A 57,671-nucleotide genomic window follows, 5' to 3' on the forward strand; every position below is an offset into this window, starting at 1 on the left:
AACTGTCGCGCAAGGAAGGACGCTGCCCGTTCGCGCAGCGCAGCGACGCGATGATCTGCGGCTCGAGCTTCCTGCACGCTTCGACATTGCTGACGATGCCGTCCGCCGCGCCGTCGAGCCGGTCGCATTCGTGCATGACGGTCTCGAACACGCGCCGCTGCTGCGCGAGCCCGACGAAGCCGCCCGGCTTCGCATACGACGCCTGCCCGACTTTCACGCCCATCAGCCGCACGCCGGAGAAGTTGATCGCCGGCGCGTTGGCGATGACGCCGTCATAGTCGTTCGGAAAGCGTTCGATCACGGTGAAGCCTTCGCGGCCGCCCGTCGAGCCGCCCGCGAAGTAGGTCTTGTCGGGCGCGCGTCCGTAGCCCATCTGGATCAGCGCGAGCGCGACGTCGCGGGTTTTCTTCAGATGCCCGAAGCCGAAGTTGACGATGGCCTCGTCGTTGATCGCGAAGTCCGCGCGTCCCGCGTTGCCGACGTGGCCCGAATCGGAGCCGAAGGTCGCGTAGCCGCGGGCGAGCGGCGTCGAATCGGGTGCGAACGACATCGGCTCCGTGCCGGACACGATGGTGCCGTTATAGCCGCCGCCGCCCATCTGCAAGGCGCGGCCGTTCCAGCGGCTCGGCAGATTCACTTCGAAGCGGATATCGGGCGTCGTGTCCTGCAGCGCCTTGATGAAGCCCGTGATGCGGCAGTAGTCGCCGTTGCGGTTGCCGGGCGCGGCCGCCTTCACGACCCACGCGGAGACGATCGTCGCGCCGCGCGTCGGCAGGCCGATGACCGATGCGGGCACGGCCTTGCCCTCGAGATCGTCGCAATGCTTCGTCACATAGGCCGCCGCGCCGGCGTTCGATATCGGCGCGAGCGCGAGCAACGCGGCGATTGCCGTGAAGCGGAAGAAGTCGGACGAAAGCTGGCGGAAGAAGCGAAACACGTCTCGGATGCAGCTAATTCAAAAGCCGCTCAATATATAAGAACAGTTTGACGATAGCCATTCGGGTCTCCCGGCCGTTGCAGCGGCACAACCGGTCATTCGCCGTCCCACTCGCCGCGCAGGTCGCTGTTTTCGAGAAGCTGCAGCAAGGTTTCGGCCGGACGGCTCAGATGTTTCGCGCCGAACGCGATGAATTCGACCTCTGGGAGCTCCGGCAACTCCGCGCGATTCAAGGGCGGCGCGAGGCCCCGCGCCGCGAGGAAGTGCGAACGCACGGTCAGCCCGAGCCCGCCGCGCGCCGCCGCGATGCAGCCCGCGTGGCTGCTGCTCGTGCAGACCATCTGCCAGCTCGCGCCCGACATCGCGAGCGAATCGAGCACGACGCCGCGCGTGACGCTGGGCTCCGAGACGAGAATGAGCGGCAATGGTCCGGCCGTGTCGACGACGGTGCCCGGCTTCGCGAGCCATTCGAGCCGGCCGGAAAAGAGCCGCATGCCGCGCGCGTCGCCCAGACGGCGCTTGCCGACGGCGAGATCCAGCTCGCCCGCGTCGACCATCTGATAGAGACGTCCCGTCATGCCGATCGTGATTTCAAGCTCGACGTCCGGATGCGTGTCGCGAAACGCGGCGAGCACGCTCGGCAGCGGCCCGAGCGCGATATCGTCGGATGATCCGAGCCGCACGCGCCCGCGCAATCGCGGCGAGCTGAACTGCGATTGCGCATGCGCCATCGCTTCGAGAATCACGCGGGCGTGCACGAGCATCGCTTCGCCGTCGGCGGTGAGCGCGAGCGAATGCGTGTCGCGCACGAAAAGCCGCCGGCCGACGCTCTCCTCCAGCCGGCGGATATGCTCGGAGACGCTCGATTGCCGGAGGCCGAGCTGGCGTCCCGCATCGGTGAAGCTGTGCGACGCGGCCACCGTCGCGAAGGTGTTCAGCCAGACTGGATTGAGCATGCGCCATTGTGATCGGCAATGACGATGACAGTCAATGCGGTTAGCGGTCTTCCCGATGACCTCGCAAGTCACTAAGATTTCACAATGCGCGGCGGAAACCGGTTTCAAACCCCTTTCCGATGACTTTCGAACTCGCGCGCGCCCCAAGCCCACTGCCCTTTCACATGACCAGACAGTCTTCGCACACGGCGCTTCTTTGGATCGTCGCCGTGGGTTTTTTCATGCAGGCGCTCGATACGACGATCGTCAACACGGCGCTGCCTTCGATCGCGCGCAGCCTCAACGCCGCGCCGCTCGCCATGCAGTCGATCGTCGTCGCCTACACGCTCACGATGGCGCTGCTCACGCCCGCCTCCGGCTGGCTCGCCGACCGCTTCGGCACACGCCGCGTCTATCAGGTGTCGATTTCGCTCTTCGTGATCGGCTCGCTCGCCTGTGCGAGCGCGCATTCGCTGAACCAGCTGGTGCTCGCGCGCGTGCTGCAGGGCGTCGGCGGCTCGATGCTGCTGCCGATCGGGCGGCTCGCCGTACTGCGCGCCGTCTCGGGCGAAGCCTACGTCTCCGCGCTCGCGATGATCTCCGTCGCGGGCCAGGTCGGTCCCATTCTCGGCCCGACGCTCGGCGGCTGGTTCGTCGAGTCGTTCTCGTGGCACTGGATCTTTCTGATCAACGTGCCGATCGGCGCGGTCGGCCTCTACGCGGTGCAGCGTTTTCTGCCGAACGACACGGCGCACGATGCCCCGCCCTTCGACTTCGTCGGCTGCGGATTGTTGTCGATGTGCATGGTGTCGTTCTCGCTCGCGCTCGATTGTCCGGTCGAGACGCATCGCGGCGCCGTTTCGGCGGCGCTTTTCGCGCTCGCGGCCGTGTCGGCGTTCGCCTATGTGCCGTACGCGCGGCACAAGCGAAATCCGCTCTTTCATCTCGCGCTGTTCCACGAGCCGAACTTCAGCGTCGGGCTGATCGGCAATCTGCTGTGCCGGATCGGATCGAGCGCCGTGCCGTTTCTGCTGCCTCTTCTGATGCAGCTCGAGCTCGGCTACAGCCCGCTGCATTCGGGCTTGATGATGCTGCCGATCGCCATCGCCGGCACGATCAGCAAACGCTGGATCGCGCAGCTCGTGAAGCGCTACGGCTACGACATGTTCCTGCTCGTGAACACGGCGTTCGTCGGCGCGTCGATCGTCGCGTTCGCACTGTTCTCGCCGGGGCTGCCGCTCGCCGTCGAAATCGCGATCCTCGCCGTGTTCGGCGCGTGCAACTCGATGCAGTTCGCCGCGATGAACAGCGTCACGCTGAAAGGCCTGTCGATCAAGGACGCCGGCAGCGGCAACAGCCTCTTCTCGATGGTGCAGATGCTCGCGATCGGCCTGGGCGTATCGATCGGCGGATCGCTCGTGCAGGTGTTCCAGGGACCGTTCTCCACGTCGACCGGCTTCAAGCTGAGCTTCGTCTGCATGGGCGTCGTCACCTTGCTGTCGGGAGTCGTGTTCCGCTATCTCGATTCCGCGCCGCAGGGCGTCGCGCCCGCCCGCGCCGGCACGTCCTGACGGTTGCGGCTATTCTGTCGGACCCATCGAATCGTTTTCTTCTGGAGCGCAACCGTGCAATACCGCAAATTCGGCAACACCGGTCTCACCGTTTCGCGTCTCACACTCGGCACGATGACCTTCGGCCTGCAGACCGAGGAAGACGTGTCGCGCAGCATCATGGACCGCGCGGCGGACGCGGGCGTCAATTTCATCGACACGGCGAATGTCTATCCGCTCGGCAGCGGGCACGATCTCGCGGGCCGCACCGAAGAGATCGTCGGGCGCTGGCTCAAGGGCCGCCGCGACGACTACATTCTCGCGACCAAGGCCGTGCATGAAATGGGGCCGCTCGCGTGGCACAAGGGCGCATCGCGCAAGCATCTGCTCGACGCGATCGACGCGTCGCTCAAGCGGCTGGATACGGATTACGTCGACCTGTATCAACTCCACAACGACGATCACGACACGCCGCTCGATGAAACGCTCGAAGCGCTCGACACCATCGTGCGGCAAGGCAAGGCGCGCTATATCGGCGTGTCGAATTTTCTGGCGTACCGGCTCGCGCGCGCGCTCGGACGCTCGGACGTGCTGCGCGTCGCGCGCTTCGTCTCCGTGCAGCCGCGCTACAACCTGCTGTTTCGCCAGATCGAGCGCGAGTTGTTGCCGCTCTCGACCGAGGAAGGACTCGCCGTCATTCCGTACAACCCGCTCGCGGGCGGGCTGCTGACGGGCAAGCACAGCTACGATGCCGGCCCGAGCGAGGGGCGCTTCACCGGCGCGGTCGGCAAGGCGGGCGCGATGTACTCGCAGCGCTACTGGCACGAGCGCGAGTTTCACACGATCGAGCAGATCAACAAGATCGTCGCGCCGACCGGTCGCTCGCTTGCGAGCACGGCGCTTGCGTGGGTGCTGGCGAATCCGGCGGTGACCTCGGCGATCATCGGCGCGAGCCGGCCCGATCAGTTGAACGAGACGCTCGCGGCCGTCGATCAGCCGATCGATCCCGAGATCAAGACGAAGCTCGACGAAGCGACGGTCGAGTATCGCTTTGGCGACGCGTTGCGCTGATCGTTCAGGCGCGGGCCGCGCGCGCGCGATACACGCCTTCGAGCGAGTAGATCGCGAGCGCGGTCCAGATCGCGCCATAGCCGATCAGCTGATCGTGCCCGAAGAATTCCTGATAGATCACGACGCCGATCAGCAATTGCAGCGACGGCGTGATGTACTGGATGAGCCCGAGCATCGATAGCGGAATGCGCCGCGCGCCTGCCGCGAAAAGCAGCAGCGGCACCGCGGTCACCGGCCCCGCCGCCGCGAGCAGCAGCTTCACGCCGAGCGAAGCATGCTCGAAGCCGCTCCCGCCGTGGGAGTTCAGGAAGAAAAGATAGAGCAGCGCGACCGGACAAAGCAGCATCGTTTCCAGCGTGAGCCCCTCGAGCGCGCCGAGCGACGCGGTCTTGCGCAAGAGCCCGTAGCCGCCGAACGTCAACGCGAGCGCGAGGCTGATCCACGGCGGCGCGCCGTTCACCCATGTCAGCCACGCGACGCCGAGCGCGGCGATCGTCACTGCGATCCACTGCACCGGCCTCAGCCGCTCGTGCAGGAAAGCCATGCCGAACAGCACGTTGACGAGCGGATTGATGAAGTACCCCAGACTCGCCTCGACGATGCGCCCGGCGTTCACCGCCCAGATATAAATGCCCCAGTTCGCCGACAGCAGCACGGCGCTCGCCGCGAAGCGCGCGAGCAGGCGCCGGTCGCGCAGGACGGGGCCGAGCCACGCCCACTGGCGGCGCGCGGTCATGACGATCAGCAGAAAGACCATCGACCAGGCCATGCGGTGCGCGAGCATCTCGACCGCGCCGATCGAATGCAAGGCCTTGAAGTAGATCGGGAAAAGGCCCCAGATGGCAAAGGCCGCGAATGCGTAGACGACGCCTGGATTCATTGTTCGATGCGTAGAGCGGACATGGCCGCGCACGAACGATCGGCTCGTGCGTCCGCGCCTCTTTGCCGTTTTGCCGGAAAGCGATCCGCAAGGATTGGAAGCCGGATTTTAGTCGACGCGCGGGGTCCGGCTCCAGTGGCCACCGAGTAATTTGCCGATTCGCGGCGAACCCTTGAAGGAAATCCGGCTCGAACCCTGAGCGCGAAGGCCGTCCGAAGGGCCGTGCTGGCATGGCCGGCCTCGCGAATCGCCGTCCCCCCGTTCGCCTGTCTCATTGGTCACGCATGAATAACCAAACCGTCAATCAAAATTTTTTCCATATCTTGCTGTGCGCCGTGACACTTGCGCTCGCCTGGGTGTTGCTGCCGTTTTTCGGCGCGATCTTCTGGGGCGCGATTCTCGCCATTCTGTTCCAGCCGATGCAGCGCTACCTCGCCGCGCGCTTCGGCAAGCGCCGCAATCTCGCCGCGCTGACGACGCTGGCCGCCGCGATTCTCATCGTCATCATTCCGGTGGCGATTGTCGCGGTGACGCTGGTTCAGGAAATCGCCCTCGTCTACGCGCGGATCAAAAGCGGCGATCTCAATTTCGGGCTTTACTTCCAGCACGTATTGCATGCGCTGCCGGTATCGGCGCAGCAACTGCTCGGGCGTTACGGGCTCGACGACATCGGTGGCGTGCAGCGCAAGCTGATGGAAGGCGCGACGCAGATCAGCCAGTTCGCCGCGACGCAGGCGCTCTCGATCGGGCAGAACACGTTCCAGTTCGTCGTGAGCTTCGGCGTGATGCTTTATCTCGTGTTCTTCCTGTTGCGCGACGGCGGCGAGATCGGCCGGCGCATCCGGCGCGCGATTCCGCTCGATCCCGAACCGAAGCAACATCTGATCGCGAAGTTCACCACGGTGGTGCGCGCGACGGTCAAGGGCAATATCGCGGTCGCGGCGGTGCAGGGCCTGCTCGGCGGCCTGATCTTCTGGATTCTGGGCATCAACGGCTCGCTGCTGTGGGGCGTGCTGATGGCGTTCCTGTCGCTCTTGCCGGCGGTCGGCGCGGCGATCGTATGGGCGCCCGCGGCGCTCTACTTTTTCATGACGGGGCAGATCGTCAAGGGACTGATACTCGTCGTGTTCTGCGTCGTGGTGATCGGACTCGTCGATAACGTGCTGCGGCCGATTCTCGTCGGCAAGGACACGAAAATGCCCGACTGGGTCGTGCTCATTTCGACGCTGGGCGGGATGGCGCTGTTCGGCATCAACGGGTTCGTGATCGGGCCGCTGGTCGCGGCGTTGTTCATGGCGAGCTGGGATTTGTTTTCGCAGGACGAGGCGAGCAAACAGTAGGCGCAAAAAGAAAAAACCGGCTCACAGGAGCCGGTTCTTGATTTCGAGCGTGGTTCAGCGCGTGTTCGGCGCCGTATAGCGGCACTCGAACCGCTTCCTCACCGTCCCGTTCTCATCGACGCTCTCCAGATACACATCGAACTGCCACAAGCGCGCCATGTGCTTGAGCACTTCATCGCTGTCGTTCGCCAGATGGCGGTTATCGGTCATGAAGTGACGCAGCGTAAGACTGCGATCGCCCCGCGTATTCACCGAATACACCTGAATGTTCGGCTCGCGATGATGAATGTCGTATTGCCGCGACAACGCCTGCCGCACATAACGATACCCACTGTCGTCATGAATCGCCGACACTTCCAGCGCGTCGCGCATGTCGTCGTCGAGAATCGAGAACAGGCGCATTTCGCGAATCAGATGCGGCGACAGATACTGCGCGATGAAGCTTTCGTCCTTGAAGTTGCGCATCGCGTAATGCAGGGACTCGAGCCAGTCGCTGCCCGCGAGCTCCGGGAACCACTCGCGGTCCTCGTCCGTGGGGTTTTCGCAGATGCGGCGAATGTCGCTCATCATGGAAAAGCCGAGCGCGTAGGGGTTGATGCCGCTGTAATACGGCTTCGTCACCGGCGGCTGATACACGACGTTCGAATGCGAGTGCAGGAACTCCATCATGAAGCTGTCTTCGAGACGGCCTTCGTTATAGAGCGTGTTCAGCAGCGTGTAATGCCAGAACGTGGCCCAGCCTTCGTTCATGACCTGCGTTTGCCGCTGCGGATAGAAATATTGCCCGATCTTGCGGACGATACGAATGACTTCCCGCTCCCACGGTTCAAGCAGCGGCGCGTTCTTTTCCGCGAAGTACAGCAGATTTTCCTGCGGCTCCGGCGGATAGCGGCTTTCGATTTCCTCCGGCGAAGGCTCCTTGCCCTTCGGCAGCGTGCGCCACAGTTCATTGACCTGCGACTGCAGATACGCCTCGCGCTCGCGCCGCATCGCCGCTTCCTTGGCGAGCGATAGTTTCTGCGGCCGCTTGTAGCGATCGACGCCGTAATTCATCAGCGCGTGGCACGAATCGAGCAGTTCCTCGACGCGATCGAGGCCATACCGCTCCTCGCACTCGGCGATGTAATTCTTCGCGTAGACGAGGTAATCGATGATCGCGTGCGCGTCCGTCCAGAGACGGAAGAGATAGTTGCCCTTGAAAAACGAGTTATGCCCGTAAGCCGCGTGGGCGATCACGAGCGCCTGCATCGTCATGGTGTTCTCTTCCATGAGATACGCGATGCAGGGATTCGAATTGATGACGATTTCGTACGCGAGGCCCATTTGCCCGCGCCGATAACCTTTCTCGGTGGCGAGAAAGTGCTTGCCGAACGACCAGTGCCGATAGTTCACCGGCATGCCGACAGACGCGTAGGCGTCCATCATCTGCTCGGAGCTGATGATTTCAAGCTGGATCGGATAGGTGTCGAGACCGTAACGGTTCGCGACGCGCGAAATCTCGGCGTCGTACTCCTCGATCAGTTCGACGCTCCAGTCCGACGGGCACGGCAGCGGCCGCCGCTTCTCCGAAACATTCATTCTGCCTTCCTCGTGCGCCTCGTCTGCCTTCGCGGACGCCTTGCGTTGCCTTGCCTCTGGTCCAAGCCGGGAGTCGGCACGATCGTCCGTGCCATCCAGCTGATACCCACGCGTTTCGTTATGCAAGTGCCGCGTCGTCATGCGGCCGCCTGCTGTTTCTCGAACAGCTCACGGAATACCGGATAGATGTCCGCGGCCGAATCGACCTTTTTCATGGCCAGCTCGGGCGCGCCCATGGCAAGCTGAGCATACTCCAACCAGAGATTTTGCTCCTCCGGCGCAACTTGAATATAGGCAAAATACCGGACCTTAGGCAGGATGTCGTCCGACAGCAGCTTGCGGCATTTCGGGGAATCGTCCGTCCAGTTGTCGCCGTCCGAAGCCTGCGCGCCGTAAATATTCCATTCAGTCGGCGAGTAACGCTCGTCCATGATCTTCTTCATGAGTTCGAGCGCGCTCGACACCACCGTGCCGCCGCTCTCCGTCGAATGGAAGAAGGTGTCTTCGTCGACTTCCTCGGCGCGCGTATGGTGCCGGATGAACACGACTTCGATCTTCTCGTAGTTCCGCTGCAGGAACAGATACAAGAGGATGAAAAAGCGCTTGGACAAATCCTTGCGCTGCTCGTCCATCGAGCCGGAGACGTCCATCAGGCAGAACATCACGGCCTTGCTCGACGGCGTCGGCTGCTTCACGCGATTGATGTAGCGCAGGTCGAACGGATCGATGAACGGAATGCGCGTGATCCGGCCCTGCATGACGACGATATCCGCCTCGAGCCGCGCGATCTCTTCCTGATCGGCGTTCTCTTCCTTCAACTGCTCGAGCTGGCGCTCCATCTCGCGCAACTGCGACGCGAGCGGCCAGCCGAGCGCGATGCGTCGCCCGAGCGCGGAGCGCAGAGATCTCACCACGTCGATGTTGTTCGGCGTGCCTTCCGCCGCCCAGCCCGCGCGCACGTTCTTCCAAGTGGGCACGGCGAGCAGTTGAGTTTTGACGAGGCGCGGCAGTTCGAGGTCGTCGAAGAAGTACTGCATGAATTCTTCGCGCGAGAGTTCGAAGACGAAATCGTCCTGCCCTTCGCCCTCGTTGCTGGCGCTCTTGCCGCCGCCGCCCGCGCCGCCCGGCGGACGCGGAATCTTGTCGCCGCGTATGTAATCGGCATTGCCCGGATGGACATACTCGCGCTTGCCGCCCGGTCCGTGACGGAACGAGGGCTCGGAGATGTCCTTCTTGGGAATGGTGATGCTCTGCGTGCTTTGAATGTCTTTGATGCTGCGATCGCGCACCGCGTCGGACACGGCGCGGCGAATGTAACTCTTGACGCGTCGCAGGAAGCGCTCGCGGTTCGCGATGCTCTTGTTCTTGCCGGCTAACCTGCGGTCGATGATTTGGTGCAGCACATCCAGTCTCCCGCGTTATTGGCGAGGGTGTAAGACGCTGCGCGAGCGCTCGGCAGTGCGCGTCGTCTTCCGTCTCGCAAAGTGTCCATTGTGCGCTCCGGACGCAATTCATGCGCCCGGCGCGCAGGGACATCCTGACTATCGCTTTGCGCGGGACTGGAGTCGAACGCCCGGGCGCCGACTCCCGTCTTGCCTTGCTCGTTACATCACGACGACTTGCGCACGCGCAGATACCAGTCGCACAAGAGGCGCACCTGCTTCGGCGTGTAGCCCTTCGCGACCATGCGATTGACGAAGTCTTCGTGCTTGCGTTGCTCTTCGGCCGATCCTTTTGCGTTGAACGAAATCACCGGCAAAAGTTCTTCGGTGTTGGAGAACATCTTCTTCTCGATCACCACGCGCAGCTTTTCATAGCTGATCCACGCGGGATTCTTGCCGCCATTGGCCGCACGAGCGCGCAACACGAAGTTCACGATCTCGTTGCGGAAGTCCTTCGGGTTGCTGATGCCCGCGGGCTTCTCGATCTTCTCCAGCTCGGCGTTCAATGCCGCGCGGTCGAAGCTTTCGCCAGTGTCGTGATCGCGGAATTCCTGATCCTGAATCCAGAAGTCCGCATACGTCACATAACGGTCGAAGATGTTTTGTCCATACTCCGAATACGACTCCAGATAAGCAGTCTGAATCTCCTTCCCGATGAACTCGGCATAGCGCGAAGCCAGTACGTCCTTGATGAACGACAGATACTTCTGCTCCGTCTCCGGCGGGAACTGCTCGCGTTCGATCTGCTGTTCGAGCACGTACATCAGATGCACCGGATTCGCCGCGACTTCGCTCGAATCGAAATTGAAGACGCGCGACAGAATCTTGAACGCGAAGCGCGTGGAGACACCCGTCATGCCTTCGTCGACGCCCGCGTAATCCCGATACTCCTGATACGACTTCGCTTTCGGATCCGTGTCCTTCAGGTTCTCACCGTCGTAGACCTGCATCTTCGAGAAGAGGCTGGAGTTTTCCGGCTCGTGCAGGCGCGTGAGCACGGCCATCTGCGCCATCATCTTGAGCGTGCCCGGTGCGCAGACCGCCTCGGCGAGGGACGAATTGCGCAGGAGCTTCTCGTAGATCTTGATCTCTTCGCCGTAGCGCAGGCAGTACGGCACCTTCACGACGAAGATACGATCGAGCAGCGCCTCGTTGTTCTTGTTGTTGCGGAACGCCTTCCACTCCGACTCGTTCGAGTGCGCGAGGATCACGCCGTCGAACGGAATTGCACCGAAGCCTTCCGTGCCCTTGAAGTTGCCTTCCTGGGTCGCGGTGAGCAGCGGGTGCAGCACCTTGATCGGCGCCTTGAACATTTCGACGAACTCGAGCAGGCCCTGATTGGCGAGGCACAGGCCGCCGGAGTAGCTGTATGCGTCCGCGTCGTCCTGGGAGTAGGTTTCGAGCTTGCGGATATCCACCTTGCCGACGAGCGACGAGATGTCCTGGTTGTTCTCGTCACCCGGCTCGGTCTTCGCGATGCCGATCTGGCGAAGAATGGACGGATAGCGGCGCACCACGCGGAACTTGCGGATGTCGCCGTTGTACTCGTGCAGGCGCTTCACGGCCCACGGCGAGAGGATGCTCTTGAGATAACGGCGCGGGATGCCGTATTGCTCTTCGAGCACCGGACCGTCCTCGTCGTAATCGAAGAGGCCGAGCGGCGATTCGTTGACGGGCGATCCCTTGAGCGAATAGAACGGCACGCGCTCCATGAGCTGCTTCAGCCGTTCGGCGATCGACGACTTGCCGCCGCCCACCGGACCCAGCAGATACAGGATCTGCTTCTTCTCTTCCAGACCCTGCGCCGCGTGCCGGAAGTACGACACCACGTTCTCGATCACGTCCTCCATGCCGTAGAACTCGCGGAACGCCGGGTACACCTTGATGTTCTTGTTTGCAAACACACGCGATAAACGCGGGTCGAGGCGAGTGTCGACCATCTCCGGTTCCCCGATGGCCGTCAACATGCGTTCTCCCGCTGTTGCGTATGTGGCCGGATCTTCTTTGCAGAGCGCGAGATACTCTTCGAGCGAGAACTCCTCCTCGCGGGTTTTTTCGAAGCGGGTCGCGAAACTGCTGTAGATATCCATGCTACCTCCTCGCCGAAGTCAGAAAGCTATGCCGTGCGCAACGCGCGTAATCGAAACGACATCGCTTGAAATCATCCTAAACCCTTTCGAATTTTTTTTCACGCACTTGCGTTGTTCATTTGCTTCGAAGAATTACTAGCTTGGTGAGTTATTTTCGTTCACCTACAATCCTCATCCCAATGTCGCTATCGTCTTGCTCGACATCGTTCCTGCCTGTTCGCTTCCCCGCGCTCTTCGCGACTTATTCACCGCTTCCGTCCGCCAATGCGACGTGCGCCTCACACGAGCGCGTTCATGCATCGCTTCATGCAACGCTGTGACATCGATACGTACGCTCGCGCGCATGAGATGCGATACGTCGACACCATCGATGCACATGCGACAGCATCAATAACCGCTTTCGATGTAGGGTGTTCGTACCTCATGCGAGCACCAGTTCCAGTTCGCCGATGCGGTCGATCGCGCCGTGCAGCATCCCCGGTCCGTCGATGCGATACGCGCCCGTATAGGAGCCCGTGGTGATGGTCCAGAACGGCTCGACGGTCAGGCCCATGCGGGAACAATGATTCACGAGCCAGGGCAGCAGTTCGCGCGGATCGCCCGCCGGATTGCCGAGTGCGGCCGGCGCGATCGATACGCCGTCGAGCGTGAATTCCAGGCGCGGCGTCAGAAAGTCGAACCCGGGTGCGATCACGTCGTAAGGCTCCATGCCCGATACGACGAGCGCACCGTTGTTCTGCGAATCCGCGAGCTGGGCGAGCGGGTCGAGATTGGGCCATTGAGCGAAACGGCTGTCGACCACTTCGAGCGCGACCGCCATGCCGCCGATCGCGTCGAATACTTCCTCGCGGGTGTAAGGGTCGGGGCGCGCGGGCAGCGCCCAGGCGAAGCGGAACGCGATTTCGAGTTCCACCAGCACCCGGAAAAACGATTGAAATGGCAGGCGCGCCGGCGAAACGTGGACGAGCGCGGCGTCGATGGGCGCGCCCGTGGCGAGCGCGTCGGGCGCGCGCGCGCCGATCTTCCAGGCGCCGATGCGCGCATCCGACACTTTCAGCATCTCGTGCTGGATCGCATAGGCGGTGGGCGCATCGGCCGGAATGTCGGCGCTTGCCAGCGTTTCGATCAGCTGATGCCGGCGGCGGGCGTCCGCGAGCTTCGCGGCGAGTGTCGATCCGGTCATGTCGGTATCCTCGTGTGAGCGATGACGCACACCCCTCAGTGTACGGGTTACCGGATCGGCGTTGGTTGCGCGCGTGTGCATTCGCGCGCATTCCCGAAACGTGCGCGGCTACGCGCCGCGCGCGATGCTCAGAAGGTCTCCCAGTCGCCGCCCGCGTCGGCGGTCGCCGGGACCGGTGCGGGCGCAGCGCGCTTCGCCGGGGCCGTCACGACGGGCTTCGGCGCGACGCGCGGGCTCACCGTTGCACGCGATGCAATTTTCAGCGCCGACGTGGACGTGACCGGTGCGGCAGCGAGCGCCGTGCCGTCGCTCACCTGGAACACCGCCACGGCCTGCCGCAGCCGCGCGGCCTGATCTTCGAGGGACTGCGCGGCGGCCGCCGCTTCCTCGACGAGCGCGGCGTTCTGCTGCGTCACTTCGTCCATCTGCGTGACGGCGCGCGATACCTGGTCGATGCCGCTCGACTGCTCTTCCGACGCCGCCGCGATCTCGCCCATGATGTCGGTCACGCGCTGCACCGCGCCGATGATCTCGTTCATCGTGCGGCCGGCTTCGTCGACGAGCGTCGTGCCCGTCTGCACGCGCGCCACCGAGGTGTCGATCAGTTCCTTGATCTCCTTGGCCGCCGCCGACGAGCGCTGCGCGAGGCTGCGCACCTCGCCCGCGACGACCGCGAAGCCCCGCCCTTCCTCGCCCGCGCGCGCCGCTTCGACGGCCGCGTTGAGGGCGAGAATGTTGGTCTGGAAAGCGATCCCTTCGATGATCGTGATGATGTCCGCGATCTTCGACGAACTGCCGTTGATCTCGCGCATCGTGTCGACGACCTGGGTCACGACAGCGCTTCCCTTGCCGGCGATCTCCGACGCGTTCGCCGCGAGCGCGCTCGCCTGCCGCGCGTTGTCGGCATTCTGGCGCACGGTGCCGGTCAGCTCTTCCATGCTCGACGCGGTTTCCTGCAGCGCCGATGCCTGTTCCTCGGTGCGCGACGAAAGATCCGTGTTGCCCGCGGCGATCTGCTGCGTGGCGGACGCGATCGATTCGCTGCCCGAGCGCACCGTGCGCACGGTCGCGAGCAGGCTCGCGCGCATTTTGGCGAGACCGTCGAGCAACTGGCCCATTTCGTCGCGCGACGTGACCGCGACCTCGCGGCGCAGATCGCCCGCGGCGATTGCCTCGAAATGACCGAGCGCGGCTTCGAGCGGCCGTGCGATCGCGCGCCTGAGCGAGAACCACGCGAATGCGGCCGCCGCGATGCCGAGCGCGATCGCGCCGAGGCTCAGCGCGCGGAACCACTCGAAGCGGCTCTGGGTTTCCTCGTAGCTCTTTCTGGACGTTTCGGTGAGGTACTTGCGCAGCGCTTCGTTCGCGTTGGCGAGTTCGTTGTAGGTGGCCTGCATCGCCTTGGCGTTCGCGATGATGCCGTCGTGATCGTTCTCCATGACTGCGGCGACGCCCTTGTCGACGATGCCCTGCAGCGCGAGGCGCTTGTCCTGCGCGGCGTCGGCGAGACGCTTTTCTCCGGGCGACTGCGGCAGCGACGTGTATTCCTTCCAGTAGCCGTCCGCGCGCTCGCGCATCATGCGCGCGCGCTCGACGGTGGACGCCACTTCCGGCGTGCCTGCGAGCAGCGCCGCGCGGTCGAACACGAGCCGCTCGCGCGCCGCATACATTTCCGCGTTGCCGACGGCGATCGCCGCGGGCATCCGCACCGAATACGTGTCCTGAAACGCGTGATTCGAATGGCTCATGCCGGTGAGTCCCAGCGCGCCGATCGCGATGAGCAGCGCACCCAGAAACGCCATCGAGATGCCGAGGCGCGCCTTGATCGTCAAAGCTTTTTTCATTGAGTTTTCCCTGATGTTGCTCGCGAGCGAAGTCGTCGTTTCGTGACGTGCGTGCGCGCGTGACATCGCGCGACCGCTATCGACGTAAACGGCGCGAAAGGCGCGGCACTTTAGGGAAATATTTCGTCTGACAAGAAAACGGCGCGTCGAGCGCGCCGTTTTTCAATGAGCATTGAATAGTTATGCGGAAATTTCGCTGCGGTGCGGAATAGATGGCTGCGCGCCTTCGCGCGTCACCGCGATAGCCGCCGCGCGCTGGCCGAACGCGATCGCATCCAGCGCCGCCGCGCCGCGCGCGAGTTCCGCCGCGAAGCCGCCGATGAAGGTATCGCCGGCGGCGGTCGTATCGATTGCCTCGACCCTCGGCGACGGCAGATGAACGCCCTCACCCTCGGCACCTTCCGTGCCGTCGAGCAGCGCGAGCACGCCTTGCGCTCCGAGCGTCACGATCACGTTGCGCGCGCCCTTCGCCTTGAGCGCCCGCGCGGCGCGGCGCGCATCGTCCGGCGTATCGATCGCCACGCCGGAAAGCGTCGCGGCTTCGAGTTCGTTCGGGATCAGATAGTCGATGAGCGGAAACCAGTCCGGCGGCAGTTTGCGCGCGGCGGGCGCGGGATTGAGGATTGTCGTGCGCGCCAGACGGCGGCCGGCGGCGAGCGCGGCGCGCACGGTATCCGGCGGCGTTTCGAGCTGGCACACGATCACGTCGGCCTGACCGATCAGGGCGTCCTGCGCCTCGATATTCGCCGGCGTGACTTCGGCGTTGCTGCCGGCGACGATGACGATCGCGTTCTGACTCGCATCGTCGACGACGATGAGTGCGACGCCCGTCGGCGCGCCCGCACTGGTCGCGAGCGCCGCGCAGTCGATGCCTTCGGCCTCCAGGCTGCCTCTGAGCGTCGCCCCGTTGGAATCGTTGCCGACGCAGCCGATCATCGCGACCTGCGCGCCCAGACGCGCCGCGGCGACCGCCTGATTGCCGCCCTTGCCGCCCGGCACCTGCGCGAATGCGTGGCCGGCGAGCGTTTCGCCCGGTCGCGGCAGACGCGGCGCGCGCGCGACGAGATCCATGTTGAGGCTGCCGATCACGGTCACGCGGCCTTGTTTGGCGGTGTCGCCCATCTTCTTCCCTGAGTGAAATGTCTTCGTTACACCTTCGCGCCGCGCGTTTCAGGCACCACCGCCGTCGATTCGCGGCGCACTAGGCGCGGCGGCACGACGCGCCGGCGCGTCGTGCCGGTCAGCTTGCCGGTGATGCGGTCGATCAGCGTCTGCGCGGCCATTTCGCCGAGCGCGCGCACCGATTGTCCTACCGTCGAGAGCGCCGGATAGGTGTAGCGCGACAGCTCGACATCGTCGAAACCGATGATCGAGCAGTCGGTCGGCACGTTGATGTGGCGCTCCGCCGCCGCCCGCAGCGCGCCGATGCCCATCATGTCGTTGCACGCGAAAATCGCGGTCGGCTTCATGTTGTCGAGCAATTGCGAGGCCGCAGCGTAACCGCCCGTCGCGGAGAAATCGCTCTGCTGAATCGCGTTCGGCTCGATCTCGATGCCGCGCTCGGCCATCGCGCGGATGAAGCCGTGCAGACGCATCGCGGACACGGCCGTCGCGACCGGCCCCGTGATGCAGCCGATCTTCGAATGGCCGAGCTGCAGCAGATGCCGCGTCGCGAGATACGCGCCCTTTTCGTGGTCGATCTGCACGAGGTCCGATTGCAGCCCCTCGATATTGCGATCGACGATCACGAGCGGCTCACGCGCGCCCGCGAGGCATTGCGCGAGCACCGAGTCCTCGCCCGCCGACGCGATCACGAGCCCGTCGATGCGCTTTTCCTGCAGCACGCGCAGATAGTTGCGCTGCTTCGCGGGATCGTCGTCCGAGTTGCAGAAGAACACGCAATAGCCGTTCTTCGCGCAGCCGTCCTCGACGCCGCGCGCGAGCTCGGCGAAATACGGATTCGTCGCGTTCGGCACGAGCAGGCCGATGGTCGCCGTCGAACGCGCCTTCAGCGAGCGCGCGACCGCCGACGGCACGTAGTCGAGCTCACGGATCGCCCGCTCGACTTTCGCCCGCACGTCGGCCGACACCGGCCGCGAATTGTTCACTACATGGGATACCGTCGTAAACGACACCCCGGCAATGGCTGCCACGTCTTTGATCGTCGCCATACATCGTCCTTCGCTATGCTTTGGTCCAACTGCTCTTATTGGTCGTAAGGCGTCCGGCGCGCACGTCCTTTATGCGCCGCTTTGCTTTCCCCGCGCCCTGCTTGCTTCATTGTCCGCGGCGGCTGCGAGATTCCGCCCGCCGCTGCCGCCTGCCACCGCCGCCGGCCGCCTCTCCACCCCGTGCGGAGCGCCTGCCTGCGCCTTCCTCGTTCCGGCTATCGATTACACACGCTTTCTTCTGCTGCGGTATGTATCCAGCACCACCGCCACCACGATCACCGCGCCGGTAATGATGCGCTTGGTCGGCTCGTTCGCGCCGATCTGCGCCAGTCCCGCGGCCAGCACGGAGATGATCAACACGCCGAAAAACGTGCTGATGACCGAGCCGCGCCCGCCCATCAGGCTCGTCCCGCCGATCACGACCGCCGCGATCACCTGCAGCTCCAGCCCCGCGCCGGCGTTCGGGTCGGCGGCTTCGAGCCGGGAAATCTGAAACAGCGCGGCGAGCCCCGACAGCGCGCCCATCAGCGCGAAAACGATCACCTTGTAGGGCCGCGGATTCACGCCCGCGAGCCGCACGGCTTCCTCGTTCGTGCCGATTCCTACCAGATATCGGCCAAAAACCGTCCGGGTCAAGACCAAATGCGCAATTATCATCACCGCGACCGCGATCAGGAACGCGGGCGAGATACCGAAGGCGATCGGATTCGACAGGAAATCGAATGCATCGCCGATATACGCGGTCCGCGAATTCGTCATCTGATACGCGAGCCCGCGCGCGCCTTCGAGCACGCCGAGCGACACGATGAACGACGGAATCCGCCACGCCACCGTCACGAGGCCGGTCACCGTGCCGGTGAGCGCGGCCGCCGCGAGCCCGATCAGCGCGGCCGGAAACGCCGGCCAGTGCCACTTCAGCGCGGCCACGCTCACCACCGACGCGCCCAGCGCCAGCACCGAGCCGACCGACAGATCGATGCTCGCGATGATCAGCACGAACGTCATGCCGACCGACATCACGACGAGATCCGGAATCTGGTTCGCGATCGTGCTGAACGTGTCATAGGTCAGAAAGTGCGAGCTCAGCACGGAAAACAGCGCGATCATCGCGGCGAGCGCGCCCGCCAGCCCCAGATAGTTCGAAATGCCCAGACGCGTGCCGACGCCTTTGCCGCTCTTCGGTGCGTCGGCGGGCAGATTCGCTTCGCTCATTCAATGCTCCACGTTGTCTTCGGGCGCTTTCGCGTCCGGGACGATGGGTTCGTGCAGGATCGCCTCACGCTTCGCGTAACCCGAGAACGCCGCCGCGAGCAGCGCGTCCTGCGTCCAGCTCGCGCGCTCGAACACGCCGCTCATGCGTCCCGCCGACATCACGCCGATGCGGTCGCAGATCAGCATCAGTTCGCGCAGATCGCTCGACACGACGACGAGCGCGCGTCCTTCGCGGGCGAGCGCGCCCATCAGCCCGTAGATGTCGAACTTGGCGCCGACATCGATGCCGCGCGTGGGCTCGTCGAACAGGAGCACCGAACAGTCGCGTGCGAGCCAGCGGCCGATCACGACCTTCTGCTGATTGCCGCCCGACAGCTCCGACACCGCCTGCGCCGGCCCCGACGTGCGGATGCGCATTGCGTCGATCTGGCGCTGCGCGAGCGCCGCTTCCCGGCGCGTGTCGACCACGCCGTGACGCGCGACCGCGCCCAGGTTGCCCAGTGAAACGTTCGCGGCGATCGGCAAGCTGAGCAACAGGCCCTCGCCCTTGCGATCCTCCGTGATGAGCGCGATGCCTTCGTCGACCGCATCCGACGGCGATTGCACCGACACGCGCCGTAGCGCCTGTCCGTTGCGCGCCAGCGAAATCGTGCCCGCGTCCGCGCGATCCGCGCCGTAGATGAGCCGCATGAGCTCGGTGCGGCCCGCGCCGATCAGCCCGCTCACGCCGAAAATCTCGCCCGCGCGCACCTCGAACGACACATCGCGAACCGCGGGCAGCCGCGTCATGCCTTCCACCTTCAGTGCGACATCGCCGATCCGGCGCTGGCCCAGATCGATGCGCTCGCCGATCTCGCGTCCGACCATCAGCGTGACCAGCCGGTCGCTCGTGAGCGCGTCCATCGGGCCGATATGCACGAGGCGTCCGTCGCGCAGCACCGCCGCGCGCTCGGCGATGCGCCGCAATTCCTCCAGCCGGTGCGAGATATAGACGAGCGCGACGCCGCGCGCCTTCAACCGCTCGACCTGCTCGAACAGCAGATCGACTTCGCGGGCGGTCAGCATCGCGGTCGGTTCGTCGAGGATCAGCACGCGGCAATCGCCGATCAGATTGCGCGCGATTTCCACCATCTGCTGATGCCCGATGCCGAGACCGCCGACGAGCGTGTCCGGATCGATCGCGTCGAGCCCGACTTGCGCCATCGCGTGGCGCGCGTCGTCGGCGAGCCGTTTCCGGTCGATCCAGCCGAAGCCCTTGCGCGGCAGGCGGTTCAGAAACAGATTTTCCGCCACTGACAAGGTCGGCAGCAGGTTCAGCTCCTGCATGACCATGCGCACGCCGAGCGACTCCGCCTCCGAGCGGCTCTTCGGCGCGTAGGGCTGGCCCGCGAGCATCATCGAGCCCGTGGTCGGATCCGTCAGCCCGCCGATGATCTTCGACAGCGTGCTCTTGCCCGCGCCGTTCTCGCCGGTGAGCGCGAGCGCTTCGCCGGGCACGAGGTCCAGCGACACGTCCGCCAGCACCGGCTCGACATATGTCTTGCCGATGCCCGTCACCGTCAGCACGTTCGCATCGTTCGGTCCGGTCATGGGGCGTCTGAAGGCTTCGCTGTGCATCCTCTGGTGGGTTCCGCAAGGCTTCGGAAAACGCCCGCGCCGTTGCAGGCGCGGCTCGGAGCGTGTTCCGGAACCTTGCGCGCGAAAAAGCCGCCGAAGTGCGCGGAGCCTGCCCGCGCCGTCTGCCTTGCGCGCTCGTCAGTATGTTATCGGCAGGCTGGCCGCGAACTTGAGGCCTCGCGGCGGACTTACTTCGTCACGAGATCGACGGGCGTTTCCACGACCTGCGACAGATCGGACTGCTTCTTGTGGCCGGCGATCGCCTTCAGCGCGACGTCGATGCCGAACACCGCCTGCTTCGCCGCGTACTGATCGGCGGTCGCGAGCACGCGGCCGTCCTTCAGCATCGGCTTGATCGCGCCGATGTTGTCGAAGCCGACCACCTGCACCTTGCCCGCCTTGCCCGCCGCGCGAATCGCCGACACGGCGCCGATCGCCATGTTGTCGTTGTCGCACAGGAGCGCCTTCACGTTCGGATTGGCGTTCAGGATCTGCGACGCGACCGCGTTGCCCTTGTCGATTTCCCATTCGCCCGACTGCAGCGCGACGACCTTCATGCCGGCCGCGTCCATCGCTTCCTTGAAGCCCGCGCTGCGCGCCTGCGAGTTCGTGGTGGTCGTCACGCCCTCGATGATCGCGACTTCATCGCCCTTCTTGAGTTTCGGCGCGAGATAGTCGCCGACCTTTCGCGCCCCCTTCTTGTTGTCCGGTCCGACGAACGGCACGTTCAGATCCTTCGACTTGAGCACGTCCGGGTCGAGCCGGTTGTCGATGTTCACGACGATGATGCCCGCGTCCGCCGCCTTCTTGATCACCGGCACGAGCGCCTTCGAATCGGCCGGCGCGATGACGAGCGCGTCGACCTTCGAGACGATCATCTGCTCGACGATGCGGATCTGCGCGGCGGTGTCGGTCTCGTCCTTGATGCCGTTCGTGATCAGGTCGAACTGGCTGGAGTTATGCGCCTGATAGTCCTTCGCGCCGTTTTCCATCGTCAGGAAGAATTCGTTGGCGAGCGACTTCATGACGAGCGCGACCTTGGGCTTGCCCGCCGCTTGCGCGAATGCGGATGACGAGGCGAACGGCAAGGCGGTGCAGGCGGCAAGCGCGACGGCAGCCGTCAGGACGCGCCGGCGGATGGTTCGGTTCATGCGGATCTCCAGTGTTTTTTCTGGTTTGTCTGGTTTTGCGAGATGCAGCGAACACGAGCAACGCGTTTTCATCCGCGTCGTGCGATCACGCGCCAAAGCCTTCGATCGCCGTTTCGGGCGCGGTTTCAACGTTTGCCCGCCGTCGATTCTCGTTGGACAGACGCCCGAGGTCAATCGGGCTAACGTGTAGTCCGCATGCGACAACGCCGTCGACCGGGAGATCGACGGCGTTGCCGGGGGTTCGTGGTGAACGGATGCCTGCGCGCGTCAGAGATCGTCGACCGATTGCCCTTCCACCTTGTTGTCGATGATGTCGCGCGCGTAGTCGATGCCCGCGCGCGTCGCGTCGATCGGGCTATCGAACGGCGCCTGTTCGGGCACGCCGAACATCACCGAGCGGCCGCTCTCGCCATGCGCGCTCTTCGCGATCGTCACGACGATATCGAAATGGCGCGGGCCGTCATCCGGCTCGTCGCGCTCCTTCGCGCGCCGCAATGCCTGCACCTTGATTTCGAATCCCTTGTAATGGTCGGACAGCGGCGTGGACATGAACCGTCTCCTTTCTCGTTGGACATGCATCGCACGATCATACGTCGGCTGCGCTCCGTGTGCGGATCGCCGCAATGAAAGGCGCTTGCAAGCGCCATTCCTGTGCGTCGAACGCCGTGCCTCCCGATTTCACCTTATCCCACACACCGTTCATATTGGGTTTGCCATAATGCGCGGGCGGCACGCCGCTACGGGTACGCGCCGTCGAAGAATAACCGTCACTCAAATCAGGGAGCGTCACATGACCATTCGAGCCACCGCCCTCATCGCCGTGCTGAGCCTGACGCTCGGCGCAAACGTGGCCTTCGCCGCCAACAGCCAGCAAAGCAAGATGACCGACTGCAACAAGCAGGCGGGCGACAAGAAAGGCGACGACCGCAAGGCATTCATGAAGAGTTGTCTGTCGGCCGCGCCCGCCGCCGCTTCCGCGCCGATGACGCAGCAGCAGAAGATGACCGCGTGCAACAGCCAGGCAGGCGACAAGAAAGGCGACGACCGCAAGTCGTTCATGAAGAGCTGCCTCAGCAACAAGGGCTGATCCCGCCGACTTTCACGCTCGCGCCGCGCCGTTCGCGCGCGGCGACCCTATCGTATTTACTCTTCCTGCCGGCCGATATTGCACTGCACCCAAGCTGGTGATTCGCACCGTCGTCTTTTTCTCATAAGATGGCGCGAAGGCGGCCCCCTCACGAATACAAGACATACGCCATCGGCCGCCGCCGTTTCGAGCGAGGCGAAATGCCACGCATGGAGGCATTGGATGGCATGGAGACATAAAAACCGCTGGTTCAGGCGGTGGCTCGTGACGATCACGTTCTGGTTCGTGCCGGTGCTGATCGTCGCGGTGAACGAAGTGCGCGAGGAGATGGCGTACAACAACGCCGATCTTCAAAAGGCGCTCTCGACCTGGGCGCTGACCGACGCACAACGCGCGGCGGGCCTCGCTGCCCGCTGCCACGGCGCGCCCGACGAAGCGCGCGCCGCCGGCTGCCCGGCCGATGTCATCGCAGCCAACGCGCAAAAGCATCAGGAAGCGCTCGACGAGTATGCGCATCGCAAGGCGACGCTCGCGGATTACCTGTGGCATGCATTTGTCGGCTACTGGGTCGTGCCGGCTGCATTCCTGCTGGTGCTCGGCATGTTGATCGGCGGCATCAGGCGTGCGCTGCGTCGCCCGCAACGCGCACCGTCGCCGCGGTCCGCCGAAGTAAAAACGACGACCCATTCATGAGCGCCCCCCGGGTACGGTCGTTGCTACTTCATGTTGCGGTTTTCTCGTACGACCTTAAGGCGGCTTCACGAAAATTATGCTTGCCTGGAGGCCGCACGTCGGGCAAAAACGCCGTTTCCATTTCGGTTTGGTCGAAGATTCGTCTACGCTAGTATGAAGCGGAGGACGAATTTGAAAGATTTATGTAATTTAGCGTCTCGACGCTCGGTTATGGGGACGGATTCGGAGTAAGCTAGGTCCGATTGTTTGCGCCCGAATGTTGCGGAGCCTGAAAACCCAAGCCTGACAAGGCTTTCGACGCATGAGCGGGCTCGCATTTCATGTTGCTGTGCTATAACTTGGCGTGCCTCACCCTCCCGCTCTATGGGGTTTCCTAAATTCCACGATGGAGAACAATGATGCAAAGACGAAACTTCATGCTCAAGTCGACCGCCGTTCTGGCGCTGGGAGGCCTCGCGCTTGCCGGCTGCACGGCAAACCGGAACGCCGGCAGCGAAGCGGCTGCGGGCGCCGCCGATGACCGCCGCGCCATCGACGCCGATGTCGACAGCACGATTCAGCGTCTCTATGCCACCGTCGGCGGCTCGCGTGAACTGGTCGCGAAAGCGCGCGGCGTGCTGGTGTTCCCGTCGGTGCTTCAGGCTGGCTTCATCGTCGGCGCGCAATACGGCAAGGGCGCGTTGCGTGTAGGCGGCAGCAGCGTCGGCTACTACAGCACGACGTCCGGCTCGTTCGGCCTGCAGGCAGGCGCGCAGTCGAAGGCGCTGATCTTCCTGTTCATGACGCAGGATGCGCTCGACAAATTCCGTAACTCCGACGGCTGGTCGGCAGGTGCGGACGCATCGGTGGCACTGGTCAAGATGGGCGCGAACGGCGTGATCGACACGACCACGGCCACCAAGCCTGTCGAAGCGATCGTGCTGACCAACGCCGGCTTGATGGCCGACGTTTCGCTCCAGGGCACGAAGGTTTCGCGCATCAAGTACTGAGCGCGTCGCCCTTTCCTCGCGGCGAATGCAAAACCGCCGTGTGGTGCGACTTTCGGGTCGCGCCGCACGGCGGTTTTTTTCTGGATTTTCGAGCGCTCAGGTCGTCGTCGCGCGGTCGATCAGCTTGAAGCGCGCACGCTTCTGCGCCCGCACGACGGACTGATACGCGTCCAGATACTGGCGTGCCATGCGGTGCGACGTAAAGCGTTCCTCGAAGCGCTTGCGCACGCGTTCGCGCGACAGCGTATGCAGACGATTCACCGCGGCCACCGCGCCGATTTCATCTTCGACGATAAAGCCAGAAATCCCCTCATCCAATACTTCCGGCACGGAGCCACGGTTGAACGCGATCACCGGCGTGCCGCACGCCATCGCCTCGATCATCACGAGCCCGAAAGGCTCCGGCCAGTCGATCGGAAACAGGAGCGCATGCGCGCCCGACAAAAATTCGGCCTTCTGACTGTCGTTGATCTCGCCGACATATTCGACGTACGGCAACTCCAGCAACGGCGCGATTTCGCGCTCGAAATACTCGTGATCGGCGAAATCGACCTTGGCGGCGATCTTGATCGGCAAGCCGCACCGGCCCGCGATGCGAATGGCCGTATCGACCCGCTTCTCAGGCGAAATGCGCCCGAGAAAAGCCAGATACTTTTGCTCCACCGGTTGAGGCGTATAAAGCGTCTCCGGCAAGCCGTGATAGACCGTGCCGACCCACTTTGCCTGCGGCAGCGGATGACGCTGCGCATCGGAAATGGAGATCACGGGCGCCGTGCTGAACGTATCGAATACCGGCTGCTGCTCGGGAAGATCGAGGCGGCCGTGCATCGTGGTGACGAACGGCGTGTCCTGCCGCTTGAAGAGCGAGAACGAGTAATAGTCCATGTGGAAGTGCAGGACGTCGAACTCCTCCGCGCGGCGGCGCACCAGTTCCATCAGCAGCATGTGAGGCGCGATGCGGTCGCGGATCGCGGGATCGAGCCGCAACGCGCGCGGCCATACCGCTTCCAGGTTGGCGCTGGTTTGCGAATCGCCGGTTGCGAAGAGCGTCACGTCGTGACCGAGCTCGACGAGCGCCTCGGTAAGGTACGACACGACGCGCTCGGTCCCGCCATAGAGCTTCGGCGGCACCGATTCGGTCAGCGGAGCAATCTGGGCAATTCTCATCGTTCTCGTCTCCATGCGGATATCGACGTGCGACGGATTTCGCATACCGGTCGCGGCGCGCATCGAGTATGACAGCGGGCCGTAAGGTCGGCCAACGAGGTTTGCCCTTACGCGTTATTCCGTCTCGCGCCGTTCGCCGATGCCTGATCGAGCGCCGGCCGTCGCCAGCGCGATATCACGCATTATCGAGTGCAAAGGCTCAAGCTACGGACGTCTCTTGCACTTTCATCGCTCTGTTACAGCGCCGAAACATCCGTTTCGCGAGCCGGTTACGTTTTGCGCTCGCCGCGCAAATCCGCGAGGAAATCGTCGCGCCACACACCCAGATCGTGCTTGCGCAGCGCGGCCATGTTGGTGTCGTAACGCTGCTTGCGCTCGGCGAGCGGCATCGCCAGCGCGCGCCCGATCGCCTCGCTCGTGCCGACGATATCGTGCGGATTGACCATCACCGCGCCGGTCATTTCATCGGCCGCGCCGGCGAATTGCGAGAGCACGAGCACGCCCGGATCCGCCGGATTCTGCGCGGCGACGTATTCCTTCGCGACGAGATTCATGCCGTCGCGCAGCGGCGTGACGAGCCCGATCTGCGATTCGCGAAAGAGCGACATCAGCTTCCAGCGGTCGTAACGCTGGTTGAGATAGCGAATCGGCGTGTAATCGAGCCCGGAATAGCGTCCGTTGATGCGCCCCGCTTCGTACTCCAGGTTCTGGCGGATTTGCTGGTACGTTTCGACGTCCGAGCGCGTCGGCGGCGCGATCTGCACGAGCGTGACGTTGCCGCGCCATTCCGGCGACTTCTCCAGGAAATGCTCGAACGCGCGGAAGCGCTCGACGAGTCCTTTCGAGTAATCGAGCCGGTCCACGCTCATGATGAGCTTGCGGCCTTCGAGGCTTTGCTTCAGATCCATCACGTCCTGACGCGCCTCGCCGCGTTCGGCTTGCTCGGCAATTTCATCGGGAAACACGCCGATGCGATAAACGTTCGTCCTGACCTGTCGACCGAACGCTTCGACGCGCCCGTCGGACGTCGCGGTGCCGCGCCCGTGCCGGACGATGTAGTCGTGAAACGCGATGCGGTCACGTTCGGTCTGGAAGCCGACGACGTCGTAACAGCACAGCGATTTCACCAGTTCCTCGTGCGGCGGGATGTTCAGGAGAATCTGCGGCGACGGAAACGGAATATGCAGGAAAAAGCCGATTCGATTCGTGATGCCCGCCGAGCGTAGCGCCTCGGCGAACGGGATCAGGTGATAGTCGTGAACCCAGATGACGTCATCGGGTTCGAGCAGCTTGATGAGCTTGTGCGCGAGCCACGCATTCACGCGCCGGTAGCCCGCGTATTCGTCGCGGTCATAGACGGCGAGGTCGTTGCGGTAGTGGAAAACCGGCCACAGCATCGCGTTCGAGAAGCCGCGATAGTACTGGTCATAGTCCTTCTTCGGCAGGCCGACGGTCGCAAAGGTCACCGCGCCGTCCTGTTCGAGCTTGGGCCCCTGATTCGCGACGGTTTCGCTCACCACGTCGCCGCTCCAGCCGAACCAGACGCCGCCGCTGTCCTTCAGCGCGCCGAAGACGCCGACGGCGAGCCCGCCCGCGGAGCCCTTGGTTTCGGTCGGCGTGGCGACCCGGTTGGATACGACGACGAGACGACTCATATGCTTTCCCTTTCCTCTTCGAACGTTGCCGTTTCAGGATAGACCCGAAATTTTCGACCCGGAACCGCCGTGCGGGTTTCCGTCATGTCTTTTCGGCCGGCGTGGGCGCGGTGGACGCCGCCGCATGCGCGCGAGGGTCCGGCCCGGTCTGCTCGCCGCGGCTCGCGACCGGGTCGGCGGGCGTATTGGCCGTGCTCGCGGCATGCGCCGTGCCGGCTCGCTCTAGCGGCGGCGCGAAATCGACGTGACGCTCCTTGTCGGTCGACAGATCCGCGCGGGCGCGCGGCAGATACTGCGGGTACGCGGCCTGCACGAAATTCACGAGCCCTTCGCGCACTCGGCAACGCAGGTCCCAGTTGAGCGCCGAATCGAACGAGCTCACGAGCACGCGGAGCTGCATCGCGCGATCGGTGGCGTCGGTGACCTGCAGCACCTGCACGCGGCCATCCCACTCCGGCGCATGCGCGAGAATGCGCTCCAGTTCCTCGCGCAGCGGCGCGATCGGCATGCGGTAATCGACATACAGAAACACCGTGCCGATGATCTGCGAACTGTTGCGCGTCCAGTTCGTGAACGGATTCTCGATGAACCATTGCAACGGCACGATGAGCCGCCGCTGGTCCCAGATGCGGATCGACACATAGGTGCCCGTGATTTCCTCGACGCGGCCCCACTCGCCCTGAATCACGACGACGTCGTCGAGGCGAATCGGCTGCGACAGCGCGATTTGCAGACCCGCGATCAGATTGCCGAGCACAGGGCGCGCGGCGATACCGGCGACGAGACCCGCGACGCCCGCCGACGCCAGAAGGCTCGCGCCGATCTGCCGCACGCTCGGAAACGCCATCAGCGCTCCGCCGAAGCCGATGATCACGATCACCACCATCACCGAACGCGCGAGCACGCGCGCCTGGGTGTGGATGCGGCGGGCGTTGAGATTGTCGTCGGTGTCGAGCGGATGCGCCTGGACGATCGCCTCGCCCACCGCGCCCGCCGAGCGCGCCGCGAGGAACGTGAGCGCGCCGATCAGTGCGACGGTCTCGACATCGCGCAGCACGCCGATGAAGGGCAGCGTATCGGGCGCCTCGAAGATCACGAAACCGATCGCGAGAATGATGAGCAGGACGAGCGCGGGCGTTTCGATGTAGCGCAGCACGACGCTCATCAGCGGATAAGGCCGCGCGATGCGCACGAGGATGCGCGCGCCGATGCGATGCACGCCCACCGCGAACGCCACCGCGATGGCCGCGACGACGAACGCGCCGGGCCAAGTGCCGAGCGGCCGTTCTGCTAGATCCAGGAAGTGATCGAATGAAAGCATGAGCGTCGCGGGATCAGCCTCGATAAAGTGTAAGCGGCGAGGTGGATACGGCGGTCGCATCGCAGGGATGCGAGATGCTGCGGCTTCTTTGCGACGGTCGTCCGGGCGCGACCGACGCGTTCAGGGTGTGTCAGATGCGTGACGCCAGGACGCGACCGCGTCCCGCCATCGAAATGCGCCTAGCGTTCCGGCTTGCAGGGAAACGCCTTGCCGAGGCCGAGCGAAACCATCGTGGTCGCATTGAAGTCGGCCTTATCGGGATTATTGGCGATGTACTTGCGCACCGCGTCCGTGAGTTGCTGCGGCTTCACGTCCGCCGGCAGGCAAAAGTACTGGCCGATCTGCGGCCCGGAGGTTCCGCCGATCGCCTCGATCGTGTTGTAGATGCCGTCCGCTGCGCCTTCGATATAGGCCGCGCAGGCGGTCCGCGAGTTGGGATCCGTTTTGGTGCAGAGCTTGTTCAGATCGTTGCCGGTAAACGCGAACGCGCACACGGGCGTCGCGAGAGCACAGGCGAGGACGAATTCCCGCAGCATGATCTTCCTTTTATGTTGAGCGGCGGCTTGATTGGGGCGACCGGATCGGGGCAACGTGCGGCCGCGCCTGACCGCGCCTGCCCCGGGACTCGAATGTCGCGCAGCGTTATTTTGCACCGTTTGAGCCGCTTTGCGCAGCGCCGCCGCCACTGCCACCGCTTTGAGGCATCGAATCGAGACGCGCCTGCAGGCCTTCGGCGACGTCCTTTTCGTTGTACTTGCGCGCGAAGTCCACCGCCGTCATGCCGAGCTGATTCTTCACACGCAGGTCCGCGCCTTCGTCGAGCAGCAGCTTGCAGGTCGAAAGATGACCGCCGCGCGCCGCCATCATGAGCGGGGTCGTGCCGTTGGGCGAGCCGGCGTCGATATAGGCCGAATGGTCGACCAGGATCTTCACGATATCGTCATGGCCGTTGGTCGCCGCGTAGTGCAAGGGCGTCCAGCCCTTCTTGTTCACTTCGGCGTCCTTGGCGATCAAGAGGTTCACGAAGGTCGCGTCGCCATTGAGCGCGGCGAGCATCATCGCGTTTTCGCCGGCGGGATCGAGCTTCTCCAGATCGGTCTTCGGGTTGTCGGCGAGCAACTGGCCGACCTTGTCGGATTTCTCGCGCGCGGCGATCACGATGATCGGCGTGCCGGTGTTGTCGATCGTGTTCGGGTCCGCGCCCTGCGAGAGCTGTTTCTTGACAGCCGATACGTCGTCGAACTTGACCGCCTTGATGAGCGAGTCCACGGAGGCGGCCCAGACCGGCTGCGCGATCGCGCACGCCGCCAGCAGCGCACCGGCGACGAGACCGCGCACGGCCACACCTTTACGTGCGTCGCGTGCACGGGAAACGTTTGGCGCGCTCGCCGCGGACAAAGTGGAAAGCATCGGGGAATTGTTCATAAGTGACCTTCGGAGTGCCTTGAAACTGGTTTTTCGCGCGCGGGCCGGCCGCCCTCAGACTGGCCGCGCGATCTTGAAGAGCCGGAAAAAGTTGTCGGTGGTCGCTTGCGCGATGGCGTCTTCCGGCTGCTCGCGCAATTGCGCGATGAAACGTCCGACATAACTCACGTACGCAGGTTCATTCGGCTTCCCGCGATACGGCACCGGCGCGAGATACGGCGAATCGGTTTCGATGAGCAAACGCTCGATCGGCACGCGCCGCGCGACGTCCTGCACCTCCGTCGCTTTCTTGAACGTGACGATGCCCGACAAGGAAATATGAAAGTTCTGCGCGAGCGCCTTTTCCGCGGTCTCCCACGGCTCGGTGAAGCAATGCATGACGCCGCCCGGCACGCCCGCGCGCTCCTCCTCCATGATGCGCAGCGTGTCTTCCGACGACGAGCGCGTGTGGACGATGAGCGGCTTGCCGGTCTGATGCGCGGCGCGGATGTGCGTGCGAAAGCGCTCGCGCTGCCATTCCATGTCGGCGATGCTGCGTCCTTCCAGGCGATAGTAGTCGAGCCCGGTCTCGCCGATCGCGCACACCTTCGGATGCGCGGCCAGTTCGACGAGTTCGGCGACGCTCGGCTCCTTCGCGTCCTCGTGATCCGGATGCACGCCGACCGATGCGTACACGTTCTCGTGCTGCTCGGCGATTGCCAGCACCGAGGGCAGCGTCTCCAGATCGACCGACACGCACAGCGCATGCGTGACCGCGTGCGCGCGCATCTTGTCGAGCACGTCGGGCAGACGGTCCGCGAGCCCTTCGAAGTTGATATGACAGTGTGAATCGACGAACATCCGGTGCTCCTTAATGCGTATCCTGCGTCGCGCGCTCGATGCCTTCAGGCCGTATAGATTCCGCGATAGCCGACGAACAGTTCCTCGAACACGAGGCGTGCGTTGAGCGGATGGTTTTCCACCGCGCGCTGCCGCGTGACGGTCTTCATGTAGCGCGCGAGCGCGGCGGGATCGGCACCTTGCGCGCAACGTGCGAGCGCCTTCGCCGCGCCGGGAAAATAACGCGGCCGTCCGGCCGTGCGCTCGGCGAGCAGATCGTAAAGCCAGCGCTGCAGCCAGCCAAGCACGAGCGGCACCGGCAGCTTCTGCAGGTTCTCGCCGCACGCGAAGGCGTCGCAGTTCGGGCCCGCGGCGAGTTGCGCGAGCGTGAAGTCGCGCAGCGCGCGGTTCTCGTCGTTGGCGAGCGCAAGCGCGGCGAGCGGCGCGCCGCCCGACTGCGCGAGCAGCCCCGCCGGATCGTCGACGCCTTGCGATGCGAGCCACGCGCTCGCTTCGTCCGACGGCGGCACACTCATCGGCCATTGACGGCAGCGGCTGATGATCGTCGGCAGCAGCCGGTCGATGCGCGCCGACACCAGCAGGAACACGACGCCCGAAGGCGGCTCTTCGAGCGTCTTCAACAGCGCATTCGCCGCCGCGACGTTGAGCGCCTCGGCCGGATAGAGCACGACGACGCGCAAGCCGCCCCGATGCGAGCCGACGCCGCAAAAATCCAGCAGCCCGCGCACCTGCTCGATCTTGATTTCCTTGCTGGGCGTGCGCGTCTTCTTGCCTTCGTCGCCGTCGGATTTTTCGGCGGGCGCATCGGCTGCGTCGCCGGCTCCGGCAGCCAGTCCCGCCAGCGCTTCAGGAAGCACCGCGCGGTAATCGGGATGATTGCCCTGCGAAAACCACCGACACGCCGGACAGGTCCCGCACGGCTCGCCGTTTGCAGCGGGCGTCTCGCACAGTAGTCCCTGCGCCAGATGTTGCGCGAACTGAAGTTTGCCGATGCCCGCCTCGCCATGCAGCAACAGCGCATGCGGCCAGTGCGCGCGCAGTTGCTGGAGTCGCTGCCAGTCGCCGGTTTGCCAAGGGTAGATCATCGATATGTTTCTTCGTTAAATCAGAGGCTTGCAACGACTTCTTCGAGTTTTTTGCGAATCTCGTCGATGGACCGGGTCGAATCGACGATGAAAAACCGTTGCGGCGATTCATCCGCGCGGCGCAAATACTCGTTACGCGTACGCTCGAAAAACGCCTCCGACTCGCTCTCGAACTTGTCCGGCGCGCGCGCGGCCGAGCGGCGCTCGCTCGCGGTGTCGGTCGGCACGTCGAAGAGCACGGTCAGATCCGGCTGGAAACCGCCTTGCACCCAGCGTTCGAGCGCTTCGAGCTTGTCGCGCGGCAGCCCGCGCCCGCCGCCCTGATAGGCGAATGTCGCGTCGGTGAAACGGTCCGACAGCACCCAGTCGCCACGCGAAAGCGCCGGCTCGATCACTTGCGCCAGATGCTCGCGGCGCGCGGCGAACATGAGCAGCGCTTCGGTTTCGAGGTCCATCGGCTGGTTCAGCAGAATGCCGCGCAGCGTTTCACCGAGCGGCGTGCCACCCGGTTCGCGCGTCATGACGACCTGATGGCCGCCCGGCTCGACTTTCGATTCGAGCCGCTCGCGAAACCAGTTCAGATGGGTGGTCTTGCCCGCGCCGTCGATGCCTTCGAACGTGATGAACTTGCCGCGCGCCATTCATTGACCCCGGATGTATTTGTCGACGGCCTTGTTGTGGTCGCCCAGATTGTCGGAAAAGATGCTGCTGCCGTCGCCGCGCGACACGAAATAGAGCGCGTTGCTCGCGGCGGGGTTGAGCGTGGCGTTCAAGGCGGCCACGCCGGGCAGCGCGATCGGCGTCGGCGGCAAACCCATGCGCGTGTAGGTATTGTACGGAGTGTCCGTCTGCAGGTCCTTTTTCTTGAGTTTTCCGCCGTAGGCCGGACCCAGGCCGTAGATCACGCTCGGGTCGGTCTGCAGCGGCATGCCGATGCGCAGCCGGTTCGCGAACACCGCCGCGACGAGCGGCCGGTCCGACGCGCGCCCCGTCTCCTTCTCGACGATCGACGCCATGATCAGCGCATCATAGGGCGTCTTGTAAGGCAGATTCTGCGCCCGCGTGTTCCAGGCCTCGGTAAGGCGCGCCTGCATCAGCCGATACGCGCGCTTGTACACGGCTAGATCGCTCGTGCCTTTGTCGAAGAGATAGGTGTCGGGGAAGAACAGGCCTTCGGCGGATGCCTTGTCGACTTCGGTCGCGCCGATCGCGCGCAGCAAGTCGGTGTCGGTCATGCCTGCCGTGTCGTGCGTGAGCGCGGGATTGCTGTCGAGCTCGCCGCGCATTTTCTGGAGCGTCCAGCCTTCGATGACGGTCGCGACATATTCGTTCACGTCGCCGCGCGCGATTTTCTGCAGCACCTCGTAAGGCGTGATGCCGGTCTTGAACGCGTAGTTGCCGGATTTCAACTGCGCGGACAGGCCGAGCACACGGGTCATCAGCACGAAAAGCTCCGGCTCGACGGGCACGCCGCCGCGATTCAACTGGGTGCTCACGCTGCGCAGGCTGCTATGAGACTTGATGGTGACGTCGAGTTCGGGCGTCGACAATTCCATGGGCCGGTTGGCCCACCAGTACACGCCGCCCGCGCCGGCAGCCGCGAGCATTGCGGCGAGGACCGCCGCCACGACGCATTTCTTCAGAAAGGACATGCGAAACACGCTTGAGATAAGACCAATATAATAACTTGCCGCCTGCGCCGGAGCCGCATTCCGCGGCCTGCGCCCAAACGATAGGATTGACAACCCGCCGACTCATGAATTCCCAGACCATCGCTCTCGCCGCCTCAGACTTCGATTCCGTCAAGACCTCCGGCACATATATGCCGCTCACCCAGTTCGGCGTGATCGACGTCAAGGGCGAGGACGCCGCCTCTTTTTTGCACAACCAGATCACCAACGACGTCCAGCATCTCGATGCATCGACCGCGCGTCTCGCGGGCTACTGCTCGCCGAAGGGCCGGCTGCTCGGCTCGTTCCTGATGTGGCGCACCGCCGACGCGGTGCGGCTCCTGATCGCGCGGGACACGCAGGCCGCCGTGCAGAAGCGCCTGTCGATGTTCGTGCTGCGCTCGAAGGCGAAGCTCACCGACGCGAGCGCCGAGGTGACGGCGGTCGGTTTCGCGGGCGACGTGCGCGCGGCGCTCTCGGGCATTTTCGATGCGCTGCCCGACGGCGTGCATGTGAAAGTCGAAGGCCCGCACGGCTCGCTGATCCGCGTGCCGGATGCGGCGCATCGGCCGCGCTTTCTGTGGGTCGGCCCGAAGGCCGAGGTCGAGGCCCGGCTCGCGAAACTCGATGAGAAGCTCAAGCGCGCGCCCGAGCAGATGTGGGACTGGCTCGACATCCACGCGGGCGAGCCGCGCATCACTCACGCGACGGTCGAGCAGTTCGTTCCGCAGATGGTGAACTTCGACATTCTGGGCGCGGTGAACTTCAAGAAGGGCTGTTATCCGGGACAGGAAATCGTCGCGCGCAGCCAGTATCGCGGCACCATCAAGCGGCGCACGGCGCTCGCGCACGTCGACGACGACGCGGCGCCCGGCGCTGAACTCTTTCATTCCGACGATCCCGGCCAGCCATGCGGGCTCGTCGTCAACGTGGCGCCCGCGGAGAACGGCGGCGCGGATTGTCTCGTGGAGATCAAGCTCGCCGCGCTCGAAAACGGCTCGGTGCATATCGGTTCAGCCGCCGGCCCCGCGCTCGCTTTTGTGCCGCTGCCCTACGCTTTTCCCGTCGACGCCTGAGGTCGCGCGAGCATGTGCCTGATTGTCTTCGACTGGCAGCCCGGGGCTTCGCCTGAAAACGGCCGCGCGCTGCTGACGCTTTCGGCCAATCGCGACGAGTTCTTTCGCCGCGACGCCGAACCGATGCACTGGTGGCACGATGCGCCGGGCGTGCTCGCCGGCCGCGATCTGACGGGCGGCGGGACGTGGCTCGGCGTATCGCGCGACGGCCGGTTCGCGGCGCTGACCAACTATCGCGCTCCGAGCGAGATGCGGCCGAACGCGCCGACACGCGGCACGCTCGTGAGCGCATTTCTCGCCGGCGAGCGCATGGCGCCGCTCGATTATCTGCGCGGCGTCGCGCGGGAAGGTCATCGGTACAACGGATTCAATCTTCTTTGCGCCGACTTCACGCGACGCGAACTCGGCTGGTACGGCAATCGCGCGGACGCCTCTCCCGCTCTGCTCGATGCGGGCGTGCACGGCTTGTCGAACAGCCTCTTGAACACGCCGTGGCCGAAGCTCGTCGCGCAACGCGAGGCACTGTGCGATCTGATTCACGCCGATGAACGCCCGGCGCTCGATGTGCTCATCGAGACCTTGCGCGACCCGCGCATCGCGAACGACGATCATTTGCCGTCGACGGGAATTTCGATCGAGCGTGAGCGCGTGTTGTCGGCGGCGTTCATCGAAACGGCGGACTACGGCACGCGCAGCACGACGGCCTTGCGTGTGAATCTGACGTCGACTGGGTTAGCGCTGGAAATCAAGGAACGCAGCGACGATGACGGCTCGCACCGCATCGTCAGGCCGGGGGCGTTCGAGCGGGCGTTTGCGTTCGAGTTGCCGTGATCACCCTCGTCGTCGCGCAAGGTACACGGTCGCGACGATGCCGGAAAATTCGGACCCCGGTCATGCGCTGCCCGTCGGCTACGTGATGTCGAACGCCTCTCGCAGCGCCCTCACCGCATCCGCATGCGCCTGCGCCACTTCCGGCACGAAGCCGCCCATCTTGAAGAACTCGTGAATCATGCCTTCGTAGCGCATGAGCGTGACCGGCACGCCCGCATCTTCGAGCCTGGCGGCAAACGCGATGTCCTCGTCGTAAAGCGGATCGTGATCCGCCGCCGCGATCCACGCCGGCGCGACGCCCTCGAAGTCCGGCACGCCGTCCGCTGCGTCGAGCGGGGCGAAACGCCAGTCGTCGCGGTCGCGATCGTCGCGCAGATACTGCGCGAAAAACCACTGGATCGTCTCGCCGGAAAGCAGATATCCATCGGCGAGGCGCGCATGCGATTCGCTCTTCTGCCACGCGCTCGTGCCCGGATAGATGAGCAGTTGCAGCCGCAAGCCGATGCCCGCGTCGCGCGCGAGCACCGCGCACACGATCGCCAGCGTGCCGCCCGCGCTGTCGCCGCCGACCGCGAGCCGGGCCGGATCGATGCCGAGCGTGGGCGCCTCGCGGGCCAGCCATTGCAGCGCGTCGAACGCATCGTTCGCCGCGACGGGGAACCTGTGCTCCGGCGCGAGCCGGTAGTCCACCGATACGACCGCGCACCCCGCATCGTGCGCGAGCTTGCGGCACAGTGCGTCGTGCGTCGACACACTGCCGACGGTGAAGCCGCCGCCATGCAGATACACGAGCGCGGGTGCGGGTGCGGCCCAGCTCGGCTCGACCGTGTGATACACGCGCAGGCCGATGCGCTCGCCATCGCGCGCGGGGATGCGCAGGTCCTCGACGCTTTGCATCGGCAACGGCGCGATATCGAGAATCGGCGCGCTCATCGCGTAGGCCGCGCGAGCCTGCTGCGGCGTGAGCGTGTGATACGGCGGTCGATTGGCGCGCGCGACCATCTCCAGAATTTGCGCGATCTTCGGATTGAGCGGCATCGGCGAAAAGGGCGTCAAAGGGACACGATGATGCCACGAACGGCGCGCCGCTAATGCGGACGCTTCAGCGACATCGGATCGGTCGGGTTGCGCAGTTGCGCGATATCGTCGAGCCGCAGTTGCACCGACGGCATGATGCCCGGATGCGTGATCACGTAGAAGCGCCCTTCGCGCACCGCATCGAACGTCAGCTCGGCGATGTCGCGCGCGGAGAGCTTGCCGCCCTCCACCGCCCTCGTGAGTTGCCGCGCCGCGAGCTTCTGCGACGCGGTGTACGGCGTCTCGTTGGCGAGCGCCTCGGGCCGCGAGCGTTCGGCGTTGGCGATGCCCGTCGGCACGAACGCGGGACACAGCAGCGACACGCCGATCATCGACGCGCCCGCGAGCCGCAAGTCGTGATGAAGCGTCTCGGTCAGCGCGACGACCGCATGCTTCGACGCGTTGTAGACGCCCATCGCGGGCGCGGCGAGCAGGCCCGCCACCGACGCCGTGTTGACGATATGCGCGGGCTCGTTCTGCTCGATCATGATCGGCACGAACGCGCGCAGTCCGTTCGCGACGCCCATCACGTTCACGCCGAAGACCCATTGCCAGTCGTTCGCGCTGTTTTCCCACACGAAGCCGCCCGCGCCGACGCCCGCGTTGTTGAAGAGCAGATGCACGCCGCCATAGGCATCGAGCGACGTTCGGGCGAGCGCGAGCACCTGAGCCGGGTCCGCCACGTCCGTCGTGACGCCGGTCGCGTCGCCGCCCGCCGCGCGCACCGCCTCGACGGTTGCGGCGAGCGCTGCGGTGTCGAGATCGGCGAGCACGAGCTTCATGCCGAGCGCCGCGCCCCGGGTGGCGAACTCGCGTCCGAATCCGCTGCCCGCGCCCGTGATGACGGCGACTTTGCCTTCGAAGCGATCCACGTGTCTTCCTTCGCGCTTAAACGAGCTTCACCAGTTGCTTGCCGAAGTTCTTCCCGCGCAGAAGGCCGAGAAACGCCTCGGGCGCATTCTCGAGCCCTTGCGCGATGCTCTCGCGAAACTGCAGTTTCTTGGTCGCGATGCGCTCGCCGAGCTCCTTCAGCGCCTGCGGCCAGATATCCAGATGCTCATAGACGATGAAGCCCTGCAGCTTGAGCCGCTGAGTCAGGATCAGCCTGGGCGCATCCATCGGCAACGGCTTGCCGTCGTAGCCGGAGATCATCCCGCACACCGCGATGCGCCCGAACGCGTTCATGCGCGCGAGCACGGCGTTGAGCACGTCGCCGCCGACGTTCTCGAAATAGCCGTCGATGCCATCCGGCGTCGCGGCTTTCAGATCTTCGTAGAGCTTGCCCGCCTTGTAATCGACGCACGCGTCGAAGCCGAGTGTCTCGACGACATGGCGGCACTTCTCCGCCCCGCCCGCGATGCCCACCGCGCGGCATCCCGCCGCCTTCGCCAGTTGCCCGACGACGCTGCCCACCGCGCCGCTCGCAGCCGACACGACGACCGTCTCGCCCGCCTTCGGCTCGATGATGCGGTTCAGTCCATACCACGCCGTGACGCCCGGCATGCCGAGCGCGCCGAGATACGCGGACAGCGGCACACGCGATGCATCGACCTTGTTCAGCGCCTTGCCGTCGGACGTGCCGTATTCCTGCCAGCCGAGCATGCCGACGACGCTATCGCCCGCCTCGAACGCCGGATTGCGCGATTCGGTCACGACGCCCACCGTGCCGCCGATCATCACTTCATCGAGCGGTTGCGGCGCGGCGTACGACTTCGCGTCGTCCATGCGGCCGCGCATGTACGGATCGAGCGACAGATAGTGATTGCGCACGCGCACTTCGCCGTCCTGCAGCGGCGCGAGCGGCGTTTCGACGAGCCTGAAGTTCGTCACCGACGCCTCGCCCTGCGGGCGCGACACGAGCAAAACCTGACGGTTGATCTGGGCGTCTGCCATGTGGTTTCTCCTTCGCGAACTGGATTCAGGCGTCGCTCGGTCCCGGCGTCGCCTTCGGATCGGAGCGCATCTTCTGCCGGACGATATCGCGCCCGACCGCGAGCCGCTTCATGTACTTGAACGTGCCGAGCGCCTTCGCGACGAAGTGGCCTTCGCTGTCGCGAATCTCGCCTTCGCAATAGGCCATCGTCGTCGAGCGATGCAGCACGCGCCCGTAACCGCGCAGTTCGCCGCGTCCGGGCTGCATGAAATTGACTTTCATCTCGACGGTGACGACGCCGATCCCGTCGCCCGCGACGCTGCGCGCGGCGAGCGCGAGCGCTGCGTCGAGCAGCGTCATCGTGACGCCGCCGTGCGCGATGCCCCACGTATTCATGTGCGCGTCCTGGAGCGGCATGCGCACTTCGCTTTCGCCGTCCGCGGCCTTGACGAACTGCACGCCGAGCGCGTCGATGAACGGGCTTTCGATCGAGACGTTGCCCGACGGTTGATCGGAAGAGGACATCGCGTTCACACTTCGTAGTCGACGCACTGACGATCTTCGCGGATCGCCGCGACGAAGTCCTTCAGCGCCTGATGTTTCGGATGGACCTGATAGGCTTCGAGCGCGGCCTTGTCGTCGAAATCGGAGACGAGCACGACGTCATAGGTGCAGTCGAAACCCGGTTGCGCGGTGCCGACTTCGAAATGCCCCTGTCCCTTTACGATGCTGCGGCAGGTTTCGAGCTTCGCCTTCAGCTTTTGCGCGTTCTCGGCGCGGCTCGCGCCCTCGGCGTTTTCCTTCAGCTTCCACATGACGATGTGACGTAGCACGGCGACTCCTGGTATCTAACGAGAACTGAAGCGTAGCAAAAATCGCCGTGCGGCGAAGCGCACCCGAACGCCGCGCAACCCTCACACGATTTCGAACAGACCCGCCGCGCCCTGCCCGCCGCCGATGCACATCGTGACCACGACGAACTTCGCGCCGCGCCGCTTGCCCTCGATGAGCGCGTGGCCCGTCAGACGCGCACCCGACACGCCATACGGATGACCGACCGCGATCGCGCCGCCGTTCACGTTCAGGCGCTCGTCGGGAATGCCCAGCCGGTCGCGGCAATAGAGCACCTGCACGGCGAACGCTTCGTTCAGTTCCCACAAGCCGATATCGTCGACGGACAAGCCCGCGCGCTTCAGAAGCTTCGGCACGGCGAAGACCGGACCGATGCCCATCTCGTCCGGCTCGCAGCCCGCGACCGCAAAGCCGCGGAAGATGCCGAGCGGCGTCAGGCCTTCCTTTTCCGCGAGCGTCGCGTTCATCACGACGCATGCGGACGCCCCGTCCGAGAACTGGCTCGCGTTGCCCGCCGTGATGACGCCGCCGGGCAGCGCGGTGCGAATGTTCGACACGCCTTCGAGCGTCGTGTCGGCGCGGATGCCCTCGTCGGCGGCGAGCGTCACCTCCTTCGTGAACATGCGACCCGTTGCCTTGTCGGCGATGCCGGCGAGGACGGTGATCGGCACGATTTCATCGTCGAACCTGCCGGCGGCCTGCGCTGCCGCCGCGCGCTGCTGCGAGCGCACGCCGTATTCGTCCTGCCGCGCTTTCGATATCTCGTAGCGCTTCGCGACATTCTCGGCGGTCTGCAGCATCGACCAGTAGATTTCGGGCTTGTGCCGGTTAAGCCAGCCCTCGGTCAGCATGTGACGGTTCATCTCGTTCTGCACGCACGAGATCGATTCGACACCGCCCGCGACGAACACATCGCCCTCGCCCGTCATCACGCGCTGCGCGGCGAGCGCGATCGTCTGCAAGCCCGACGAGCAGAAGCGATTGACCGTCATGCCCGGCACCGAGACAGGCAACTGCGCGCGCAACGCGATCTGCCGCGCGATGTTCATGCCCGTCGCGCCCTCCGGATTCGCGCACCCCATGATGACGTCCTCGACGCGCGCCGGATCGATGCCCGCGCGCTCGACGACCGCCTTCGTCACATGGCCGCCGAGCGTCGCGCCGTGGGTCATGTTGAGCGCGCCGCGCCACGATTTGGCAAGCGCGGTGCGCGCCGTCGATACGATCACTGCATCGGTCATGTCGTCTCCCTTGCTTTCAAGATCTCTTCTGCCGTCACGCGCTGCACGCCCGCGTCGCGCATGTCCTGCCAGGCCTTGGCGAGCGAACCGTTCAGATCGATCGCGCGGCATGCGTCCTCGATCACGGTCACTTCGAAGCCGGCCGCGCGCGCATCGAGCGCGGACCACGCGACGCAATAGTCGGTCGCGAGTCCGGCGAGCCAGACATGCTTCGCACCGACGTTGCGCAGATAGCCTTCTAGACCGGTCGGCGTCGCGCGATCCGCTTCGAGAAACGCGGAGTAGCTGTCGACATGCTCGTGATGGCCCTTGCGAATCACGAGCCGCGCATGCGGCACATGCAGATCGCGATGCAGCGCAGCGCCCTGCGTATCCTGCACGCAATGCACCGGCCACAACACCTGCTCGCCATAGGGCAGCGTCATCGTCTCGAACGGCTGGCGGCCCGCGTGATTCGCCGCGAACGAGACATGCGAGCGCGGATGCCAGTCCTGCGTCAGCACGACATGCGAGAACCTGCGCGCGAGCGTGTTGATGACCGGCACGACTTCATCGCCGCGCGCGACGGCGAGCGCCCCGCCCGGCATGAAATCGTATTGCACGTCCACCGCGAGCAATACGTCTTCGATGGGTTTCATCTCAGTCATTGAAGCGTCCGTTCGATTGCGCGAGTTCTGTCACGCGCGCGGCGGCTCGCCACGCTTCGCCGTTGGCCTGTTTCGCGTATTTGCGCATCGCGCGTTCGACGTTGTAGAGGCCGATGGTGTCCGCATGGAGCATCGGGCCGCCGCGCCAGAGCGGAAAGCCGTAGCCCGTCAGATAGACCATGTCGATGTCCGATGCCTTGCCCGCGATGCCTTCCTCGAGAATCTTCGCGCCTTCGTTCACGAGCGCGAGCACGAGACGCTCGACGATCTCTTCATCGCCGATCCTGCGCCGCTCGATGCCGCGTTCCTTCGAATACGCGACGATCATGTCGTCGACCACCTTCGATGGCAGCGCGTCGCGCTTGCCCGGCTGATAGTCGTACCAGCCCGCGCCGGCTTTCTGACCGAAGCGGCCCGCCTCGCACAGACGATCGGCGACGCGCGAATAGTGCAGGTCCGGCTGTTCCCGATAGCGGCGCTTTCTGATCGCCCAGCCGATGTCGTTGCCGGCGAGATCGCTCATGCGAAACGGGCCCATCGCGAAGCCGAACTTCTCGATCGCGCGATCGATCTGCGCCGGCAGCGCGCCTTCCTCCAGCATGAAGAGCGCTTGCCGGATGTACTGCTCGATCATCCGATTGCCGATGAAGCCGTCGCACACGCCCGACACCACTGCCGTCTTCCTGATCTTCTTCGCGAGCTGCATGACCGTGGCGAGAACGTCCTTTTCGGTCTTCTCGCCGCGCACGACTTCGAGCAGCTTCATCACGTTCGCCGGGCTGAAGAAGTGCATGCCGATCACGTCGCCCGGACGCTTCGTGAACGACGCGATCCTGTCGAGGTTCAGTGTCGACGTATTCGATGCGAGGATCGCACCGGGCTTCGCGCATTCGTCGAGCTGGCGGAACACCTGTTCCTTCACGCCCAGCTCTTCGAAGACGGCTTCGATGATCAGATCGGCCTGCGCCAGATCGCCGTAAGAAAGCGTCGGTGCGATGAGCGCCATGCGCTCGTCGACTTTTTCCTGCGTGAGCTTGCCCTTTTTAACCTGCGCTTCGTAGTTGCGCCGGATCGTCGCGAGGCCGCGATCGAGCGCATCCTGCTTCGTTTCGAGCAGCACGACGGGCAAGCCCGCGTTGAGGAAGTTCATCGCGATGCCGCCGCCCATCGTGCCCGCGCCGATGACGCCGATCCGCTCGATCTTCCTTGCGGGCGTATTCGACGGCACATCGGCGATCTTGGCGGCCGCGCGTTCGCCGAAAAACGCGTGCCGCAACGCGCGGCTCTCGGGCGTCTGCACGAGCGCGAGAAAGCATTCGCGCTCGAACGCGAGGCCGCGCTCGAAGCCTTCTTTCACACCCTTTTCGATCGCGTCGATGCACTTGTGCGGCGCCGGAAAATGCTTCGCGACCGTGGCGACACCGTTGCGCGCGAACTGAATGAAGCCCTCGGCGTTCGGATGCTCGATCTTGCGATCGCGCACCTTCGGATACGGACCGCCGCGATCGGCGGCCCGGCTCGCGAACGACAACGCGCGTTCGAGCAAATCGCCTTCGGCGATCTCGTCGAAGAGCGCGGTTTGCGTGAGCTTTTCCGACAGCACCGGCGTGCCCGACACGATCATGTTCAACGCCGTTTCCAGCCCGAGCACGCGCGGCAGACGCTGCGTGCCGCCCGCGCCGGGCAAGAGGCCCAGTTTCACTTCCGGCAGCGCGATCTGGGCCCCGGGCGCGGCGATGCGGTAGTGCGCGCCGAGCGCCAGTTCGAGGCCGCCGCCCATCGCGACCGCGTGAATCGCCGCGACCACGGGCTTCGCGCTCGCTTCGAGCGCCTTGATCACGGTCATCAGCGTCGGTTCCTGCGTGGCTTTCGGCGTATTGAATTCGGTGATGTCCGCGCCGCCGGAGAACGCCTTGCCCGCGCCGATGATGACGATGGCGCGCACATCGCGGTCATCGTTCGCGCGCTCGATGCCTTCGACGATGCCGACGCGCGTGGAATGACCGAGCCCGTTGACGGGCGGATTGTCGAGCGTGATGACGGCAACGCCGCCGCGGATCGTGTAGTCCACTGCCATGAAGGTGCCTCCTGTCGACCAGATATCGGAATGATTGTGGTTGATCGACGCAGAATACACAAAAAAGCACGATCGTTCAAACTCGCTGATCATGCGGATTCTGCTGTGGAAATGCGCGAAGCCCCGGTGTCGCGCGGGCGAACCGGGGCTTCGGGGACGCGGAGAAAGCGCTAAACGGAATTTTCGGTCGCGCCCGGCAGCACGTAATCGCGATACTGTTCGCGCAGGCGCACCTTTTGCAGTTTTCCGGTCGCCGTGTGCGGCAATTCCTCGGCGAACACGACATCGTCCGGAATCCACCACTTCGCGACCTTGCCCTCGAAATGCGCGAGCAACGCTTCGCGCGTGAGCGTAGCGCCGGGCTTCAGGACAGCGACGATCAGCGGCCGCTCCGTCCATTTCGGATGCGAGCAGGCGATGCACGCCGCTTCCGCCACGTGCGGATGCGACACCGCGATGTTCTCCAGATCGATCGAGCTGATCCATTCGCCGCCGGACTTGATCACGTCCTTGCTGCGATCGGTGATCTGCATGAAACCGTCCGGATCGATGGTCGCGACATCGCCCGTCGGAAACCAGCCGTCGACGAGCGGCGAGTCGTCCCGGCGAAAATACCGGTCGATGACCCACGGCCCGCGCACGTACAGATCGCCGAAGGACTTGCCGTCCCACGGCAGTTCGCGGCCGTCGTCGCCGACCACTTTCATGTCGACGCCGAAGAGCGTATGACCCTGCTTCTCCAGCGAGCGACGCTGCTCTTCGCGCGGACGTTGCTTCTGCTTGAAGCTCAAGCGCGACAGCGTGCCGAGCGGCGACATCTCCGTCATGCCCCACGCGTGAATCACCTGCACGCCGTACTCTTCCTCGAAGATGCGCAGCATCGCGGGCGGGCACGCGGAACCGCCGATCACCGTGCGCCGCAACGTCGAAAAGCGCACGTTCTGCTGCTTCATGTACGTGAGCAGGCTCATCCAGACGGTCGGCACGCCGGCCGAGTACGTGACGCCTTCCGACTCCATCAGCTCATAGAGCGACTTGCCGTCGAGATCCTTGCCCGGCAACACGAGCTTCGCGCCGACGAGCGGACCCGCGTGCGGAATGCCCCACGCGTTGACATGGAACATGGGCACGACGGGAAGAATCGAATCGCTCGACGATGCACCCATCGCGTCGGGCAATGCCGCGCCGTAAGCGTGCAGCACCGTCGAGCGATGCGAGTACAGCGCGCCCTTCGGATTGCCCGTCGTGCCCGACGTGTAGCAGAGAAACGATGCCTGACGCTCGTCGAGCACCGGCCATTCGTAGTTGCCGTCGTGCTCGCCGATGAGCGTCTCGTAGCTCATGACCGGCACGCTCATGTTCGACAGATGCTCGGTAATGCACGCGGTATCGCCGAGCGCGATCCAGCCTTTCACGTTGGGGCACTGCGGCGCGATGAGCTCGACGAGCGGACCGAAGGTCATGTCGAAGCAGACGTATGAATCGTCCGCGTGATCGATGATGAACGCGATCTGATCGGGAAAGAGTCGCGGGTTGATCGTGTGGCATACGGCGCCCATGCCGCTCACGCCGTAATAGCATTCGAGATGTCTGTAACCGTTCCATGCGAGCGTGCCGATGCGCTCGCCCTGTTCGACGCCGAGCGCGGTCAGCGCCTGCGCAAGCTGCTTAGCGCGCTTCTCGCAATCGCGGTAGGTGTAGCGGTGGATATCGCCTTCGATGCGGCGCGACACGATCTCGTTGTCGCCGAAGTGGCGTGAGGCATGGGACAGCAGAGACGACGCGAGCAACGGTATCTCCATCATCTGGCCAAGGAGATGACTGTGAAGCGGCGGCGACGTCATAGGCGATGTCCTCGGATGAGTCGATTGCTGGTCGGATGGCCGGGCCACACTCCTGCAGGCCCGCAGGCGCGGAATTACAATATCGTTTAACTCAGAGGCGCTCAATATGTCGTTTTCCCCAAGCAATGCCGTGCGCGCCGCGCTCGACGAGACCCCCGCCCTTGCGCGTTCCGTGAGCGAAATCGCGAGCGCGATCCGGGTCGGCGAGCCCGGCTCGTTCGCGGCGCTCGGCAACGCTTTTCTCACCCGTCTTCCTGCCGCGCCGGCGCCCGATCCGTACCTCGTCGGCCTGTCGCGCGAGATGGCCGAAGCGCTCGGCTTCGATCCACAGGTCGCCACCGGCGCTGAAAAAGAGGCCTTCGCCGCCTGGTTCGCCGGCAATCCGACGCGCGACTGGCCGGGCGATGCATTGCCGTATGCCGCCGTGTACTCGGGCCACCAGTTCGGCGTGTGGGCGGGTCAACTGGGCGATGGCCGCGCGCTCACGCTCGGTGAAGCCGAACGCGACGGCGCGCGGCTCGAAGTGCAACTGAAGGGCGCGGGCCGCACGCCCTATTCGCGCATGGGCGATGGCCGCGCCGTGCTGCGCTCGTCGATCCGCGAGTTTCTGTGCTCGGAAGCGATGCATCATCTCGGCATCCCGACGACGCGCGCGCTTGCCGTCATCGGCTCGGATCTGCCGGTGCGGCGCGAGACCATCGAACGGGCGGCGATCGTCACGCGCGTCGCGCCGAGCTTCGTGCGCTTCGGCCACTTCGAGCATTTCTATTCGAACGATCGCATCGACGATCTGAAGATGCTCGCCGATCACGTGATCGAGCGCTTCTATCCGCATTGCCGCGAAGCGGACGATCCTTACCTCGCGCTGCTCGACGAAGCCGTGCGCACGACCGCCGATCTGATGGCGCAGTGGCAAGGGGTCGGCTTCTGTCACGGCGTGATGAACACCGACAACATGTCGATCCTCGGCCTCACGATCGACTATGGCCCGTTCGGTTTCATCGATGGCTTCAACGCGCATCACATCTGCAATCACTCGGATACGCAAGGCCGCTATTCGTACGGCCGTCAGCCGCAGGTCGCCTACTGGAACCTCTTCTGTCTCGCGCAGGCGCTCGTGCCGCTCTTTGGCGCGAACCTGCCCGAAGAAGGCCGTGCCGAGCGCGTGGTCGAAGCGGCGCAAAAGGTGATGGAACGCTACAAGGATCGTTTCGGGCCCGCTCTCGTCGCGAAGATGCGTGCGAAGCTCGGCCTCGACATCGAGCGCGAAGGCGACGACAAGCTCGCCAACGGTCTGTTCGAAATCATGCATGCGAATCGCGCGGACTTCACGCTCACGTTCCGGAACCTGTCGAAGCTCTCGAAAACCGACGCGGGCCGGGACGCCCCCGTGCGCGATCTGTTCCTCGACCGCGCCGCGTTCGATGCGTGGGCGGCGCAGTATCGCGAGCGTCTGGCTCACGAGCCGCGCGACGACGCCGCGCGCGCCGAGGCGATGAATCGCGTGAATCCGAAGTACGTGCTGCGCAATCATCTGGCGGAGCAGGCGATCCGCCAGGCGAACGAAAAAGACTTCTCGGAAGTGACGCGGCTCCTCGACGTGCTGCGTCATCCGTACGACGAACAGCCGCAATACGAAGCCTACGCCGCCCTTCCGCCCGACTGGGCGAGCGAGCTCGAAGTGAGTTGTTCTTCGTAGGATCGCCCATATATACCCAGCCTTCCCGGCCAGATCAAAGGAACGACAGATGAGCAGAGACGACACCCCGGCGAGCTATCCGCTGCAAAAAGACGACGCCTCCTATCGCCGCGAACTCGACGACATGCAGTATCAGGTCACGCGCCACGCCGCGACCGAGCGCCCGTTCACCGGCAAATACTGGGATCACAAGGAGCGCGGTGTCTATGACTGCGTGTGTTGCGGCACGCCGCTCTTCGAATCGGACACGAAATTCGACGCGGGCTGTGGATGGCCGAGCTACTTCAAGCCGATCAACGGCGAAGTGATCCAGGAAAAAACCGACCGCTCGCACGGCATGCTTCGTATCGAAGTGGTGTGCAAGAACTGCGGCGCGCATCTCGGCCACGTCTTCGAAGACGGCCCCGCGCCGACCGGCCTGCGGTATTGCATCAACTCGGCTGCGCTACAATTCGAACCCAAGTAAGCGCGAGCCCGGCATGGGCGCGCGGAGCGCCCGTGCATCCAGCCGTACCGGCGCCCGCTCCGCTCGACCCGAGCGGGCGCTCTCGCCTCGCGCGCCTTGCATCCATTCGATGCCCATCACGTCCGCACGCCAATGAAATTTCTGTTCGATCTGTTTCCGATCATCCTCTTTTTCGTCGCATTCAAGGTCTGGGGCATCTATACCGCGACGGCCGTTGCGATCGCGGCGACGCTGGTGCAGATCGCCTGGGTCGCGTTCCGGCATCGCAAGGTCGATCCGATGCTGTGGGTGAGTCTCGGCGTGGTCGTCGTATTCGGCGGCGCGACGCTCGTGCTGCACAACGACACGTTCATCAAATGGAAGCCGACGGCGCTCTACTGGCTCTTCGCATTCGCGCTGATCGTCGCGCAGATCGGTTTCAGAAAGAATCTCATCGAAGCGATGATGGGCAAGCAGATCGTGTTGCCGCATCGCGTCTGGGGCCAGTTGAATGTCGCGTGGGCGGTATTCTTCGCGCTGCTCGGCATCGTGAACCTGTTCGTGGCGTATAACTTCACCACGGACCAGTGGGTGAACTTCAAGCTCTTCGGCGCGACGGGATGTCTTGTCGTATTCATCGTCGCGCAGAGTTTCTGGCTCGCGAAATACATGAAGGAGGACGGACAATGAGCGCATCGTTCGATTTCATGAGCGCGTCGGCCGCGGACAAGATCGCGCATCTCGAGGCGAGTCTGAACGCGGCCTTGCAGCCGCAGTCGGTGCATATCGACGACGACAGCGCCGCGCACGCGGGTCATGCGGGTGCGGCCGCGGGCAGCCACTATACGGTGACGATCGTCGCGCAATGCTTCGCGGGCAAGCCGCGCGTGGCGCGACATCGACTGGTGTATGATGCGCTGGCCGAGGAAATGCGGCGCGGCGTGCACGCGCTCGCGATCCGGGCTTACACGCCGCAGGAGTTCGCAGAACAATTCGAATAAGCCCACGCGCGGTTCACCGATAAGCCTTGCCTCTTAAATTCTCGCCTTCCAAGGCGTCTGTTTGCTCAGTTAGGAACCTCCGATGACTTTGAAAAAAACCCGCGTCTGGGTGTTGCTGGCTGCATTCGCGGCTGCGCCCGCGTTTGCGCAAAACATCGCCGTCGTCAACGGCACGCCGATTCCCACGTCGCGCGCCGATGCGCTCGTGAAGCAACTCGTGGCGCAGGGTCAGCAGAATTCGCCGCAGCTTCAGCAGGCGGTGCGCGAGGAACTCATCAACCGCGAAATCCTGATGCAGGAAGCCGCGCGTGAAGGCATCGCGACGCGCCCAGACGTGAAGGCGCAAATCGCCGTCGCGCAGCAGACCGTCGTGCTGCGCGCGCTGATCGAAGACTTCGTGAAGAAGAACACGCCGACCGACGCCGAGATCAAGGCGCGATATGACCAGCTCGTCAAGCAAAACGGCGGCGGCAAGGAATTGCATCTGCATCACATTCTCGTCGAGGACGAAGCGCAGGCGAAGGATCTGATCGCGAAGATCAAGGCCGGCGCGAGCTTCGAAGACCTCGCGAAGCAATATTCGAAGGATCCGGGATCGGGCAAGAACGGCGGCGATCTGGACTGGTCGTCGCCTTCTGCCTACGTGCCGGAATTCGGCGCGGCCGCGGAAAAGCTGAAGAAGGGCGAAGTGACGCCCGAGCCGGTAAAGACGCAGTTCGGCTGGCACGTCATCCGTCTGGACGACTCGCGTGAAGTCGCCCCGCCGCCGCTCGATCAGGTGAAGGCGCAGATCGCGCAGCAGATTCAGCAGGAAAAGCTGCAGGCGTTCGAAGAAGGCTTGCGGAGCAAGGCAGTGATCAAGTAAGCGCGCTGCTCGTGCATCCATGACAAAGCCGCCTTCGGGCGGCTTTGTCGTTTCGAAAGCCCATTCAATGCGGCATCAACCGCCCAGCTTCGTCCTCACCACCGCTCCCGCCCGCGTCAGCTTCGGCAACTCACGATTCTGAACCACGCTCATGAAGCCCGCCCAGTCCTGCGCGAGCGCGGCCTTGTCGACCTTGTCGGTGTCGCCGAGCTTGTAGCGCTCGCCCTGCACGTACGGCCGCTCCCACCCCGCCCGATGCCACGCGCGCTCCGCGAGCGCGAGCAGACGCGGATACACCATGTACTCGAACTGCTGATCGGTGCGCATCACTTCGGCCCAGGCTTGCCCCTGAATGCCTTCGATATGCGGCGCCGGCCCCGCGCTCGTCACTTCGAACGGATTGCCGTCGCGATCGGCCATGATCTCCGCATTCTGCGGCAGATTATCCGGCGCGAGGGAGAACGTCTTGAAGCTGTCCGTTCCGTGCGATCCCCAGTAGTAGCCGCGCTCGTGCTGATCGAACGCATAGGGGAAATCGAAGTACAGGTAGTCCGGCAGCGCGAGCACGGTCTTGTAGCCCTGGCTGCTGAGCATCTGCACGGTGTCGGACGCGCCCCAGAAGATCGTGTCCCACATCGTCACCATCATGTTCGATGTCGCGAAATCCTGCGCGCCGTTCGCGTGCTTGATGCCGTCCTGCCACGCGGCCATCGTGCCGATGCCGTTCGCGCGTACGATCTGACTCACCTGACGCGCGAACATCGACGGCAATTCGTCCACCGATGCAGCCTTGCCCGACGCGATCAGCGCCGCGCACTGCGGCGAGCGTCCCCACGGCTTGTCCTGCGCCGCGAGGTTCACGCGCCCGCGCCCGGCGTCGGTGCCGTCGAGTGGCTGGAAGCCCGCGCCGAACATGATGTTCTTGGCCTCGTCGCCGCCGAAGTGCCACACGGAGAGCGGCGCGCCGCCTTCCCGGTGCATCGACGCGATTTCGCCGACGACTTTCGTCGCGAAGCGCAGCGCGCCGTCCGAGCACGGATTGATGAAGCTGCGGCGATCGTAGAACTGAATGGTCGTGACGTTCGACGTATCCGCCGGATCGAGCAGACGGTACGTGCTCGCTCCCGCCTTGTTGCCCTGCGCGGCCAGCCGCTGGTAACGCGCTTCCATCGACATGACGGCCGCGCGCGCGTGCCCGGGCATGTCGATCTCCGGGATGATCTCGACGAAGCGATCCGCCGCGTAACGCACCAGCGCGACATAATCGGCGCGGCTCAGATAGCCGCCGCCGGAGCGATTGTCCGGACCCGAGCCGAGCTGCGGCACGAGACACCGCGTTTCGGTGAGATCGTGGCAACGCTTTGCGCCGATCTCGGTAAGCTCGGGCAAGCCGGGAATCTCGATACGCCAGCCCTCGTCGTCCGACAGATGCAGATGCAGGCGGTTGAGCTTGTACGCGCCCATCTGGTCGATCAGGCGGCGCAGCGTGGCGGGCTGTCGGAAATTGCGCGCGATGTCCACATGCATGCCGCGATGCGGGTAGCGCGGCGCGTCTTCGATCGACATCGCCGGCACGCTGCCGCCGCCCGCCGGCGTGAGCGACAGCAAGGTCTGCACGCCGTAGAAAAGCCCGGCGGAATCGAAGGCTTCGATATTCACGCCGCCTTGCGCGATCGTTAGCCGATAGCCGCCGGAGCGCGCGATATCGGCCGGCAGCGCACCGCCCGCGATCTGCCCGCTCACGCGCGTAGCCGCACCGGTCAGTCCGAGCGCCGCGGCACGTGAAGCAAGCGCCGCCGCTTGCGACGACGTCAACCCGGACAAGGCCAGATCGATCCCTCCGATCTGCGCCGCGCCTTCGCCGCGCGCCGACCGCAGCACGGCCGGCAATGCGCGCGCTGCCGTCTGCTGCGCCGAAGGCAGGGCCGCTTCGGCGCGTGCGCGTTGCACTTGCGCGGGTGTCGCGGAGAATGCCGCCGCGTTGTCCGCGCTCGGCGGAATGCGATCGACGTAACGCGTCTCGTCGTCGGTATCGTTGTGCTCGAGGATGGCGGGCGTCGCGTTGCCGTCGGCGACCACATAGGCACGCGGCAGCAGATCGCTGTAGCGCTGATACCAGTACTCGCCGACGAACGGCACGTCGATGCGCTCGCCCGCACCGAGTGTGAAAGCGCCCGCGCGCGGCGTGAGCGCGTAGAGATCGCCCGTGATGTGTTTCCACGCAAACGCGGGATGCTCGACCATCAGAATGCGGCGGATGCTGTGCACATACAGCGTCCAGCCGCCCGCAGCGAGACTTCGACTACCGGTGTTCTCGAGAATCAGCTTGCCGCGCGCGCAACTGGCCCAGTCCGCGCCGAGATCGGCGCAATTCGTGCCGGATTTCGCCGCATCGTTAGTGTCGATCTCGACGCGCACCATGAGGTTCGCGCCGAGGGCGGCCGCGCGCGCGGTCGGAGACAAGTTGGCCGAACCGGAGTCCGAGCTGTCCCCGCAAGCCGTGACGAGACATGACGTCGCGACGATCGCCATTGTCAATATTTTTTGTATTCCTAAATATCTTGATTGCAAATGCCTCATTTCTCCTCCGTTCTCAACCGCGCCGCCCGACGGCGCGCCGACTCACTATACCCGCAACTTACAAGCCGATTATTTTGGGATAGCTGTCGAAAGGCAGCGTTACATCACGCGCGCAAAGCAAAACACCCCGAAGGTTCGACTTCGGGGTGTTTCGTTCGACGATGCGCGCGATCAGCCGAGGAAGCGTCGCGCGTTCTGGAACACGCGCAGCCACGGGCTGCCGTCGGTGGTCCAGTCGCCGGGCGTCCAGCTCATCTGCACGTTGCGATGCACGCGCTCCATGTGCGGCATCAGCACGGTGAAGCGGCCGTCGGGCGTCGTCACCGAGGTGATGCCCTGCGGCGAGCCGTTCGGGTTGAACGGATACTGTTCGGTCGCATTGCCGCGATGATCGATATAGCGCATCGCGACGAGCGCGTTCGCCTGATCGCCTTGCTGCGAGAAGTCGGCGAAACCTTCGCCGTGCGCGACCGCCACCGGAATGCGCGAGCCTTCCATGCCGGCGAAGAAGATCGACGGCGAGCTCTGCACTTCGACGAGCGAGAAACGCGCCTCGAACTGCTCCGACTTGTTGCGCGTGAACTTCGGCCAGTTGTCCGCGCCGGGGATGATCGACGCAAGGCTCGACATCATCTGGCAGCCATTGCAGATGCCGAGCGCGAAGGTATCGGGACGCGCGAAAAACGCCGCGAACATGTCGGCCAGTTGCGCGTTGAAGCGGATCGTCTTCGCCCAGCCCTCGCCCGCGCCCAGCACATCGCCGTACGAGAAGCCGCCGCACGCGACCGCGCCTGCGAAATCGGCGAGCGTCGCGCGTCCTTCGAGCAGATCGCTCATGTGGACGTCGTGTGCATCGAAGCCCGCGCGGTCGAATGCGTAGGCCGTTTCGAGATGCGAGTTCACGCCCTGCTCGCGCAGGATCGCGACGCGCGGACGCTTGCCCGTCGCGATGAACGGCGCGGCGACGTCTTCAGCCGGATCGAAGGTCAACGCCGGTGAAATGCCGGGATCGGCGGCATCGAGCAGCGCGTCGTATTCGGCATCGGCGCAGGCGGGGTTGTCGCGCAGACGCGCGATGCGCCAGCTCACCTCGCTCCATGCGCGATGCAACTCGACGCGCGGCGCATCGAAAACCTTCTTCGCATCGCGATAAATCTCGATCGCGCCGCTTGCATTCGGCTTGCCGATCACATGCGAGCACGCCGACAAGCCATGCTCGCGCAGCGCGCCGAGCACGGCGTCGCGGTCCGCTGCGCGCACCTGCACCACCGCGCCGAGTTCTTCCGAGAACAGCGCGCGGATCGTGCGGTCTTCGCGTCGGCCGCTCGTCTGCTTGGCCCAGTCTTTCGCGTCGCCGTAATCGGATTCGTGCTCGGCGTCGAGCGTCAGCATGTCGATGTTCAGCGACACGCCCACGTGACCCGCGAACGCCATCTCGCAAACGGTCGCCCACAGGCCGCCGTCGGAGCGGTCGTGGTAGGCGAGCAGCTTGCCATCGGCGTTGAGCGCCTGGATCGCGGTGAAGAAGCGCTTGAGGTCTTCGGGATCGTCGACGTCGGGCACCGCGTCGCCGACTTGCTGCGTCACTTGCGCGAGAATGCTGCCGCCCATGCGGTTGCGGCCGCGGCCCAGATCGATCGCGATGAGCACGGTATTCGTATCGTCGACGAGTTGCGGCGTCAGATGACGGCGCACGTCTTCGACCGGCGCGAACGCCGAGATGATCAGCGACACCGGCGACACGACTTCCTTCGCGCCGCCTCGCGCGTCCTGCCACTTGGTGCGCATCGACAGCGAGTCCTTGCCGACCGGAATGCTGATGCCGAGCGCCGGGCACAGCTCCATGCCGATCGCCTTCACGGTGTCGTAGAGCGCGGCGTCTTCGCCCGCGCTGCCGCATGCGGCCATCCAGTTCGCCGACAGCTTCAGCTTGTTGAGCGATTCGATCGGCGCCGACGCGATGTTCGTCACCGCTTCGCCCACGGCCATGCGGCCGGACGCGGGCGCGTCGATGACGGCGAGCGGGGTGCGCTCGGCCATCGTCATCGCTTCGCCGCGAAAGCCGGCATAGTCCATCGTCGTCACGGCGCAATCGGCGACGGGCACCTGCCACGGGCCGACGAACTGGTCGCGCGCGGTCGTGCCGCCGACGGAACGGTCGCCGATCGTGATGAGGAACGACTTGCTCGCGACCGTCGGATGCTTCAACACGTCGACGGCGACTTCGGACAGCGGCAGCCCGGTGACGTCGACGGGCGTGAATCGGACGTTCTGGCGCTTCACGTCGCGATGCATCTTGGGCGGCTTGCCGAGCAGCACGTCCATCGGCATGTCGACGGGCTCCTGGCCGTCGTTGGCGTCGTCGATGAGCTTCAGCTGACGCTCTTCGGTCGCCACGCCGACGACCGCCACCGGGCAGCGCTCACGCTCGCAGATCGCCTGGAACGCGGGCAGATCGGCGGGCGAAATCGCCAGGACGTAACGCTCCTGCGCCTCGTTCGACCAGATCTCGCGCGGCGACAGACCGCTTTCTTCGAGTTGCACCTTGCGCAGTTCGAAGCGCGCGCCCTTGCCCGCGCCATCGACGAGTTCCGGGAAAGCATTCGAGATGCCGCCCGCGCCGACGTCGTGAATCGACAGGATCGGATTGCCCTCGCCCATCTGCCAGCAGGTGTTGATGACCTCCTGCGCGCGGCGCTGGATTTCCGGATTGCCGCGCTGGACCGAGTCGAAATCGAGCTCGGCGGTGTTCGCGCCGGTCGCCATCGACGATGCCGCGCCGCCGCCCATGCCGATGCGCATGCCCGGCCCGCCGATCTGGATCAGCAGCGTGCCCGCCGGCAGATCGTTCTTGTGCGTGTGCTGATCCGAAATATTGCCGATGCCGCCCGCGATCATGATCGGCTTGTGATAGCCGCGCACGCCGCCCGCGACATTCTGCTCATAGGTGCGGAAATAGCCGCCGAGGTTCGGACGGCCGAATTCGTTGTTGAACGCGGCCGCGCCGATCGGCCCGTCGATCATGATTTGCAGCGGCGACGCGATGCGGTCCGGACGGCCGTACGGCTCGTGCTTGTCGGCGGGGTTGCGCGAAGTCAGCGGCACGGCGGAGTCGCGGTCGTTTTCCCACTTCTCGCGCGCGTCCGGCAAATCGAGATTCGAGACGGTGAAGCCCGCGAGACCGGCCTTCGGACGCGCGCCGCGGCCCGTCGCCCCTTCGTCGCGGATCTCGCCGCCCGAGCCGGTGGCCGCGCCCGCGAACGGGGAAATGGCGGTCGGGTGATTGTGCGTCTCGACTTTCATCAGCGTGTGGGTCATTTCCACATTGCGCCGATACTGCTCGTCCTTGCCGCGCGGAAACCAGCGCTCGGCCACGCCGCCCCGCATGATCGCCGAGTTGTCCGAATACGCGACGATCGTGCCTTCGTGATTCAGCTTTTCCGTATTGCGAATCATCTGGAACAGCGACATGTCCTGCTTCTCGCCGTCGATGGTCCATTCGCCGTTGAAAATCTTGTGACGGCAGTGTTCGCTGTTGGCCTGCGCGAACATCATCAGTTCGACGTCGCTCGGATTGCGTTTCAGGCCTTCGAACGCGTTCACCAGATAGTCGATTTCGTCTTCCGCCAGCGCGAGGCCGAGCTCGGTGTTCGCCGCTTCGAGCGCCTTGCGTCCCGTGCCGATGATATCGACGGTCTGCAGCGGCTTGGCGGGCAGTTCGTCGAACAGATGCAGCGCCTGGTCGCGCGATGCCGCGACGCTTTCCGTCATGCGGTCGTGCAACGCATCAGCGACGGCCGCGCGCGCTTCGTCCGACAGCGCCTTCTTGCCGCCGAGGAAGCCCGTTTTCATGACGACGGAGTACTCGACGCCGCGCTCGATGCGCCGCACTTTCTCCAGCCCGCAATGATGCGCGATGTCGGTGGCCTTGCTCGCCCACGGGGAAACGGTGCCGAAGCGCGGCACGACCATGAACGTCTCGACATGGCCGCGCTCCTTCGATTCCTCGAACGGCGCGCCATAGTGCATCAACGCGGCGATGCGGCTGTCGTCATCGCCGCTGAGCGGCTCGGACGAGTTGACGAAATGCAGGAACTGGCCGCGCACGCCGACGATATTCGCGTCGATGCGGGCGAGCGTTTCGAGAAGGCGGGTCTGACGGAAATCGGAAAGGGCCGAAGCGCCGGGGAAACACGAGAAGTGGGCCATTGTGACGGTGCGTCGATGACGTCTGTGTGCCGCTCGCGCGACGCTCGCTCGTTTGCAAATCCGGAAATTTGCAAATTCGGACTGGAGCACGCAAAACGGCGTGAGGCGAAAGGAAGACCGCGATTATACCCCGGAAGCGTCTCGAAATCGGACGCGGCGGTCGGTCCGGGCGCCGAGCGGCGGCGGGCCCGCCACGCGAAATGCAGCGTCGCGTATCCCGAAATCGCTCCGGTCTCGTTCGCACGCGTGGAACGGGACAAGCCGCACCCCGCATGACGGCGCGGCTCGCGGTCCCTGGCAAACGATTTTGGCGCTATCATGGCGCGCTTTCTTCGGGTACGGCGCGCGGAATCAGGCCGCCGGTCCTGTCGTTTTACCGTCGACGCGCACGGAATCACGAAGATGCTGGGCGCTCGCGCCTCGCTTCACACCGCGTCGCACTGCAATCTCGCGCCTTTCGGGCACAAAAAGTCATGGATGTCATCGTCATCGGCGGAGGAATCGCCGGCATCGCCACCGCCTGTCAGTTGCACGCGGCAGGCCATCGCGTCTGCGTGGTAGAACGTCACGCGACCGTCGCGCAAGGCGCCACCTACGGCCAGGGCGGCGCGCTGCTGCCCTCGCCGCTCGATGTCTGGTTCGGGCCGACCTTCATGGCCGCGAGCCGGGCGAAGCAAAGCGGCATGGTGGTCAAGACCGGGTTCGATTCGGCCGCGCGCGATTTTCTCAAGCAGCTCGCGACGCTGCGCGATCCCGAAGCGTTCGCCGCCCAGTACGCGCATTTGCAGCCGCTCGTCGATCTGTCGCGGCGTGTGCTCGCCGACATCGAAAACCGGCTGGAGCTCGATTTCGAGCAGCGCCGCGGCATGTTGCATGTGTTCCGGCAGCAGCGCGAGCTGGACGACGCGCAGCCGGCGATCGACCTGCTCAAGGCCTGCGGCGTCCCCTATCGGCTGCTGACGCCCGAGGAATGCGTCGCGGTCGAGCCTTCCGTGCCGGATCACCCGGAATTCGCGGGCGGCGTGCTGCTGCCCGAGGAGCGCACGGCGAACTGCCCGCTCTTCACCAAGCAACTGAAACAGATGCTCGAAGACGACGGCGTGCAGTTCCGCATGCATCGGGCGGTCGCTTCGGTGCGTCTGGAGGGCGCGCGCGCCGCCGTCGAGCTGGCCGATCCGAACGAGGGCAAGAGGCGCAGCGCCGATGTCGAGCTGATCACGGCGGACGCGATCGTCGTCGCGGCGGGCGCCGGCACGCCTCAACTCATCGGCGGCATCAAGTCGGCGTCCTCGGTCTTCCCGCTGCGCGTGCATACGCTCACCGCGCCCGTCGCCTATGAAGAGCGCGCGCCGCATCTCACGGTCGTCGATTCGATCAAGCGCATCACGATGACGCGCATCAACCAGCGCCTGCGCGTCGGTGGCGCGGGCGTGTTCCAGAGCGCGTCGAAGGCCGACAAGCCGCTCGACGCCACGCTCTCGCGCCGCGCGCTCGACCTGCTGGGCCACGGCACGCACGACTGGATTCCCGGCGCGGCGCGCGTTTCCGCCGCACGCGCGTGGGATGGACTGCGGCTCATCACCGCCGACGGACTGCCGCTCGTCGGCGCGACCCGGCATCCGCGGCTTTTCGTGAACGCGGCGCACGGCCCCGCGGGCTGGGGCCTCGCATGCGGGTCTGCTAAAGTGATCGCGGACCTCGTTTCCGGCATCACGCCCGATATTCCCGCCGGCACGCTCGCTGCGATGAGCGTCGAACGCTTCTGACGGTGCGGCGCGCACGGCCCTGACGGGCATGTCGCGTGCGGGCAGAGCCGGGTTTCCGAACGATTCGACTCTCGAAGCGCCCTTCCGTCCGCCGCCATGACCGCTGCCCGCACCCCCTACTTCACGCCCAAAGACGATCCGCTCGCGCTGCTCACGCTCGCCGAGTTGCGCACGCTCGAAGCGCGCGCCGCCGCCGCGCTGCCGCCGCACACGCTGATGGCGCGCGCGGGCGCCGCCGCGGCGCAATGTCTCATCGATACGCTGGAGCACGATCCCGATTCGCGCGCGCTGCCGGTGTGGATCGCGGCCGGCCCCGGCAACAACGGCGGCGACGCGCTCGTAATGGCCGAGCATCTGCATCGCGCGGGCATTGGCGTGCGCGTGTGCATGCCCGTCGAAGTCAAGCCGGACGACGCACGCTGGGCGCTCGAAGCGGCGCGCGCGGCGGGAGTCACGATCGACGGCCAGCCGCCCGCGTCGCTCGACGGCTTCGGCTGGCTCGTCGACGGCATGTTCGGCATCGGTCTCACGCGAGCGCTGGAAGGCGTGTTCGCCGATATCGCCGCGCGCATGACGCGCCGCTCGCGCGCTTCGGGCCGCGTGCTCGCGCTCGATGTCCCGAGCGGCCTGAACAGCGACACTGGCACGCCGGTGA

General features: G+C 64.7%; 49 protein-coding genes (2 of these 49 only partly in view). 15 read left to right on the forward strand and 34 right to left on the reverse strand.

From position 1 onward, the window contains the following. Both U4Y90_RS00275 and U4Y90_RS00280 read right to left on the reverse strand, forming a co-directional pair. Positions 1-937, reverse strand: the 5' portion of a protein-coding gene (locus U4Y90_RS00275) for a tannase/feruloyl esterase family alpha/beta hydrolase (RefSeq protein ID WP_415749270.1). Its footprint begins 722 nt before the window's first position; 937 of the gene's 1,659 nt are visible here — the first part of the coding sequence; the start codon lies at positions 935-937; the stop codon falls past the left edge of the window. A gap of 95 nt (positions 938-1,032) precedes the next feature. Continuing rightward, on the reverse strand, positions 1,033-1,893 hold the full coding sequence (locus U4Y90_RS00280; RefSeq protein ID WP_321791034.1) for a LysR family transcriptional regulator: 861 nt from the start codon (positions 1,891-1,893) through the stop codon (positions 1,033-1,035). A gap of 164 nt (positions 1,894-2,057) precedes the next feature. Between U4Y90_RS00280 and U4Y90_RS00285 the strand changes: the two genes are divergently transcribed. Both U4Y90_RS00285 and U4Y90_RS00290 read left to right on the forward strand, forming a co-directional pair. Then, entirely contained in the window at positions 2,058-3,443 is a 1,386-nt protein-coding gene (locus U4Y90_RS00285; RefSeq protein ID WP_415749271.1) for a DHA2 family efflux MFS transporter permease subunit, read from the forward strand. Between the two features lie 54 nt (positions 3,444-3,497). Continuing rightward, positions 3,498-4,493, forward strand: a complete 996-nt coding sequence (locus tag U4Y90_RS00290; RefSeq protein WP_321791038.1) for an aldo/keto reductase — start codon at positions 3,498-3,500, stop codon at positions 4,491-4,493. Positions 4,494-4,497: 4 nt separating this feature from the next. Here the strand turns inward: U4Y90_RS00290 and rarD are convergent, their stop codons facing one another. Beyond that, positions 4,498-5,373 carry an EamA family transporter RarD gene (rarD, locus tag U4Y90_RS00295; RefSeq protein ID WP_321791040.1) on the reverse strand — a complete coding sequence of 292 codons (876 nt, stop codon included), beginning with the start codon at positions 5,371-5,373 and terminating at the stop codon, positions 4,498-4,500. 284 nt (positions 5,374-5,657) lie between these two features. Between rarD and U4Y90_RS00300 the strand changes: the two genes are divergently transcribed. Next, positions 5,658-6,713 (forward strand): AI-2E family transporter, encoded by a 1,056-nt coding sequence (locus U4Y90_RS00300; protein WP_321791042.1) that lies wholly within the window; start codon positions 5,658-5,660, stop codon positions 6,711-6,713. A 54-nt stretch (positions 6,714-6,767) separates the two neighbouring features. On the opposite strand, the gene U4Y90_RS00305 is transcribed toward U4Y90_RS00300, so the two are convergent. The 11 genes from U4Y90_RS00305 to U4Y90_RS00355 all read right to left on the reverse strand — a co-directional run bounded on the left by U4Y90_RS00305 (position 6,768) and on the right by U4Y90_RS00355 (position 21,550). Continuing rightward, the gene (locus tag U4Y90_RS00305) at positions 6,768-8,432 is read right to left on the reverse strand and encodes a SpoVR family protein (RefSeq protein WP_321791044.1); all 1,665 of its coding nucleotides are present in this window, start codon (positions 8,430-8,432) and stop codon (positions 6,768-6,770) included. Next, on the reverse strand, positions 8,429-9,694 hold the full coding sequence (locus U4Y90_RS00310; RefSeq protein ID WP_321791045.1) for a YeaH/YhbH family protein: 1,266 nt from the start codon (positions 9,692-9,694) through the stop codon (positions 8,429-8,431). The genes U4Y90_RS00305 and U4Y90_RS00310 overlap by 4 nt, the downstream gene beginning before the upstream one ends. A gap of 206 nt (positions 9,695-9,900) precedes the next feature. Then, positions 9,901-11,823 carry a PrkA family serine protein kinase gene (locus U4Y90_RS00315; RefSeq protein ID WP_061176098.1) on the reverse strand — a complete coding sequence of 641 codons (1,923 nt, stop codon included), beginning with the start codon at positions 11,821-11,823 and terminating at the stop codon, positions 9,901-9,903. Positions 11,824-12,244: 421 nt separating this feature from the next. Then, a complete protein-coding gene (locus tag U4Y90_RS00320) occupies positions 12,245-13,006 on the reverse strand; it encodes a hydratase (protein WP_321791051.1) in 762 nt (253 codons plus the stop codon). A 128-nt stretch (positions 13,007-13,134) separates the two neighbouring features. Then, on the reverse strand, positions 13,135-14,850 hold the full coding sequence (locus U4Y90_RS00325) for a methyl-accepting chemotaxis protein (protein WP_321791053.1): 1,716 nt from the start codon (positions 14,848-14,850) through the stop codon (positions 13,135-13,137). A gap of 180 nt (positions 14,851-15,030) precedes the next feature. Further along, complete coding sequence (rbsK, locus tag U4Y90_RS00330; protein ID WP_321791055.1) at positions 15,031-15,972, reverse strand: ribokinase; 942 nt, start codon at positions 15,970-15,972, stop codon at positions 15,031-15,033. 26 nt (positions 15,973-15,998) lie between these two features. Continuing rightward, the gene (locus U4Y90_RS00335; RefSeq protein ID WP_321791057.1) at positions 15,999-17,021 is read right to left on the reverse strand and encodes a LacI family DNA-binding transcriptional regulator; all 1,023 of its coding nucleotides are present in this window, start codon (positions 17,019-17,021) and stop codon (positions 15,999-16,001) included. Between the two features lie 222 nt (positions 17,022-17,243). Then, complete coding sequence (locus U4Y90_RS00340) at positions 17,244-18,233, reverse strand: ABC transporter permease (protein ID WP_321791059.1); 990 nt, start codon at positions 18,231-18,233, stop codon at positions 17,244-17,246. Then, positions 18,234-19,823 carry a sugar ABC transporter ATP-binding protein gene (locus tag U4Y90_RS00345; protein ID WP_321791061.1) on the reverse strand — a complete coding sequence of 530 codons (1,590 nt, stop codon included), beginning with the start codon at positions 19,821-19,823 and terminating at the stop codon, positions 18,234-18,236. It lies immediately after the preceding gene. A 215-nt stretch (positions 19,824-20,038) separates the two neighbouring features. Beyond that, on the reverse strand, positions 20,039-21,001 hold the full coding sequence (locus U4Y90_RS00350) for a sugar ABC transporter substrate-binding protein (protein ID WP_321791063.1): 963 nt from the start codon (positions 20,999-21,001) through the stop codon (positions 20,039-20,041). A 267-nt stretch (positions 21,002-21,268) separates the two neighbouring features. Continuing rightward, the gene (locus tag U4Y90_RS00355; protein ID WP_321791065.1) at positions 21,269-21,550 is read right to left on the reverse strand and encodes a hypothetical protein; all 282 of its coding nucleotides are present in this window, start codon (positions 21,548-21,550) and stop codon (positions 21,269-21,271) included. A 241-nt stretch (positions 21,551-21,791) separates the two neighbouring features. Here U4Y90_RS00355 and U4Y90_RS00360 point away from each other — a divergent pair, with 241 nt between their 5' ends. From U4Y90_RS00360 to U4Y90_RS00370, 3 genes are all read left to right on the forward strand, one after another. Beyond that, the gene (locus U4Y90_RS00360) at positions 21,792-22,088 is read left to right on the forward strand and encodes a PsiF family protein (RefSeq protein WP_008349666.1); all 297 of its coding nucleotides are present in this window, start codon (positions 21,792-21,794) and stop codon (positions 22,086-22,088) included. 222 nt (positions 22,089-22,310) lie between these two features. Continuing rightward, the gene (locus tag U4Y90_RS00365; protein WP_321791068.1) at positions 22,311-22,781 is read left to right on the forward strand and encodes a hypothetical protein; all 471 of its coding nucleotides are present in this window, start codon (positions 22,311-22,313) and stop codon (positions 22,779-22,781) included. A 398-nt stretch (positions 22,782-23,179) separates the two neighbouring features. Further along, positions 23,180-23,770 carry a YSC84-related protein gene (locus U4Y90_RS00370; protein ID WP_321792508.1) on the forward strand — a complete coding sequence of 197 codons (591 nt, stop codon included), beginning with the start codon at positions 23,180-23,182 and terminating at the stop codon, positions 23,768-23,770. A 96-nt stretch (positions 23,771-23,866) separates the two neighbouring features. Here U4Y90_RS00370 and U4Y90_RS00375 read toward each other — a convergent pair whose 3' ends face one another. From U4Y90_RS00375 to mltG, 9 genes are all read right to left on the reverse strand, one after another. Continuing rightward, a complete protein-coding gene (locus U4Y90_RS00375; protein ID WP_321791069.1) occupies positions 23,867-24,937 on the reverse strand; it encodes a glycosyltransferase family 4 protein in 1,071 nt (356 codons plus the stop codon). A gap of 269 nt (positions 24,938-25,206) precedes the next feature. Then, the gene (gene otsA / locus U4Y90_RS00380; RefSeq protein WP_321791071.1) at positions 25,207-26,592 is read right to left on the reverse strand and encodes an alpha,alpha-trehalose-phosphate synthase (UDP-forming); all 1,386 of its coding nucleotides are present in this window, start codon (positions 26,590-26,592) and stop codon (positions 25,207-25,209) included. A gap of 82 nt (positions 26,593-26,674) precedes the next feature. Then, positions 26,675-27,913 (reverse strand): mechanosensitive ion channel family protein, encoded by a 1,239-nt coding sequence (locus tag U4Y90_RS00385; RefSeq protein ID WP_321791073.1) that lies wholly within the window; start codon positions 27,911-27,913, stop codon positions 26,675-26,677. A 179-nt stretch (positions 27,914-28,092) separates the two neighbouring features. Beyond that, complete coding sequence (locus tag U4Y90_RS00390) at positions 28,093-28,449, reverse strand: Rap1a/Tai family immunity protein (protein WP_321791075.1); 357 nt, start codon at positions 28,447-28,449, stop codon at positions 28,093-28,095. Between the two features lie 106 nt (positions 28,450-28,555). Next, positions 28,556-29,323 (reverse strand): ankyrin repeat domain-containing protein, encoded by a 768-nt coding sequence (locus tag U4Y90_RS00395; protein WP_321792510.1) that lies wholly within the window; start codon positions 29,321-29,323, stop codon positions 28,556-28,558. A gap of 69 nt (positions 29,324-29,392) precedes the next feature. Then, entirely contained in the window at positions 29,393-30,178 is a 786-nt protein-coding gene (locus U4Y90_RS00400; RefSeq protein WP_321791077.1) for a TatD family hydrolase, read from the reverse strand. 44 nt (positions 30,179-30,222) lie between these two features. Continuing rightward, positions 30,223-31,263 (reverse strand): DNA polymerase III subunit delta', encoded by a 1,041-nt coding sequence (locus tag U4Y90_RS00405; protein WP_321791079.1) that lies wholly within the window; start codon positions 31,261-31,263, stop codon positions 30,223-30,225. 20 nt (positions 31,264-31,283) lie between these two features. Continuing rightward, entirely contained in the window at positions 31,284-31,904 is a 621-nt protein-coding gene (tmk, locus tag U4Y90_RS00410; protein WP_321791081.1) for a dTMP kinase, read from the reverse strand. Continuing rightward, positions 31,905-32,915: an endolytic transglycosylase MltG gene (gene mltG, locus U4Y90_RS00415; RefSeq protein ID WP_321791083.1), complete on the reverse strand. Its 1,011-nt coding sequence runs from the start codon at positions 32,913-32,915 to the stop codon at positions 31,905-31,907. A 104-nt stretch (positions 32,916-33,019) separates the two neighbouring features. On the opposite strand from mltG, the gene U4Y90_RS00420 reads away from it, so the two are divergent. Together U4Y90_RS00420 and U4Y90_RS00425 are read left to right on the forward strand one after the other, a co-directional pair. Then, positions 33,020-34,009, forward strand: coding sequence for a folate-binding protein (locus tag U4Y90_RS00420; RefSeq protein ID WP_321791085.1), 990 nt, complete (start codon positions 33,020-33,022; stop codon positions 34,007-34,009). A gap of 12 nt (positions 34,010-34,021) precedes the next feature. Beyond that, positions 34,022-34,840: an NRDE family protein gene (locus tag U4Y90_RS00425; protein WP_321791087.1), complete on the forward strand. Its 819-nt coding sequence runs from the start codon at positions 34,022-34,024 to the stop codon at positions 34,838-34,840. A 78-nt stretch (positions 34,841-34,918) separates the two neighbouring features. On the opposite strand, the gene U4Y90_RS00430 is transcribed toward U4Y90_RS00425, so the two are convergent. The 9 genes from U4Y90_RS00430 to U4Y90_RS00470 form a co-directional block, all read right to left on the reverse strand. Then, a complete protein-coding gene (locus U4Y90_RS00430) occupies positions 34,919-35,878 on the reverse strand; it encodes an alpha/beta hydrolase (RefSeq protein ID WP_321792512.1) in 960 nt (319 codons plus the stop codon). A 50-nt stretch (positions 35,879-35,928) separates the two neighbouring features. Further along, the gene (locus tag U4Y90_RS00435) at positions 35,929-36,789 is read right to left on the reverse strand and encodes an SDR family oxidoreductase (RefSeq protein WP_321791089.1); all 861 of its coding nucleotides are present in this window, start codon (positions 36,787-36,789) and stop codon (positions 35,929-35,931) included. Between the two features lie 16 nt (positions 36,790-36,805). Further along, positions 36,806-37,810 (reverse strand): NADP-dependent oxidoreductase, encoded by a 1,005-nt coding sequence (locus tag U4Y90_RS00440; protein WP_321791091.1) that lies wholly within the window; start codon positions 37,808-37,810, stop codon positions 36,806-36,808. A 25-nt stretch (positions 37,811-37,835) separates the two neighbouring features. After that, on the reverse strand, positions 37,836-38,315 hold the full coding sequence (locus tag U4Y90_RS00445) for a PaaI family thioesterase (protein ID WP_321791093.1): 480 nt from the start codon (positions 38,313-38,315) through the stop codon (positions 37,836-37,838). Between the two features lie 5 nt (positions 38,316-38,320). Beyond that, positions 38,321-38,623: a Dabb family protein gene (locus U4Y90_RS00450; protein ID WP_321791095.1), complete on the reverse strand. Its 303-nt coding sequence runs from the start codon at positions 38,621-38,623 to the stop codon at positions 38,321-38,323. Between the two features lie 81 nt (positions 38,624-38,704). Beyond that, positions 38,705-39,883 (reverse strand): acetyl-CoA C-acyltransferase, encoded by a 1,179-nt coding sequence (locus U4Y90_RS00455; protein ID WP_321791097.1) that lies wholly within the window; start codon positions 39,881-39,883, stop codon positions 38,705-38,707. After that, entirely contained in the window at positions 39,880-40,521 is a 642-nt protein-coding gene (gene pncA / locus U4Y90_RS00460) for a bifunctional nicotinamidase/pyrazinamidase (protein ID WP_321792514.1), read from the reverse strand. The genes U4Y90_RS00455 and pncA overlap by 4 nt, the downstream gene beginning before the upstream one ends. A gap of 1 nt (position 40,522) precedes the next feature. Next, positions 40,523-42,607: a 3-hydroxyacyl-CoA dehydrogenase NAD-binding domain-containing protein gene (locus U4Y90_RS00465; RefSeq protein WP_321791099.1), complete on the reverse strand. Its 2,085-nt coding sequence runs from the start codon at positions 42,605-42,607 to the stop codon at positions 40,523-40,525. Between the two features lie 170 nt (positions 42,608-42,777). After that, a complete protein-coding gene (locus tag U4Y90_RS00470; RefSeq protein ID WP_321791101.1) occupies positions 42,778-44,451 on the reverse strand; it encodes a 3-(methylthio)propionyl-CoA ligase in 1,674 nt (557 codons plus the stop codon). A gap of 106 nt (positions 44,452-44,557) precedes the next feature. Here U4Y90_RS00470 and U4Y90_RS00475 point away from each other — a divergent pair, with 106 nt between their 5' ends. From U4Y90_RS00475 to U4Y90_RS00495, 5 genes are all read left to right on the forward strand, one after another. Next, positions 44,558-46,150, forward strand: coding sequence for a protein adenylyltransferase SelO (locus U4Y90_RS00475; protein ID WP_321791103.1), 1,593 nt, complete (start codon positions 44,558-44,560; stop codon positions 46,148-46,150). Between the two features lie 49 nt (positions 46,151-46,199). After that, complete coding sequence (gene msrB, locus U4Y90_RS00480) at positions 46,200-46,616, forward strand: peptide-methionine (R)-S-oxide reductase MsrB (RefSeq protein WP_321791105.1); 417 nt, start codon at positions 46,200-46,202, stop codon at positions 46,614-46,616. Between the two features lie 132 nt (positions 46,617-46,748). Further along, positions 46,749-47,285 (forward strand): septation protein A, encoded by a 537-nt coding sequence (locus U4Y90_RS00485; protein WP_106855977.1) that lies wholly within the window; start codon positions 46,749-46,751, stop codon positions 47,283-47,285. After that, positions 47,282-47,596, forward strand: a complete 315-nt coding sequence (locus tag U4Y90_RS00490; RefSeq protein ID WP_321791110.1) for a BolA family protein — start codon at positions 47,282-47,284, stop codon at positions 47,594-47,596. The genes U4Y90_RS00485 and U4Y90_RS00490 overlap by 4 nt, the downstream gene beginning before the upstream one ends. Before the next feature lie 82 nt (positions 47,597-47,678). Next, positions 47,679-48,461, forward strand: a complete 783-nt coding sequence (locus U4Y90_RS00495) for a peptidylprolyl isomerase (protein ID WP_321791112.1) — start codon at positions 47,679-47,681, stop codon at positions 48,459-48,461. A gap of 75 nt (positions 48,462-48,536) precedes the next feature. Here the strand turns inward: U4Y90_RS00495 and U4Y90_RS00500 are convergent, their stop codons facing one another. Both U4Y90_RS00500 and purL read right to left on the reverse strand, forming a co-directional pair. Beyond that, complete coding sequence (locus U4Y90_RS00500) at positions 48,537-50,993, reverse strand: family 20 glycosylhydrolase (protein WP_321791114.1); 2,457 nt, start codon at positions 50,991-50,993, stop codon at positions 48,537-48,539. A gap of 219 nt (positions 50,994-51,212) precedes the next feature. Beyond that, a complete protein-coding gene (gene purL / locus U4Y90_RS00505; RefSeq protein ID WP_321791116.1) occupies positions 51,213-55,250 on the reverse strand; it encodes a phosphoribosylformylglycinamidine synthase in 4,038 nt (1,345 codons plus the stop codon). Positions 55,251-55,723: 473 nt separating this feature from the next. Here purL and U4Y90_RS00510 point away from each other — a divergent pair, with 473 nt between their 5' ends. Then, positions 55,724-57,016: an FAD-dependent oxidoreductase gene (locus tag U4Y90_RS00510; RefSeq protein WP_321791118.1), complete on the forward strand. Its 1,293-nt coding sequence runs from the start codon at positions 55,724-55,726 to the stop codon at positions 57,014-57,016. 96 nt (positions 57,017-57,112) lie between these two features. Beyond that, positions 57,113-57,671: the 5' end (the start) of an NAD(P)H-hydrate dehydratase gene (locus tag U4Y90_RS00515; RefSeq protein WP_321791120.1), read on the forward strand. Its footprint extends 1,004 nt past the window's final position; the window shows 559 of its 1,563 coding nt (coding positions 1-559); it begins with the start codon at positions 57,113-57,115; its stop codon lies off the right edge, out of view.

It is taken from the genome of Caballeronia sp. J97 (assembly GCF_905220305.1).
Taxonomy (GTDB): domain Bacteria; phylum Pseudomonadota; class Gammaproteobacteria; order Burkholderiales; family Burkholderiaceae; genus Caballeronia.

What these genes read in the sequence shown, in the direction of transcription:
- rarD (WP_321791040.1), bottom strand. Translation starts at nt 5,373, where the DNA reads ATGAATCCAGGCGTCGTCTACGCATTCGCGGCCTTTGCCATCTGGGGC.
- U4Y90_RS00405 (WP_321791079.1), bottom strand. Translation starts at nt 31,263, where the DNA reads ATGATCTACCCTTGGCAAACCGGCGACTGGCAGCGACTCCAGCAACTG.
- U4Y90_RS00365 (WP_321791068.1), top strand. Translation starts at nt 22,311, where the DNA reads ATGGCATGGAGACATAAAAACCGCTGGTTCAGGCGGTGGCTCGTGACG.
- U4Y90_RS00350 (WP_321791063.1), bottom strand. Translation starts at nt 21,001, where the DNA reads ATGAACCGAACCATCCGCCGGCGCGTCCTGACGGCTGCCGTCGCGCTT.
- U4Y90_RS00345 (WP_321791061.1), bottom strand. Translation starts at nt 19,823, where the DNA reads ATGACCGGACCGAACGATGCGAACGTGCTGACGGTGACGGGCATCGGC.
- U4Y90_RS00475 (WP_321791103.1), top strand. Translation starts at nt 44,558, where the DNA reads ATGTCGTTTTCCCCAAGCAATGCCGTGCGCGCCGCGCTCGACGAGACC.
- pncA (WP_321792514.1), bottom strand. Translation starts at nt 40,521, where the DNA reads ATGAAACCCATCGAAGACGTATTGCTCGCGGTGGACGTGCAATACGAT.
- U4Y90_RS00370 (WP_321792508.1), top strand. Translation starts at nt 23,180, where the DNA reads ATGCAAAGACGAAACTTCATGCTCAAGTCGACCGCCGTTCTGGCGCTG.
- U4Y90_RS00495 (WP_321791112.1), top strand. Translation starts at nt 47,679, where the DNA reads ATGACTTTGAAAAAAACCCGCGTCTGGGTGTTGCTGGCTGCATTCGCG.
- otsA (WP_321791071.1), bottom strand. Translation starts at nt 26,592, where the DNA reads ATGAGTCGTCTCGTCGTCGTATCCAACCGGGTCGCCACGCCGACCGAA.
- U4Y90_RS00355 (WP_321791065.1), bottom strand. Translation starts at nt 21,550, where the DNA reads ATGTCCACGCCGCTGTCCGACCATTACAAGGGATTCGAAATCAAGGTG.
- U4Y90_RS00455 (WP_321791097.1), bottom strand. Translation starts at nt 39,883, where the DNA reads ATGACCGATGCAGTGATCGTATCGACGGCGCGCACCGCGCTTGCCAAA.
- tmk (WP_321791081.1), bottom strand. Translation starts at nt 31,904, where the DNA reads ATGGCGCGCGGCAAGTTCATCACGTTCGAAGGCATCGACGGCGCGGGC.
- U4Y90_RS00500 (WP_321791114.1), bottom strand. Translation starts at nt 50,993, where the DNA reads ATGGCGATCGTCGCGACGTCATGTCTCGTCACGGCTTGCGGGGACAGC.
- U4Y90_RS00335 (WP_321791057.1), bottom strand. Translation starts at nt 17,021, where the DNA reads ATGGCGACGATCAAAGACGTGGCAGCCATTGCCGGGGTGTCGTTTACG.
- U4Y90_RS00305 (WP_321791044.1), bottom strand. Translation starts at nt 8,432, where the DNA reads ATGACGACGCGGCACTTGCATAACGAAACGCGTGGGTATCAGCTGGAT.
- purL (WP_321791116.1), bottom strand. Translation starts at nt 55,250, where the DNA reads ATGGCCCACTTCTCGTGTTTCCCCGGCGCTTCGGCCCTTTCCGATTTC.
- U4Y90_RS00470 (WP_321791101.1), bottom strand. Translation starts at nt 44,451, where the DNA reads ATGACGTCGCCGCCGCTTCACAGTCATCTCCTTGGCCAGATGATGGAG.
- U4Y90_RS00400 (WP_321791077.1), bottom strand. Translation starts at nt 30,178, where the DNA reads ATGTTCGTCGATTCACACTGTCATATCAACTTCGAAGGGCTCGCGGAC.
- U4Y90_RS00420 (WP_321791085.1), top strand. Translation starts at nt 33,020, where the DNA reads ATGAATTCCCAGACCATCGCTCTCGCCGCCTCAGACTTCGATTCCGTC.
- U4Y90_RS00385 (WP_321791073.1), bottom strand. Translation starts at nt 27,913, where the DNA reads ATGCTTTCATTCGATCACTTCCTGGATCTAGCAGAACGGCCGCTCGGC.
- U4Y90_RS00280 (WP_321791034.1), bottom strand. Translation starts at nt 1,893, where the DNA reads ATGCTCAATCCAGTCTGGCTGAACACCTTCGCGACGGTGGCCGCGTCG.
- U4Y90_RS00300 (WP_321791042.1), top strand. Translation starts at nt 5,658, where the DNA reads ATGAATAACCAAACCGTCAATCAAAATTTTTTCCATATCTTGCTGTGC.
- U4Y90_RS00485 (WP_106855977.1), top strand. Translation starts at nt 46,749, where the DNA reads ATGAAATTTCTGTTCGATCTGTTTCCGATCATCCTCTTTTTCGTCGCA.
- U4Y90_RS00320 (WP_321791051.1), bottom strand. Translation starts at nt 13,006, where the DNA reads ATGACCGGATCGACACTCGCCGCGAAGCTCGCGGACGCCCGCCGCCGG.
- U4Y90_RS00440 (WP_321791091.1), bottom strand. Translation starts at nt 37,810, where the DNA reads ATGGCAGACGCCCAGATCAACCGTCAGGTTTTGCTCGTGTCGCGCCCG.
- U4Y90_RS00425 (WP_321791087.1), top strand. Translation starts at nt 34,022, where the DNA reads ATGTGCCTGATTGTCTTCGACTGGCAGCCCGGGGCTTCGCCTGAAAAC.
- U4Y90_RS00315 (WP_061176098.1), bottom strand. Translation starts at nt 11,823, where the DNA reads ATGGATATCTACAGCAGTTTCGCGACCCGCTTCGAAAAAACCCGCGAG.
- U4Y90_RS00325 (WP_321791053.1), bottom strand. Translation starts at nt 14,850, where the DNA reads ATGAAAAAAGCTTTGACGATCAAGGCGCGCCTCGGCATCTCGATGGCG.
- U4Y90_RS00430 (WP_321792512.1), bottom strand. Translation starts at nt 35,878, where the DNA reads ATGCCGCTCAATCCGAAGATCGCGCAAATTCTGGAGATGGTCGCGCGC.
- U4Y90_RS00465 (WP_321791099.1), bottom strand. Translation starts at nt 42,607, where the DNA reads ATGGCAGTGGACTACACGATCCGCGGCGGCGTTGCCGTCATCACGCTC.
- U4Y90_RS00285 (WP_415749271.1), top strand. Translation starts at nt 2,058, where the DNA reads ATGACCAGACAGTCTTCGCACACGGCGCTTCTTTGGATCGTCGCCGTG.
- mltG (WP_321791083.1), bottom strand. Translation starts at nt 32,915, where the DNA reads ATGTCCTTTCTGAAGAAATGCGTCGTGGCGGCGGTCCTCGCCGCAATG.
- U4Y90_RS00395 (WP_321792510.1), bottom strand. Translation starts at nt 29,323, where the DNA reads ATGCTTTCCACTTTGTCCGCGGCGAGCGCGCCAAACGTTTCCCGTGCA.
- U4Y90_RS00490 (WP_321791110.1), top strand. Translation starts at nt 47,282, where the DNA reads ATGAGCGCATCGTTCGATTTCATGAGCGCGTCGGCCGCGGACAAGATC.
- U4Y90_RS00340 (WP_321791059.1), bottom strand. Translation starts at nt 18,233, where the DNA reads ATGAGCGAAGCGAATCTGCCCGCCGACGCACCGAAGAGCGGCAAAGGC.
- rbsK (WP_321791055.1), bottom strand. Translation starts at nt 15,972, where the DNA reads ATGGGCGACACCGCCAAACAAGGCCGCGTGACCGTGATCGGCAGCCTC.
- U4Y90_RS00390 (WP_321791075.1), bottom strand. Translation starts at nt 28,449, where the DNA reads ATGCTGCGGGAATTCGTCCTCGCCTGTGCTCTCGCGACGCCCGTGTGC.
- msrB (WP_321791105.1), top strand. Translation starts at nt 46,200, where the DNA reads ATGAGCAGAGACGACACCCCGGCGAGCTATCCGCTGCAAAAAGACGAC.
- U4Y90_RS00445 (WP_321791093.1), bottom strand. Translation starts at nt 38,315, where the DNA reads ATGTCCTCTTCCGATCAACCGTCGGGCAACGTCTCGATCGAAAGCCCG.
- U4Y90_RS00360 (WP_008349666.1), top strand. Translation starts at nt 21,792, where the DNA reads ATGACCATTCGAGCCACCGCCCTCATCGCCGTGCTGAGCCTGACGCTC.
- U4Y90_RS00375 (WP_321791069.1), bottom strand. Translation starts at nt 24,937, where the DNA reads ATGAGAATTGCCCAGATTGCTCCGCTGACCGAATCGGTGCCGCCGAAG.
- U4Y90_RS00510 (WP_321791118.1), top strand. Translation starts at nt 55,724, where the DNA reads ATGGATGTCATCGTCATCGGCGGAGGAATCGCCGGCATCGCCACCGCC.